The 57,671-nt window shown below is 64.3% G+C and carries 44 protein-coding genes and 2 tRNA genes (1 of these 46 only partly in view); 32 read left to right on the top strand and 14 right to left on the bottom strand.

Features of this window, described 5'->3' with window-relative positions; all coding sequences use genetic code 11:
* The 3 genes in view from UB31_RS07505 to UB31_RS07495 are tightly spaced (each overlapping or abutting the next) and all read right to left on the bottom strand, a layout consistent with a single transcriptional unit that may run on beyond the window.
* Positions 1-1,103: the 5' portion of a TRAP transporter large permease gene (locus tag UB31_RS07505; protein ID WP_045007237.1), read on the bottom strand. Its footprint begins 256 nt before the window's first position; only the first 1,103 of its 1,359 coding nucleotides appear in the window; it begins with the start codon at positions 1,101-1,103; its stop codon lies beyond the left edge, outside the window.
* Entirely contained in the window at positions 1,100-1,654 is a 555-nt protein-coding gene (locus tag UB31_RS07500) for a TRAP transporter small permease (protein ID WP_045007238.1), read from the bottom strand. Before UB31_RS07500 ends, UB31_RS07505 begins: the two co-directional genes overlap by 4 nt.
* Positions 1,651-2,673: a TRAP transporter substrate-binding protein gene (locus UB31_RS07495; RefSeq protein WP_045010398.1), complete on the bottom strand. Its 1,023-nt coding sequence runs from the start codon at positions 2,671-2,673 to the stop codon at positions 1,651-1,653. Before UB31_RS07495 ends, UB31_RS07500 begins: the two co-directional genes overlap by 4 nt.
* Positions 2,674-3,004: 331 nt before the next feature.
* Between UB31_RS07495 and UB31_RS07490 the strand changes: the two genes are divergently transcribed.
* Complete coding sequence (locus UB31_RS07490) at positions 3,005-3,247, top strand: pentapeptide MXKDX repeat protein (protein WP_045007240.1); 243 nt, start codon at positions 3,005-3,007, stop codon at positions 3,245-3,247.
* 175 nt (positions 3,248-3,422) lie between these two features.
* On the opposite strand, the gene UB31_RS07485 is transcribed toward UB31_RS07490, so the two are convergent.
* Positions 3,423-3,770 carry a DUF6481 family protein gene (locus UB31_RS07485; protein ID WP_045010397.1) on the bottom strand — a complete coding sequence of 116 codons (348 nt, stop codon included), beginning with the start codon at positions 3,768-3,770 and terminating at the stop codon, positions 3,423-3,425.
* 264 nt (positions 3,771-4,034) lie between these two features.
* Here UB31_RS07485 and UB31_RS07480 point away from each other — a divergent pair, with 264 nt between their 5' ends.
* The 3 genes from UB31_RS07480 (at position 4,035) to UB31_RS07470 (ending at position 5,513) form a co-directional block, all read left to right on the top strand.
* Positions 4,035-4,271, top strand: a complete 237-nt coding sequence (locus UB31_RS07480) for a hypothetical protein (RefSeq protein ID WP_045010396.1) — start codon at positions 4,035-4,037, stop codon at positions 4,269-4,271.
* 61 nt (positions 4,272-4,332) lie between these two features.
* Entirely contained in the window at positions 4,333-4,572 is a 240-nt protein-coding gene (locus tag UB31_RS07475; RefSeq protein WP_045007243.1) for a hypothetical protein, read from the top strand.
* 170 nt (positions 4,573-4,742) lie between these two features.
* Complete coding sequence (locus tag UB31_RS07470; protein WP_045010395.1) at positions 4,743-5,513, top strand: hypothetical protein; 771 nt, start codon at positions 4,743-4,745, stop codon at positions 5,511-5,513.
* 333 nt (positions 5,514-5,846) lie between these two features.
* Here the strand turns inward: UB31_RS07470 and UB31_RS41250 are convergent, their stop codons facing one another.
* The gene (locus tag UB31_RS41250) at positions 5,847-6,029 is read right to left on the bottom strand and encodes a hypothetical protein (RefSeq protein ID WP_156163309.1); all 183 of its coding nucleotides are present in this window, start codon (positions 6,027-6,029) and stop codon (positions 5,847-5,849) included.
* Between the two features lie 512 nt (positions 6,030-6,541).
* Between UB31_RS41250 and UB31_RS07460 the strand changes: the two genes are divergently transcribed.
* Positions 6,542-6,760 carry a hypothetical protein gene (locus tag UB31_RS07460; RefSeq protein ID WP_045007246.1) on the top strand — a complete coding sequence of 73 codons (219 nt, stop codon included), beginning with the start codon at positions 6,542-6,544 and terminating at the stop codon, positions 6,758-6,760.
* Between the two features lie 349 nt (positions 6,761-7,109).
* Here the strand turns inward: UB31_RS07460 and UB31_RS07455 are convergent.
* Positions 7,110-7,186 (bottom strand) — tRNA-Arg (locus UB31_RS07455).
* A gap of 407 nt (positions 7,187-7,593) precedes the next feature.
* Here UB31_RS07455 and UB31_RS07450 point away from each other — a divergent pair.
* The 6 genes from UB31_RS07450 to UB31_RS07425 are packed head-to-tail and all read left to right on the top strand — an operon-like array spanning position 7,594 to position 18,696.
* On the top strand, positions 7,594-12,798 hold the full coding sequence (locus UB31_RS07450) for an alpha-2-macroglobulin family protein (protein WP_045010394.1): 5,205 nt from the start codon (positions 7,594-7,596) through the stop codon (positions 12,796-12,798).
* Positions 12,799-12,809: 11 nt separating this feature from the next.
* On the top strand, positions 12,810-14,918 hold the full coding sequence (gene pbpC, locus UB31_RS07445) for a penicillin-binding protein 1C (RefSeq protein ID WP_045010393.1): 2,109 nt from the start codon (positions 12,810-12,812) through the stop codon (positions 14,916-14,918).
* Between the two features lie 50 nt (positions 14,919-14,968).
* The gene (locus UB31_RS07440) at positions 14,969-16,711 is read left to right on the top strand and encodes an ArnT family glycosyltransferase (protein WP_045010392.1); all 1,743 of its coding nucleotides are present in this window, start codon (positions 14,969-14,971) and stop codon (positions 16,709-16,711) included.
* 1 nt (position 16,712) lies between these two features.
* Entirely contained in the window at positions 16,713-17,558 is an 846-nt protein-coding gene (locus UB31_RS07435) for a phosphatase PAP2 family protein (RefSeq protein ID WP_045010391.1), read from the top strand.
* 38 nt (positions 17,559-17,596) lie between these two features.
* Positions 17,597-18,370, top strand: a complete 774-nt coding sequence (locus UB31_RS07430; protein WP_045010390.1) for a glycosyltransferase family 2 protein — start codon at positions 17,597-17,599, stop codon at positions 18,368-18,370.
* A complete protein-coding gene (locus UB31_RS07425) occupies positions 18,367-18,696 on the top strand; it encodes a lipid-A-disaccharide synthase N-terminal domain-containing protein (protein WP_045007252.1) in 330 nt (109 codons plus the stop codon). Before UB31_RS07430 ends, UB31_RS07425 begins: the two co-directional genes overlap by 4 nt.
* An 18-nt stretch (positions 18,697-18,714) precedes the next feature.
* On the opposite strand, the gene UB31_RS07420 is transcribed toward UB31_RS07425, so the two are convergent.
* The 3 genes from UB31_RS07420 to metC form a co-directional block, all read right to left on the bottom strand.
* Complete coding sequence (locus UB31_RS07420) at positions 18,715-20,406, bottom strand: Na/Pi cotransporter family protein (protein WP_045010389.1); 1,692 nt, start codon at positions 20,404-20,406, stop codon at positions 18,715-18,717.
* Between the two features lie 112 nt (positions 20,407-20,518).
* On the bottom strand, positions 20,519-22,294 hold the full coding sequence (locus UB31_RS07415; protein ID WP_045010388.1) for an adenylate/guanylate cyclase domain-containing protein: 1,776 nt from the start codon (positions 22,292-22,294) through the stop codon (positions 20,519-20,521).
* Positions 22,295-22,411: 117 nt separating this feature from the next.
* Positions 22,412-23,602 carry a cystathionine beta-lyase gene (gene metC / locus UB31_RS07410; RefSeq protein ID WP_045010387.1) on the bottom strand — a complete coding sequence of 397 codons (1,191 nt, stop codon included), beginning with the start codon at positions 23,600-23,602 and terminating at the stop codon, positions 22,412-22,414.
* 395 nt (positions 23,603-23,997) lie between these two features.
* On the opposite strand from metC, the gene UB31_RS07405 reads away from it, so the two are divergent.
* The 6 genes from UB31_RS07405 (at position 23,998) to UB31_RS07380 (ending at position 31,614) form a co-directional block, all read left to right on the top strand.
* Positions 23,998-25,014 carry an amino acid ABC transporter substrate-binding protein gene (locus tag UB31_RS07405; protein WP_045007256.1) on the top strand — a complete coding sequence of 339 codons (1,017 nt, stop codon included), beginning with the start codon at positions 23,998-24,000 and terminating at the stop codon, positions 25,012-25,014.
* Positions 25,015-25,042: 28 nt separating this feature from the next.
* Complete coding sequence (locus UB31_RS07400; protein ID WP_045010386.1) at positions 25,043-26,248, top strand: amino acid ABC transporter permease; 1,206 nt, start codon at positions 25,043-25,045, stop codon at positions 26,246-26,248.
* Positions 26,245-27,765: an amino acid ABC transporter permease gene (locus UB31_RS07395; RefSeq protein WP_045007258.1), complete on the top strand. Its 1,521-nt coding sequence runs from the start codon at positions 26,245-26,247 to the stop codon at positions 27,763-27,765. The genes UB31_RS07400 and UB31_RS07395 overlap by 4 nt, the downstream gene beginning before the upstream one ends.
* An 11-nt stretch (positions 27,766-27,776) precedes the next feature.
* The gene (locus UB31_RS07390; protein ID WP_045007259.1) at positions 27,777-28,517 is read left to right on the top strand and encodes an amino acid ABC transporter ATP-binding protein; all 741 of its coding nucleotides are present in this window, start codon (positions 27,777-27,779) and stop codon (positions 28,515-28,517) included.
* A 209-nt stretch (positions 28,518-28,726) separates the two neighbouring features.
* Complete coding sequence (locus tag UB31_RS07385) at positions 28,727-30,970, top strand: O-linked N-acetylglucosamine transferase family protein (RefSeq protein WP_045010385.1); 2,244 nt, start codon at positions 28,727-28,729, stop codon at positions 30,968-30,970.
* A gap of 110 nt (positions 30,971-31,080) precedes the next feature.
* The gene (locus UB31_RS07380; protein WP_045010384.1) at positions 31,081-31,614 is read left to right on the top strand and encodes a DUF805 domain-containing protein; all 534 of its coding nucleotides are present in this window, start codon (positions 31,081-31,083) and stop codon (positions 31,612-31,614) included.
* 11 nt (positions 31,615-31,625) lie between these two features.
* Here the strand turns inward: UB31_RS07380 and UB31_RS07375 are convergent, their stop codons facing one another.
* The 4 genes from UB31_RS07375 to UB31_RS07360 all read right to left on the bottom strand — a co-directional run bounded on the left by UB31_RS07375 (position 31,626) and on the right by UB31_RS07360 (position 36,236).
* Positions 31,626-32,660 carry a cysteine synthase A gene (locus UB31_RS07375; protein ID WP_045010383.1) on the bottom strand — a complete coding sequence of 345 codons (1,035 nt, stop codon included), beginning with the start codon at positions 32,658-32,660 and terminating at the stop codon, positions 31,626-31,628.
* Positions 32,661-32,757: 97 nt separating this feature from the next.
* Entirely contained in the window at positions 32,758-33,987 is a 1,230-nt protein-coding gene (locus tag UB31_RS07370) for an SAM-dependent methyltransferase (RefSeq protein ID WP_045010436.1), read from the bottom strand.
* A gap of 94 nt (positions 33,988-34,081) precedes the next feature.
* Positions 34,082-34,918 (bottom strand): DUF1365 domain-containing protein, encoded by an 837-nt coding sequence (locus UB31_RS07365; protein WP_045010382.1) that lies wholly within the window; start codon positions 34,916-34,918, stop codon positions 34,082-34,084.
* 4 nt (positions 34,919-34,922) lie between these two features.
* Positions 34,923-36,236, bottom strand: coding sequence for an NAD(P)/FAD-dependent oxidoreductase (locus UB31_RS07360; RefSeq protein ID WP_045010381.1), 1,314 nt, complete (start codon positions 36,234-36,236; stop codon positions 34,923-34,925).
* Between the two features lie 429 nt (positions 36,237-36,665).
* Here UB31_RS07360 and UB31_RS07355 point away from each other — a divergent pair, with 429 nt between their 5' ends.
* From UB31_RS07355 to UB31_RS42070, 9 genes are all read left to right on the top strand, one after another.
* Positions 36,666-38,108 (top strand): efflux transporter outer membrane subunit, encoded by a 1,443-nt coding sequence (locus tag UB31_RS07355; protein ID WP_245305962.1) that lies wholly within the window; start codon positions 36,666-36,668, stop codon positions 38,106-38,108.
* On the top strand, positions 38,098-39,519 hold the full coding sequence (locus tag UB31_RS07350) for an efflux RND transporter periplasmic adaptor subunit (protein WP_045010380.1): 1,422 nt from the start codon (positions 38,098-38,100) through the stop codon (positions 39,517-39,519). The genes UB31_RS07355 and UB31_RS07350 overlap by 11 nt, the downstream gene beginning before the upstream one ends.
* Positions 39,520-39,555: 36 nt before the next feature.
* Positions 39,556-42,708 carry an efflux RND transporter permease subunit gene (locus UB31_RS07345; protein ID WP_045010379.1) on the top strand — a complete coding sequence of 1,051 codons (3,153 nt, stop codon included), beginning with the start codon at positions 39,556-39,558 and terminating at the stop codon, positions 42,706-42,708.
* A complete protein-coding gene (locus tag UB31_RS07340) occupies positions 42,708-45,815 on the top strand; it encodes an efflux RND transporter permease subunit (RefSeq protein ID WP_045010378.1) in 3,108 nt (1,035 codons plus the stop codon). The genes UB31_RS07345 and UB31_RS07340 overlap by 1 nt, the downstream gene beginning before the upstream one ends.
* Before the next feature lie 41 nt (positions 45,816-45,856).
* Positions 45,857-46,597: a tRNA-uridine aminocarboxypropyltransferase gene (locus UB31_RS07335; RefSeq protein ID WP_045010435.1), complete on the top strand. Its 741-nt coding sequence runs from the start codon at positions 45,857-45,859 to the stop codon at positions 46,595-46,597.
* Positions 46,598-46,688: 91 nt separating this feature from the next.
* Entirely contained in the window at positions 46,689-47,516 is an 828-nt protein-coding gene (locus tag UB31_RS07330) for an ABC transporter permease (RefSeq protein WP_245305586.1), read from the top strand.
* Between the two features lie 7 nt (positions 47,517-47,523).
* Positions 47,524-48,279, top strand: a complete 756-nt coding sequence (locus UB31_RS07325; RefSeq protein WP_045007270.1) for an ABC transporter ATP-binding protein — start codon at positions 47,524-47,526, stop codon at positions 48,277-48,279.
* Positions 48,280-48,333: 54 nt separating this feature from the next.
* Positions 48,334-48,407 (top strand) — tRNA-Cys (locus tag UB31_RS07320).
* Between the two features lie 191 nt (positions 48,408-48,598).
* Positions 48,599-48,745 carry a hypothetical protein gene (locus UB31_RS42070; RefSeq protein ID WP_197090779.1) on the top strand — a complete coding sequence of 49 codons (147 nt, stop codon included), beginning with the start codon at positions 48,599-48,601 and terminating at the stop codon, positions 48,743-48,745.
* 53 nt (positions 48,746-48,798) lie between these two features.
* On the opposite strand, the gene UB31_RS07315 is transcribed toward UB31_RS42070, so the two are convergent.
* On the bottom strand, positions 48,799-48,993 hold the full coding sequence (locus UB31_RS07315; protein ID WP_045007271.1) for a hypothetical protein: 195 nt from the start codon (positions 48,991-48,993) through the stop codon (positions 48,799-48,801).
* A gap of 258 nt (positions 48,994-49,251) precedes the next feature.
* Between UB31_RS07315 and UB31_RS07310 the strand changes: the two genes are divergently transcribed.
* The 6 genes from UB31_RS07310 to UB31_RS07285 all read left to right on the top strand — a co-directional run bounded on the left by UB31_RS07310 (position 49,252) and on the right by UB31_RS07285 (position 56,648).
* On the top strand, positions 49,252-49,515 hold the full coding sequence (locus tag UB31_RS07310) for a hypothetical protein (protein ID WP_045010434.1): 264 nt from the start codon (positions 49,252-49,254) through the stop codon (positions 49,513-49,515).
* A 455-nt stretch (positions 49,516-49,970) separates the two neighbouring features.
* A complete protein-coding gene (locus UB31_RS07305) occupies positions 49,971-50,855 on the top strand; it encodes an ABC transporter substrate-binding protein (RefSeq protein ID WP_045010377.1) in 885 nt (294 codons plus the stop codon).
* Entirely contained in the window at positions 50,855-52,483 is a 1,629-nt protein-coding gene (locus tag UB31_RS07300; RefSeq protein WP_045010376.1) for an amino acid ABC transporter permease/ATP-binding protein, read from the top strand. The genes UB31_RS07305 and UB31_RS07300 overlap by 1 nt, the downstream gene beginning before the upstream one ends.
* 43 nt (positions 52,484-52,526) lie before the next feature.
* The gene (locus tag UB31_RS07295) at positions 52,527-53,768 is read left to right on the top strand and encodes an acetamidase/formamidase family protein (protein WP_045010375.1); all 1,242 of its coding nucleotides are present in this window, start codon (positions 52,527-52,529) and stop codon (positions 53,766-53,768) included.
* A gap of 134 nt (positions 53,769-53,902) precedes the next feature.
* Entirely contained in the window at positions 53,903-56,236 is a 2,334-nt protein-coding gene (locus UB31_RS07290) for an acetamidase/formamidase family protein (RefSeq protein ID WP_045010374.1), read from the top strand.
* 28 nt (positions 56,237-56,264) lie between these two features.
* Entirely contained in the window at positions 56,265-56,648 is a 384-nt protein-coding gene (locus UB31_RS07285) for a RidA family protein (RefSeq protein ID WP_045007276.1), read from the top strand.
* The last annotated feature ends 1,023 nt before the right edge of the window (positions 56,649-57,671 follow it).

Genomic DNA, 57,671 nt, shown 5'->3' with positions numbered 1-57,671 from the left:
CGTAAGGGGGGCAGGATGATCGGTGCGGTCATGAGAATAATCGAGACCGGCGGCAAGAAGAAGCCGAGCACGACCACCATCACGAGGATCGCGAACAGCAGGCCCCAGCGCGGCAGGTGCATCGCGACGACGGATTCGGCGGCCGATTGCGAGATGTGCAGATAGCTCATCACGTAGGAATAGAGCAGCGACATGCCGATGATCATCATCAGCATGGTCGATTCCCGGATCGTCGACTTCATGATGGGCGCAAGGTCGCTCGGCCGCCAGACACCGTAGATCGCCGCGATCAGCGCCAGCGCCAGCAGGCCGCCGAGGCCGGCGGTCTCCGACGGAGTGGCATAGCCGCCATAGAGCGCGGCCATCACGCCGGTCAGCAGCAGGACGAAGGGCAGCACGCGCGGCAGGACGCTGAAGCGCTCGGCGAGTGTGTACTCGTCACGGGCCAGGATGGCGGCCTCGGGGCCGCCCTTCTTGTAGATCGCTTCAGCAGCGGCATATTCCTTGCGGAAGTGGATCACCGCATAGGCGCCGAACAGCGAGACCAGCAGCAGGCCGGGCCCGATGCCGGCGAGGAACAGCCGTCCGAGTGATTTTTCGGCGGCAACCGCGAACAGGATCATGGTGATCGAGGGCGGCAACAGGATGCCGAGCGTGCCGCCGGCGGCGATGATCCCCGCGGCAAAACCGCCGGAATAGCCGCGCTTGCGCATCTCGGGGATGCCGGCCGAGCCGATTGCCGAGCAGGTCGCGGGCGACGAGCCCGCCATCGCTGCAAACAGCGCGCAGGCGAAGACGTTCGCAACGCCCAAGCCGCCGGGCACGCGGTGCAGCCAGGCGTGCAGCGCCGAGTAGAGATCCTGGCCGGCGCGCGACTTGCCGATCGCCGCGCCTTTCAGGATGAAGAGCGGGATCGACAGCAGCGTGATCGAGGCCATCTCCTCGTAGACGTTCTGCGTCACCGTATCCAGCGAAGCGGCGGGCATGTAGATGCCCATGAACACGACAGCGACGGCGCCAAGGGCAAAGGCAATGGGCATGCCCGAGAACATGGCAACCAGTGTCGCGAAGCCGTAGGCGAGGCCGATACCGAAAACGCTCATGGCCGCCTGGCTCCAGCGAAGGGCAGCGCAAGCTGCACGAGAACCTGCACGCAGAGCAGGCTCATGCCGAACGCCATCAGCGAATAGGGGATGGCGAGCGGCGGTGACCACATCGAGTTCGAGACCTGGCCGTCGACGTAAGCTTCATGCGCCAGCGTCCAGGATTTCCAGGTGAAGAACGCACAGAACAGAAGCGTCACCACGTCGACGAACCAGAGCCGGGCCTTGTTTGCCAGCGGCGAGAGCAGGCCGACGAAGGCCTCGATGCCGATATGACCGCGGTTCTGCTGCACATAGGCCGCGGACATGAAGGTGGCGCCGACCAGCAGGAACACGGCGGCCTCGTCCTGCCAGTAATTGGCGGCGTGGAACAGCGCGCGGCTGAGCACGCTGTAGCTCAGGATGGCGCAGGCAGCGACCAGCGCGAGTGATGCGAACACGACGATGATGCGGTTGAGGACGGCGAGGCCGCGATCGAGCGCCGCCGCAAGGCCTGTGCTTGCGGCAGCGGTCGCCTGGTCGTCACGATCCGGAAGCGGACCGTGGATCATGCTGAGACGTCGGAGGCGAGCTTGAGCAAATTCGCCGCGGTCGCGGTCTTGGCGCCGTAATCCTTCCACGCGGTGTCGCGGGCGATATCGCGCCACTTGCCGACGGTCGCGGCATCGAGTGCGCTGACCTTGGCACCGGCCTTCTCATAGACCTTGGCGACCTCGACATCATCGTCCTGCGCGCCCTGCCGGCCGAAGGTCTCGAGCTCCTCGCCGACAGCGAGCAGGATGTCCTGCTGGTTCTTCGGCAGCTTGTCGAAGATCGCCTTCGACATCATCAGCGGCTCGAGCATGAACCAATACGAAGCACCAGCGCCCGAGGTCAGCGACTTCGCGACCTCTTCGAGGCGGAACGAGATCAGGCTGGTGGAGGAGGTGATGCCGGCATCGCAGGCGCCGGTCTGCATCGCCGCGTAGATTTCGTTCGAGGGCACCGACAGCACCGAGGCGCCCGCGGTCTGGAGCACCATGTCCATTTCGCGCGAGCCGCCGCGCACCTTCATGCCCTTGGCATCTTCCGGCGATACGATCGCCTTGGAGCGGCTGGCGACGCCGCCGGCCTGCCACACCCAGGAGAGCAGGATGATGCCCTTGTCGGCGAGGAAGTCGGTCAGCGCCTTGCCGACCGGCTCTTTCTTCCAGCGCATGCCCTGGTCGTAGGTGGTGACCAGGCCGGGCATCAGGCCGATATTGGTCTCCGGCAATTCGCCGCCGGCGTAGGGCATTGGATAGAGCGAGATGTCGAGCGCGCCCTTTCGCATCGCGGAGAACTGCGCATTGGTCTTGATCAGCGAGGAGTTCGGATAGATTTCAGCCGCGATATCGCCATTGCTGCGCTTGGCGACTTCGGCTGCGAACATGCGACAGAGCCGGTCGCGGAAATCGCCCTTGTCGATGGTGCCGCCCGGGAATTGGTGCGAGATCTTCAGCGTGGTCGCGGCGTGTGCGGTGCCGATGCCGAAACGGAGAATGGCGGGTGCTGCGACGGCGGTCGCGAGCAGGTTGCGGCGGCTAAGCATGACTTGATCCCCTTGGACTGTTCTTGTTGGCACGATCGGGTTTTGAGGCCGGCCTCGGGGCCCATCCTAGCCGGTCTTCCACCCGATATTCTCTCATCTGATAGTTCGAGACCGAATGCCGCGGCAAGTGTTGGCCTTGCTGCGCTGCACACTTGCGGTCACTGCCGGTTTGAGAAACCGGCGGTGCCACTGCGCACGAGATTGCGGCGAACACGCGGACGGCGGACACCACAAATTTGTCAGTGACGACGTAACAAAGCCGGCCGTCCATCCGTCGAGATTGAATAGCGGCGTCCGTCGCTAGCAAACCTCATTCGAAGGACAATGAATCATGACCATTCGCACCCGCATCGTGCTCGGCGTCTCGGCTGCCGCTCTCTCGCTTGGCCTCGCGCTTTCGCCGGCCGCCTTTGCTCAGGACAAGATGGGCAAGGACGATGGCATGATGAAGAAGGACACGATGTCCAAAGACGGCATGAAGAAAGACACCATGTCCAAGGACGACGGCATGAAGAAGGACACGATGTCGAAGGACGGGATGAAGAAGGACGATGGGATGATGAAGAAGAACTGATCTCGCGCCGTGATGCCGGGACGCCTCGACGAGGCGAGCCCGGCGTTTCGCGATTTCGGTTTGGTTGTCTGTCATCGGGCCACGCTTTCGCGCGGGCCCGGCAAGACCGTCCCGTCGTGACGCGTGAACGGAGGCGTGCCTCAGTTCAATTTCAATTGAACGTTACTTGTGAACGTTACTTGCGCTTGGCCTTGCGGGCGGCGTAGCGGGCGTCACGCTTGGCCTTTTGCTCAGCCTCGGCTTCAGCCGCCTTTGCGGCCGATTCTTCCGCTTCACGAGCGATCCGCGCGGCTTCGAGGGCCGCGGCTTCTTCGTCGCGACGCTTCTGCTCGGCCTTTTCCACCTCGCGCAAAGCCTTTGCCTCGGCGCGCTTGACCGCGAGGGCCTCGCGCTCGGCACGCTTCGCCACAACCGCGGGATCATCGGGCCCGGGCTGCGATTTGAATTTGTTTAAAAGATTCTTGCGCGCTTCCTGCGCCGCCTTTTGCCGGTCTGAAAACCCGGGTTCCCTAAATCCACTCACGGGCCTTGCCTTCCTCGCTTTCAATCTTACATCATTGCCTGTTGGTACGTCGGCTGGGCATAGCAGGCACCACGCGACGCAGATGCGTGTACATCCGCGCGCGCCGCAACGCCACCCATATTCGCAGCCGATCAGGTAGACGAAAATTCGCTGTACCAGCCGATCCCTTCGTAGCCCGGAAAAACTGCCGAATTGTGATGTCCCTCATAAGGGGCCACGGAGGCGGCGCCTAGCGTTCGCCCCGATACGAGACGGAGCACGGGCATGTCTTTCTTCCGGCTGAGCCTGAAGGCGCTCGCAATCATCTTTGCGGTGGCGGCAGTGGCCGGCGCAGCGTTGCTGCTCGCCCGTCCGCAACCGATCGAGAATGCCGTTCTGGGGACCGGCTGGGAGTGCAGCCGGACCGCGTTCGTGCTGACGACTTGCGCGCCGCGGGTCCAGCAGGCGATCCCGGCGGTCGAAACCTCGGGCAAGGAGGCGGTCAGGCCCACCAGGGGCTGAGGGGGATGTGACGCGACGTCGCGGAGGTGATAAAGCCGCCGCTCCAAGCGACAAGGTCGTCATGTCCAACGAACCAGCCAAGCCTGAATCAGCCAAGCCTGAACCAGCCGAAAAGCCCAAATCAGCGCCAAAGCCCCAATCCGGCGACAGCCGCCGCGGCGCCATCGCGGGGTTGATCATTGCCGCCGTGATTCTGGGCGTCGGCCTGTGGCTCGCCCGGGACCTTACCGCCGCCAGCAAGCTGCAGGATTGCCTGATGTCGGGGCGCAGCAACTGCAACGTGATCGAGCCGGCCCGCTAGCAGCATTCCCGGGACACATCCGGACGAAAAATTGCCGCGATCTTAAACATTTGTAACGGGACTTGGCTGATCAAGCAGGTCAGTTTTGTCAGCCGGCATCAGCCAGGCGCGATCCGAATCGTCTATCGCGCGTGGACCACGGCAATCGAGAGAATAGGGGTCAAGCACGCATGAGTGCGTCCAGCCGCATGAAGATCATCATTCCCTTGGTTTCGGCCATGTCATTGCTCGCGCTTTCGGCGCAAGCGCAGGACGCAGGTCCGAAAAGAGACGGCCAGGGGCCGGGCGCCGGTGCGCCGCCCCAGAACAATCAGCAGAACATGCGCAAGGGTCCCCCGCCGCAGCAGGCGGCCCGGCCAGGGCCTCAGCCCGGCGGCCCTGTTCACGCCGGTCCCGGTCCCGGTGCTGGTCCGCACGGTCCTGGTGGCCCGCCCCCTGGACGCTATGCGCGCGGCCCTGTGCCGGCGCGCGACTGGGGCGGACACGCCTATCGCGGCAACCTCGCCTGGGATGGCGGGCGCTGGCGCCATGAGGTCCACAACGGCCGTCCCGGCTGGTGGTGGGACGTCGGCGGCGTCTGGTATTATTATCCGCAGCGGATGGACGGCCCGCCCGCCTATATCTCCGAAGATTATGCTGACGACGTGCCGATGGCCTACGCACCACCGCCGGTCGCCTATGAACCGGCACCGCCGCCGCCTCCACCGGTCGATCCTGGCGCGAGTGCGCTGGGCGGCGCCATCGTTGGCGGTGTGCTCGGCGGGCTGATTTCCGGCAGAGCCTCGGGTGCAGCAGCGGGCGCCGTGATCGGCGGCGCCACCGGCGCGATCGCCGGCGCTACCGCAGCCTCACGTCCCGGCTACTATCTGGCCGAGGGCGTTTGCTACTACCGCTATCCGAGCGGCCAGTATGTGCAGGCCGATCCGCGCGCCTGCTACTGAGCCGTGAAGCGAAATCCGAATTGAATGAGGCGGGCGCGATGCCCGCCTCATTTGTTTCTGGATGTCACAAGCGCCGTGTTTTTGCGGATGAATCCTTGCGGCGGCGCACAACAACTGCCTTAAATTTCGACTGGCGCTTCCTTCCGCATCACGCGATTGATCAAAGAAAAAAATGGAGACGTGAGTCGAAGGGGACAGAAACATGTTGGATGCAGTTCAGATCAGCTTGGCGCTATGGGCCATGATCGTTTGCGGGGGGATCAAGGCAGTGCAGATCGTGCACTACCTGTTCTGACGCGCGAACGAGAGAGCGTGGCGCGGTGTTGTCGCGCTCTAGGAAACAAGCCAGTTCAGGAACGCCATCACGGCCCAGACCAGAGCGCCGATCCAGACCGTCATCACGATGGCGATGGTTGCGAGAAAGGCGAGGCCGTGCAGGTCGGCTTTGCGCGATGATGCCGCCGCGTCAGCCTGTGCTGCGGCTTCAGCTTCCTGGGTCATGAGGGGAACAGCCATCGATCCTGTGTCGCTTTCTGTGGAGCGCTGTGCTGCTGTTTAGCGGACGCGCCGGGCCGCGGCTGTGATGCAATTCACAGATCACCGCTTCGTGCGCGCGGCTTGAGCCGTTTGAAACCGCCAGTGCAATTCCCTATGGGCCACAATTTTAGCGTGCCGAAAGCGTCGAAAACACGCCTCGTACTCCGCATTCATACGGACAAATTTGCCACGTACTTGTCCAGATCGCCCGGTTAGAGTCGGCCTCATGTGTACCAAGTACGATGCGCAGCATGAAGCCGAGGCGGCGATGAAGCGCGCCGCAGCGTCAGAGGGCGCCGACCGGCAAAGACTCATCGAAATCGCCCTGGCCTGGTTTCAACTCGCCCGCGATCGGCGCGATGACGAGCGGACGGACTGATCGCGTCTCCACCAATGCCAAGAAGCGGACGCGTTGTGTGATCCAGGGGCAGCCTTCAACGGCGGCAGGCTCGCAGGTAGGAACATCCGATCTGGACCTGCGTTAGCTGGCTATGACCGATCCCGAGTTGCGCGCACAGTCTTTCGAGATTGCCTGGAGATATCTCGACCAGTCCGGGCTGCTCTCCGGCGAGCATCAGGATTCAGCCCGCTTCATCCTGAACAGGATCGACCGCATGATGCTGCGTGGCGAACGGCGCAGGCTACTGCTGTCAAACGCCGCGATCGAGGCCTACCGGTTGCGGCCTGTGCTCGTAACCATGAATGCATGATCGATCCGCGGCCGAACGAGGCTTCTGGTCGCTGCCACCCGCCAGCGACCGAACGGCGAAAGCAAGTTGATACTGGCTTGCCGCCACATCCATAATGGACGTTTGCGCCACCTCGAGGCGTTTTGCGATCCCGCCTGCGCTCAGGTCCACGACCGCGTCCATCGCCAAAAAAGACATTGCGATGACGGCGGCTCCGGCCGCAACGGCAATTCCTGTCCATTCGGATGACGGCATCACAAAACCCTTCGACACCTATCTTGCATGCCGGATAGGTAGGGTTCTCTGGTCGTCTGGACAGGCCTGTGCACGCGTTCTTGAAGTGCGACAGATTTGCAAAGCGTTGAGGGCTTGGCGATCCCGGCAGGAATCGAACCTGCAACCCTCAGAGTAGAAATCTGATGCTCTATCCAGTTGAGCTACGGGACCGTCTGGCGCCAGCCTCGGTTTGGGGGGCGGGCTGTTCATCTACCATGCCAATAGGAAATATCTGGTGTTTCGCCAAGCCTGAACCGAACCGTTTTCCTCAAAGCTGCGACAAAGCGGAACGGCGGAGTGTCAGGGTGCCGGGTTGAGCGGCCGCGGACTGGACGATGGTTCACATCGCCGGGAACGCTGGCTAGCTTCCGGGACACGGCCGCCGGTCGACTGGCCTGGTATTGCTGCGCCGTTAGGACGGTGGGTGCGGCGGTATCTTGATCGGTCTCCTCTGGGCTTGGCTTGCCATGGCGCATGCGACGTTTTGCTATCCTGGTTCCATCGCCTTGAGTCGGTCACCTTTCCGAGCATTTCATTGCCTGCCGCGGCGTTCGTCCGCGCTTCCTGGAGTTTCCGTCATGATCGGTCTGGTTCGCGCCGTCACAATCTGCGCAACGCTTTGCTTTGGGCTGGTTTCAGCACAGGCCGCCGACAAGGCGTTCAAGCGTGACGATCTCGCCGATTCCGCAATCAAGCTGGAGGCCCAGATCAAGAGCGAAGCGGGGCCGGTCGCCAAGTCCGGCGCGACGCTGCGCACCGATGCCGACGCCGCCTTCAGGCGCAACGATTTCCGCACCGGCCTGTCGGTGCTCGGCCAGATCGCGGCGACCGCGCCGGAGGACGCCGGCAACTGGCTGCGGCTCGCAAAAGTCATCTTCCAGATCACGCCGAAGAGCTCGAGCGAGCAGACCTTCCTGCTGGAGCGGGCCTCGACCGCCGCCTACGTCGCTTATCAGCGCGCCGGCAATCCGGGCGAGGAGGCGGACGCGCTCGCGGTGCTCGGCAAGTCGCTCTCCGAACGAAAACTGTGGCGGCCGGCGCTGGATGCATTGCGGCTGTCGCTCGACATGCGCGAGGTCGCTGACGTCCGCGGCCAATACGAGAAGATGCGCGACGAGCACGGTTTTCGGCTGCTCGACTACACCGTGGACTCGGATTCGGCGAGCCCGCGCGCCTGCTTCCAGTTCTCCGAAGAGCTTGCGAAGCGCACTGATTTCGCTCCGTTCCTGGCGCTCGCGGGCCAGGACAAGCCGGCGCTGTCGGCCGAAGGCAAGCAGCTCTGCGTCGACGGGCTGAAGCATGGCGAGCGCTACAACATCAATCTGCGCGCCGGCCTGCCGTCGACGGTGAAGGAAGGCCTGCCGAAATCGGCCGAGTTCAACATCTATGTGCGCGACCGCAAGCCCTTCGTGCGCTTCACCAGCCGCGCTTATGTGCTGCCGAAAACCGGCCAGCGCGGCATTCCCGTGGTCAGCGTCAACACGCCCGCGGTCAACGTCAACGTATTCCGGATCGGCGATCGCAATCTGATCAACACGGTGGTCGACAGCGATTTCCAGAAGACGCTGTCCAAGTATCAGCTCTCGGATCTCGGCGATGAGCGTGGTGTCAAGGTCTGGTCCGGCGAGCTTGCGACCGCGATGACGCTGAACCAGGACGTCACCACCGCATTCCCGGTCGACCAGGCGCTCGGCGAGCTGCAAGCAGGCGTCTATGTGATGACGGCTGCGGCCAAGGGCCCGGGCTCGGACGACGACTCCCAGCTCGCCACGCAATGGTTCATCGTCTCCGATCTCGGGGTAACAGCCTATTCCGGCAATGACGGCATCCATGTCTTCGTGAACTCGCTGGCTTCGACCGATCCGGTCGGGAAGGCCGAGGTACGGCTGGTCGCGCGCAACAACGAGATTTTGGCGACCCGCAAGACCGACGACTCCGGCCATGTCCTGTTCGAGGCGGGGCTTGCACGCGGCGAGGGCGGGCTGTCGCCGGCGATGCTGACGGTCACGGGCGAGAAGGCCGACTACGCCTTTCTCAGCCTGAAAACCTCCGCCTTTGACCTGTCCGATCGCGGTGTCGCGGGCCGCGTGGTGCCATCAGGCGCCGATGCCTTCGTCTATGCCGAGCGCGGCGTCTACCGCTCCAGCGAGACGGTCTATCTCACCGCGCTGTTGCGCGACGGGCAGGGCAATGCCGTGATAGGTGGCCCGCTGACGCTGGTGATCGAGCGCCCCGACGGCGTTGAATTCCGCCGCGCCGTGCTGCCCGACCAGGGTGCTGGCGGGCGTACGCTCTCCGTGCCGCTCAACTCCGCCGTTCCGACCGGCACCTGGCGCGTGCGCGCCTTCACCGATCCGAAGGGCTCCTCGGTCGGCGAGACCACCTTCATGGTCGAGGACTACGTTCCCGATCGGATCGAATTCGACTTGTCTGCCAAGGACAAGCTGATCAAAGCTAACGCTCCTGTGGAGCTTAAGGCCGACGGCCATTTCCTCTATGGCGCGCCGGCCTCGGGCCTCCAGCTCGAGGGCGATATGCTGATCGCGCCCGCGAGCGAACGCCCGGGCTTTGCCGGCTACCAGTTCGGCGTCGATGACGAACAGACCACCTCGAACGAACGCACGCCGCTGGAGAACTTGCCGGAAGCCGACGCCAACGGCGTTGCGACCTTCCCGGTGACGATGGACAAGCAGCCAGCCTCGACGCGTCCGCAGGAGGCGCAGATTTTTGTCCGCATGGTCGAGACCGGTGGTCGCGCCGTCGAGCGCAAGCTCGTGCTGCCGGTTGCGCCCGCCGCCGCCATGATCGGCATCAAGCCGCTGTTCGGCGACAAGAACGTTGCCGAGGGCGACAAGGCCGAGTTCGACATTGTCTTCGTCTCGCCCGAGGGCAAGACGTTGCCCCGCGATGGCTTGCGCTACGAGCTCCTGAAAATGGAGTCGCGCTACCAGTGGTATCGCCAGAACAATTACTGGGAGTACGAGCCGGTCAAGTCGACCTCGCGCGTTTCTGACGGCGACGTCACGATAGCGACCGACAAGCCATCGCGCGTTTCGCTTAACCCCCAGCCCGGCCGTTACCGGCTCGACGTCAAGTCGAACGATGCGGACGGCCCGGTGACCTCAGTGCAGTTCGATGTCGGCTGGTATTCCGACGGCAGCGCCGACACGCCGGACCTGCTGGAGACCTCGATCGATAAGCCGCAATACGCCTCCGGCGACACCATGACGGTGTCGGTCAATGTCCGCACGCCCGGCAAGCTCACCATCAACGTGCTCGGCGACCGCCTGCTGACGACGCAGACCATCGACGTCAAGGAAGGCACCGCGCAGGTGAAGCTCCCGGTCGGCAAGGATTGGGGCACCGGCGCCTATGTCGTGGCGACGCTGCGCCGTCCGCTCGATGCCGCCGCGCAGCGCATGCCGGGCCGGGCGATCGGATTAAAGTGGTTCGGGATCGACAAGCAGACCCGTACGCTGCAAGTGAAGCTGACGCCGCCGGCGCTGATCCGGCCCAATGCGACGCTGAAAATCCCGGTCAAGCTCGACGGGCTCAATCCGGGTGAGGATGCGAAGGTGGTCATCGCCGCGGTCGATGTCGGCATTCTCAACCTCACCAATTACAAGCCGCCGGCGCCGGACGATTACTATCTCGGCCAGCGCCGCCTCAGCGCGGAGATCCGCGATCTCTATGGGCAACTGATCGACGGCATGTCGGGCACCCGCGGTCAGATCAAATCCGGTGGCGATGCCGGTGCTGCCGAGCTTCAGGGCTCGCCGCCCGCGCAGAAGCCGTTGGCGCTGTATTCCGGCATCGTGACCGTTGGCGCAGACGGCACTGCGGAAGTGAGCTTCGACATTCCCGAGTTCGCCGGCACCGCACGCGTCATGGCGGTGGCGTGGACCGCGACAAAGCTCGGCCGCGCCAACACCGATGTCGTGATCCGCGATCCCGTGGTGCTGACCACGACCCTGCCGCGTTTCCTGCTTAATGGCGATCACGGCACAGCCAATCTCGAGATCGACAATGTCGAGGGACAGGCCGGCGACTACATCATCAACGTCAAGACGGGCGGCCCAGTGAAGATGACCGGCAATCCCGCAACCACGGTCAAGCTCGCAGCCAAGCAGCGCAATTCGTTCTCGCTGGCGCTCGACGCGACAGCGGCGGGGCAGGCCACGCTCGATGTCGACATCAAGGGGCCGAACGGGCTTGCGCTCGCGCGGCACTATGCATTCGACGTCAAGGCGGCGACGCAAGTGCTGGCACGGCGCTCGATCCGGACGCTGGCAAAGGGCGAGAGCCTGACGCTGACCTCGGATATGTTCTCCGATCTCGTGCCGGGCACCGGCAGCGTCTCGGTGTCGGCGAGCCTGTCGACCGCGCTCGATGCGGCGACGATTCTGAAAGCGCTCGACCGCTATCCCTATGGCTGCTCGGAACAGATCACCAGCCGCGCCATGCCGCTGCTCTATGTCAACGATCTCGCGGCCGGGGCACATCTGGCGATGGACACTGAGGTCGACCAGCGCATCCGCGATGCGATCGAACGGCTTTTGGCTCGTCAGGGGTCCAATGGCTCATTCGGCCTGTGGTCGGCCGGCGGCGACGATGCCTGGCTCGACGCCTATGTCACGGACTTCCTGACCCGCGCCCGCGAAAAGGGCTTTGTGGTGCCGGACGTGCTGTTCAAGAACGCGCTCGATCGCGTCCGCAACTCCGTCGTCAACGGCAACGAGCCGGAGAAGGACGGCGGGCGCGATCTCGCCTACGGCCTCTACGTGCTCGCCCGCAATGGTGCAGCGCCGATCGGCGATCTCCGTTATCTCGCCGACACCAAGCTGAGCAATCTGGCAACGCCGATTGCGAAATCACAGCTTGCGGCAGCGTTGGCCTTGGTTGGTGACCGCAATCGTGCGGAACGCGTCTATGGTGCCGCCCTCGACAGCCTTGCGCCGAAGCCGGTGCTGGAGTTCGGCCGCACCGATTACGGCTCGCAGCTTCGCGATGCTGCGGCGTTGGTATCGCTTGCCAGCGAGGGCAATGCGCCCAAGGCGACGCTGACGCAGGCGGTGTTGCGGGTCGAGACCGCGCGCGGGCTGACACCGTATACATCCACGCAGGAAAATGCGTGGCTGGTGTTGGCGGCGCGGGCGCTGGCCAAGGAAAACCTCTCGATCGAGGTCGACGGGCAGTCGGTCAAGACCGCACTATATCGCAGCTACAAGGCCGCGACGCTGGAGGGCAAGCCGCTGAAGATCACCAACACCGGCGATGCGCCGGTGCAGGCGGTGATCTCGGTGTCGGGCTCGCCGGTCACGCCGGAACCGGCAGCGTCCAACGGCTTCAAGATCGAGCGCAATTACTTCACGCTCGACGGCAAGCCCGCCGACATCAGCAAGGTCAAGCAGAACGACCGCTTTGCGGTGGTGCTGAAGATCACCGAGGCCAAGCCTGAGTACGGCCACATCATGGTGTCCGACTATCTGCCGGCCGGCCTCGAGATCGACAACCCGAAGCTGGTGTCGTCGGGCGACAGCGGCACGCTGGACTGGATCGAGGACGGCCAGGAGCCGGAGGATACCGAATTCCGCGACGACCGCTTCACAGCGGCCGTCGACCGGGCCTCGGATTCCAAGGCGGTGTTCACGGTCGCCTATATCGTGCGTGTGGTGTCGCCCGGCAAATACGTGCTGCCGCAAGCCTATGTCGAGGACATGTACAACCCCTCGCGTTATGGACGCACCGGCACGGGCAATGTCGAGGTGCGGGCGGCGAAGTGAGTGATGGCGCGATGAGTGCGGTCAACAAGGACGGCAGTGGAGCAGGGCGACGCGGTGTTATGCGTGCCCTCTCGGCCGCCGCGCTTGCGTTCATCCTCGCCATCGGTGCCTTCGTCACCTGGGTCTACTCGCTTGGGCCTCTGCCGTTCGACGAGTCGCGCGCGGTCTCCACCACCATCGTCGATCGCAACGGCAAGCTGCTGCGTGCCTACGCCATGGCCGACGGCCGCTGGCGGCTGCCGGTCGATGCCAAAGCCAATGTCGATCCGACCTACCTGAAACTACTGCTCGCCTATGAGGACCAGCGCTTCTATGCCCATGACGGCATCGATCCGCGTGCGCTTGGCCGCGCCGCGTTGCAGCTCTCGACACGTGGCCACATCGTGTCCGGCGGCTCGACCATCACCATGCAGCTGGCGCGGCTGATGGAGCCGCGGCGGCAGCGCTCCCTCTACGCAAAGCTGCGGCAGATCGTGCGCGCCATCGAGATCGAACGCAGCCTAAGCAAGAGCGAGATCCTCGATCTCTATCTCGCGCTCGCGCCCTACGGCGGCAATCTCGAAGGCATCCGAGCCGCCTCCATTGCCTATCTCGGCAAGGAGCCGAAGCGGCTGTCGCTGGCGGAGGCCGCGCTGCTGGTGGCGCTGCCGCAATCGCCGGAGACACGCCGGCTCGATCGCTATCCCGATGCGGCGCGTAAAGCCCGCGACCGCGTGCTGGATCGCATGGTCGAGGAGCATGTGGTCAGCGTCGACGACGCGACGCAGGCCAAGGGCGTGCCCGTACCAAAGCTGCGCAAGCCGATGCCGATCCTGGCGCCGCATGCCACCGATACCGCGCTCGCGACCATCAAGGATACGCCGGTCATCAAGCTGACGCTCGATGCGAACTTGCAGAAGGTATTGGAGCCGCTGGCACGCGACCGCGCCATCATGCTCGGACCGAATATCTCAGTCGGCATCATCGTGGTCGACAACGAGAGCGGCGATGTACTCGCGCGCGTCGGCTCGGCGGATTATTTCGACGATAGCCGGGCAGGGCAGGTCGACATGACCCGCGCCATTCGCTCGCCGGGATCGACGCTGAAGCCGTTCATCTATGGGCTCGCCTTCGAGGATGGTTTTGTTCATCCCGACAGCCTGATCGACGACCGTCCGGTCCGCTTCGGCTCCTACGCGCCGGAAAATTTCGACATGACGTTCCAGGGCACGGTGCCGGTGAAGAAGGCGCTGCAGCTCTCGCTGAACGTTCCGGCGATCGTGTTGCTCGATCGCGTCGGCGCGAGCCGGCTGGCCTCGCGGCTGCGGCAGGCCGGCGGCAATCTCATTTTGCCAAAAGACGAGGCGCCGGGGCTCGCGATGGGCCTAGGCGGCGTCGGTGTGACGCTCCAGGACCTCGTTCAGCTCTATACGGGGTTCGCCCGGCTCGGCACGACCAAGCCGCTGCGCGAGGTTATGGCCGATAAGGACGACCGCGAGCCGCTCCGGCTGTTGGACCAGGTCGCGGCCTGGCAGGTCGGCAATGTACTGCTCGGCACCCCGCCGCCGGAAAACGCCGCCCACAATCGTATCGCCTTCAAGACCGGCACCTCCTACGGCTATCGCGATGCCTGGTCGGTCGGGTTCGACGGCCGCATGACTATCGGTGTCTGGGTCGGCCGGCCCGATGGCGCGCCGGTTCCTGGCCTGATCGGCCGCGTCGCGGCCGCGCCGATCCTGTTTGATACCTTCGCCCGGACCGGCAAGACGCTGACCCCGTTGCCGAAGCCGCCGAAGGGAACCCTGGTTGCCAGTAATGCCAAACTGCCGTTGCCGTTGAAGCGGTTCCGCCCGGTTGGGGAACTGGTCCGGACCGGGGGCGAGCAGGCGCTGCACATTCAGTTTCCGCTCAACGGTTCCCGGATCGACGTGGACCGCTCGGGCGGGCTGGAGGCTGCCGCCATGCCCGTCAAGGTCGCCGGCGGGGTCTTGCCGATGACTGTCATGGTCAACGGTACGGCGCTTGGCGAGATCGACGGCCGGCGCCAGCGCCTGATTGATCCGCCCGGTCCGGGCTTTGCAAGGCTGACCGTGATCGATGCCACGGGCGCCGCGGACACAGTTGTCATTCGAATTCAGTGACCCCGGCTTAAGCGGTTGTGGCGATGGCGGTTTCATCGTAAGCGGAACCAATGGCCGAGACCTATCCCAGCCCCCGTTTTGGCGCGCCGCGCGAGCCGAAATCGCCCGTGAATCCGGGCAGCCGGCTCGCGCTGATGCTCGACATCGCCACCGCCAGCCACGCCCGCGCGGTCGCCTTTCTGGTGCTGTGCGCGCTGCTGCTGTTTCTGCCGGGCTTCTTCACGATTCCGCCCGTTGACCGCGACGAGGCGCGCTTTGCGCAGGCCACCAAGCAGATGGTGGAGAGCGGCGACTATGTCGACATCCGCTTCCAGGAGGACGTCCGCTACAAGAAGCCGGTCGGCATCTACTGGCTGCAATCCGCCGCTGTTGAAATCGCCACGGCGCTGAAGCTGCCGAAAGCCGAATTGCGAATCTGGGTCTATCGGCTGCCGTCGCTGATCGGCGCGATCGGCGCGGTGCTCATGACCTATTGGACGGCACTCGGCTTCGTGACGCGGCGCGCCGCGGTGCTCGCCGCGCTGCTGGTGTGCGCCTCCGTCCTGCTCGGCGTCGAGGCGCGCCTCGCCAAGACCGATGCCATGCTGCTGTTCTGCGTCGTCGCCGCGATGGGCGCGATGTCGCGGGCCTATCTGTCCTGGCAGCGCGCCGAGGACGAGACCCATCCGCCCTGGAGCTGGCCCGCGATCTTCTGGACAGCGCTTGCCGTGGGCATTTTGATCAAGGGTCCGCTGATCCTGATGTTTGCAGGCCTGACCATCGTCGTGCTCGCGATCCAGGACCGCGATGCCTCCTGGCTGTGGCGGCTGCGCCCGGTCTGGGGCCTGATGTGGATGCTGGTGCTGGTGCTGCCCTGGTTCATCGCGATCTTCTGGCGCGCCGGCGACGCCTTCTTTGCGGACTCGGTCGGCGGCGACATGCTGAGCAAGATCGGCGCGCAGGAATCCCACGGAGCGCCCCCAGGCGTTTATCTGGCGCTGTTCTGGATCACTTTCTGGCCCGGCGCGCCACTCGCTGCGATGGCGGCGCCTGCGGTGTGGCGGGCGCGGCGCGAGCCCGGCGCGCAGTTTCTGCTGGCCTGGCTGATCCCGTCCTGGATCGTGTTCGAGGCGGTGCTGACCAAGCTGCCGCATTACGTGCTGCCGCTATACCCTGCGATCGCGATCCTCACCGTCGGCGCGCTGGAGCGGCGTGTGCTGTCGCGCTCCTGGCTGATGCGCGGCTCGGCCTGGTGGTTCGCGATCCCCGCGGCCGCCTCGATCATCGCAGTGGTCGGCGCGGTCATGCTGACGCGGCAGCCGGCCTTCGTGGCGTGGCCGTTCATTGCGGCCTCGCTGATCTTCGGTCTGTTCGCCTGGTGGCTCTACGACAACAACCGCGCCGAGCGCTCGGTGCTCAACGCGCTGGTCGCGGCCCTGATGCTGGCGGTCGTGGTCTACGGCATCGTGCTGCCGTCGCTGACGCCGCTATTTCCGAGCATCGAGGTCGCGCGCGCCCTGCGCAACGTCACCTGCGTCGGGCCGAAGGCGGCGTCGGCCGGCTATCACGAGCCGAGCCTCGTCTTCCTGACAGGCACGCAGACAGTGCTGACCGATGGTTCTGGCGCGGCTGATTTCCTCAGACAGGGGAGCTGCCGCTTCGCGCTGATCGAACAGCGCTCGGAGCGCAGCTTCGTGCAGCGCGCCGAGGCGACCGGGCTGCGCTACAAGGTCGGCGCGCGCATCGACGGCTATAATTTCTCGCAGGGACGCGCGATCTCGATCTCGATCTTCCGTTCCGAAGGCACCGAGTAGGATGCCGGCGTCCATCGATATCGCGCCGCGCGCGAGCTACCCCGCGCAATTGGTCGCGGTCTCAGGGCGCGCGCTGGCACAGCTCGTGCGCACGCCCTCGCATTCGCGCCGCGCCGCGGCTGCGCGAAAACTGGCGCGGCACGCACTGTGGCTCAGTGTGGCCGGCGCGGCCGCGGTCATCACGCTCATGCTCGCCTTTGATCTGACCGAGATCCAGTTGATGCCGGCGCGCGGCGCGCCGGGCCTCTGGCCGATCCGCATCCTCACTGATTTCGGCAAGGACGAGTATGTGCTCGTGGTGCTGGCTGCGGCGCTCGTCGTGGTCGCGCTTGTTGCGGCCGGCTTGCATGGCACTCGCCGTACACTGCTGCTCGGCCTCGGGACTCGGCTCCAATATTTGTTTCTGGCTGTTGCCGCGTCGGTGTTTATTGCCGAGATCCTGAAGTTCATCATCGGGCGCGGCAGGCCCTTTGTCGGCGGCAAGGCCAATCCGTTCAACTTCGTTCCGTTCCAGGGCACGGAGGCCTATTTCAGCCTGCCATCCGCGCATGCGGTCACGGCATTCGCGTTGGCATTTGCGGTCTCCGCGCTGTGGCCGCGGCTGCGCGTGTTCATGTTCACTTACGCAATCGTGATCCTGCTGACGCGGCTGGTGCTGCTCGCGCACCACCCGAGCGACGTCGTGGCCGGCGCCCTGGTCGGCATGGTCGGCGCCATGGCGGTGCGCTACTGGTTTGCGGCCCGCAGGCTCGGCTTTGCCATTCGCGCCGACGGCATCATTGTGCCGCTCCCGGGACCGGTCGGCGGGCACCTCAAAAGGGTTGCCCGCGGGGCATCCGCCCCATAAAAGCGGCTGCCTGCCGGGGCCGCCGGTTCCCCGAGCCAATGCCCCGAGCCAAGCCAATCCAACCACGAGCTTTCGATTTGTCGTCGTCCCAGCCTTCGGTTTCCATCGTCGTTCCCGTGCGCAACGAAGCCGACAACATTGCGCCCCTGATCGAGGAGATCACCGCCGCGCTCGACGGCCGCTGGGTCTACGAGATCATCTATGTCAACGACGGCTCGACGGATGCGACCGGCGACCGGCTCGCGGCGATCATGACGCAACGGGACAATCTGCGGCAGCTTCGCCACGCCAGATCAGGCGGCCAGTCGGCGGCGGTGCGCAGCGGCGTCCGCGCGGCGCGCGGCACGATCGTCGCGACGCTCGATGGTGACGGCCAGAACAATCCGGCCTTCCTGCCCGACCTGATCGCGGCGGTCGAGAAGGGCGCGAATGTCGGGCTTGCCGCGGGCCAGCGGGTCGGGCGCAAGGACACTGGTTTCAAGAAGTTCCAGTCGCGGGTCGCAAACGGCGTCCGCAATGGCATCCTGAAGGACGGCACGCGCGATACCGGCTGCGGGCTGAAGGCGTTCCGGCGCGAGGTGTTCCTTATGATGCCCTATTTCGACGGGCTGCATCGGTTTCTGCCGGCACTGGTCCGCCGCGAGGGGTTTGACATCGCCTATGTCGACGTGATCGACCGGCCGCGCCGTTCGGGCGTGTCCAACTACGGCTTCTTCGACCGGCTGTGGATCGGGATCATGGATCTCGCCGGCGTGTGGTGGCTGATCCGGCGCAAGAAGCCGACGCCAGATGTGACTGAGGTGAAGGCATGATCATTCAATACGGTCAGGCGCTGAGCAACTATTTCTACGACGTCTTCGTCGCCAAGTTCGATTTCTGGCTGGCGTTCGGCCTGGTTGCGCAGCTGTTCTTCACCGCGCGCTTCCTGGTGCAATGGATCGCGAGCGAGCGCGCCGGCAACAGCGTGGTGCCGATGGCGTTCTGGTTCTGCTCGATGGGTGGCGGCCTGATGACGCTGGTCTACGGCGTCGTCAAGCGCGAGCCTGTCATCATCCTCGGTCAGGCGCTGGCGACCATCATCTACATCCGCAACATCATGTTGATCATCAAGAACCGCGGCCGCGCTGCGAAGACTTGAATCGCTGAAGCGGCTTGATCAGCGCGGCAAGGCCGACGCTGCACCTGACGCGGGCAGGGCGGCCGCATCCGCCTCAGTCCTGCGATAGGGTTCACCCGCCGCATCCAGCACGGGATAGGCGACCGAGCAGATGTGCGAGTGGATGCGGCGCAAATCGCGCAGCACGTCCAGATGCAGCGACGTGGTCTCGATGGTCTCGGGCCGGCCTTCGCGCAGGCGGTCGAGATGGCGCTCGACGGCGGTGAGCTCGGTGTTCTTCAGCGCGGTCTTCTCCACCAGCAGCTTGCGCGCCTCGTTGGCATCGCCCGACATGAACACGCCGAAGGCGATCCGCAGCGACTCCATCGTGCGCTTGTGGAAGGCGGCGAGCTCCTCGGAACCCTCGGGCGAGAACTGGAAGCGCCGCTTGATCTTCTTGGTGGCGAGCTCGCTCAGATTCTTGTCGATGATGTCGCCGATATGCTCGAGATTGATGGCGAAGGAGATGATCTCCATCGCGCGCCGGCCCTCGCCCTCGTCGAGGCTGCCGCGGGTCAGCTTGGTCACGTAGAGCTTGATGGCCTCGTCGAGACTATCGACGACGTTGTCCATCTTCGAGACCTGGTCGACCAGCGTGCGGTCGCCGGTCATCATCGCTGCCATCACCTTGCGCAGCATGACCTCGACGAGATCACCCATCCGTAGTGTCTCGCGAGCGGCGTCGGCGAGTGCGAGTGAGGGCGTCTCCAGCGCAGTCTCGTCGAGATAGCGCGGACGGGCCGGATCGTCCTCCCGCACGCGATCGGGCAGGAGCCGGGTCAACAGCCGCGACATCGGGTCGAGCAGGCCGATGAAGATGACGGCCGTGCCGACATTGAAGGCGATGTGGAAGGCCGCCGTCATTTTCGCGAGATCGGGCTGCCAGTTATGCATGTGCCCGGCGATCGCGTTCAGGAACGGCAGGACGAGGACGATGCCGACCACGCGGTTGATAAGATTGCCGACCGGCAGGCGATAGCTCGCGGGATCGTCGCGCTTGGCGCCCTCGAACACGGGATTGATGGCGCTGCCGAGATTGGCGCCCAGCACCAGGGCCAACGCCGCATCAGACGTGATGAACTGCGAATAAGCCAGCGACATGATCAGCAGCACGCTGGCGAGGCTCGAATGCACCGCCCAGGTGACGACCGCCGCGATCATGATGCACAGAACCGGATCGCCGGTGATGGAAGCCATCACGACGCGGACGCCGGGCGCGTTCTCCGCCGGCGCCAGCGTGTCGAGTAGGATGTGCAGCGACAGCAACATTAGCCCGAGGCCGATCAGGATGCGGCCGATATCCTTGATGCGTGAGCGTGGACCGGAGCGGAAGGCGACGAGCCCGAGCACGAACAGTACCGGCGCGACGGCTGCGATATTGAACGACAGCGCCTGCACGATCAGCGTGGTGCCGACATTGGCCCCTAACATGATGGCGAGCGCGGCGACGAGGCTGAGCAAGCCCTCGGCGGCGAAGGAGCTGGTGAGCAGCGCGGTCGCGGTGCTGCTCTGGAGCAGCGCCGTCAGCCCGAGGCCGGCGGCAAAGGCGCTGAAGCGGTTGCCGAGCGCCTTGCCGAGCGCGCGTCGCAGGTCGGGGCCGAAGGCGCGCAGAATGCCGCTCTGGACCATATGGAGGCCCCACAGCAGCAGCGCCACGCCACCCATCAGATCAAGCAGAACCAACGTTCCCATGCTCCGTGTCCGGATTAGAGTCGAGGGGTCAGGCTAACGCCAAACGACTGGGGATCAATCCCTTTATTCGGAAGAAGTTTCCGCGTGCCCGTGCCGGAGGCATGCTTGCCGGTTATGAAGGCAGACCCGTCAGACGTAGGCCTTCTTCGAAGGCGGCAAGGTCCCCGGCGCGCCGCAAAGGCCATACGTTTGCGAAATTGGCGATCCGGACCTGCGGGTCGAGCTCGCGCAGGCGGGCGACGGCTTTGTCCCGGTCCTCGTTGCGTCCGGCTAGTGCGCCGCTGACTGCCGCCATGATCAACGCTGCGGCGTAGTTCGGGTTCTGCCGAAGCGCGCGCTGAGCCCAGTCCAGCGCCTCATCGTAACGCCCGGCAAAGAAGTGGGCCAGCACGACTCCGTTCTGGACGATGAAGATCAGGGGATCGAGCGGGCTCAGCCGTATCGCGCGCTGGAGATGCTCGATGGCAAGGTCGGGGTCGCCGAGAAACGCCCGGACGTACCCGCTGAAACGCCAGGCCGCCGCGAGATTGGGGTTGAGGTTCAGGGCCCGATCGATGAGCGCGGCGCCATCGTCGAGATTGGCGGCGACGAATGCCAGGGCGAAGCCCGCCTGGGCGAGCGCGATTGCGTCGTCGAGACCAAGCCTGGCGGCCTTTCGTGCTGCGACTTCAGCGGCGGCAGTTTCCTGTCTGGTATCAGCGACCCAGCCATTCGCTTTGCGCCACACATAGCAATACGCGCTCATGCCATGGGCGGTCGCGAAGTTGGGATCGATCTCCGTGGCACGCTGGAAGTTCTGGAGAGCTTCGACGTTGGCGTCTTTCGTCCCCTGATAGATGTTTGCCATGCCATGCAGGTAATAGTCGTAGGCTGCGAGCTTGTCGGTCGGCTTGTGCTTGGCGCGCTCGATCTCGGCCTGCTCGAGCTTCGGCGCGATCGCGCCGATCACGCTGGTCGTCACCTCGTCCTGGAGCTCGAACACGTCTTCAAGCGCGCCGTCGAACCGGTCTGCCCACAAATGCGCGCCGTTCGAGGCGTCGATGAGCTGTCCGGTAATGCGCACCTTGTTGCCGGCTTTGCGCACGCTGCCTTCCAGCACGTAGCGGACGCCGAGCTCGCGCCCGACCTGCTTGATGTCGACCGCCTTGCCCTTGTAGGTGAAGCTCGAATTGCGCGCGATAACGAACAGCCAGGTCATGCGCGACAGGGCCGTGATGATGTCTTCCACCACGCCGTCAGCGAAATATTCCTGCTCCGGATCGCCGCTCATGTTGGTGAAGGGCAGGACTGCAATCGAGGGTTTCTCAGGCAGCACCAGTGCGGCCGGTCGATCAGCCGGCCTCGTCGCGGACGTAGCTCCCGCTGCCGGGCGCGCTCGCCACGCCCGCATCGGTTCGGAGATGTTCTTGAGCGACTGCTGCCCCATGTCGTCATAGGCGATTTCGGTCTTGCCCCTGATCTGGCGATAGGCATCGTCCGAGATGCAAATGCCGCCGGGCTCGGCAATCCCCTCCAGGCGCGCCGCGATGTTGACGCCGTCGCCGAAGATATCGTCGCTGTCGATGATGATGTCGCCGACGTGAATGCCAATCCGGAACTGGATGTGCTTTTCGGCAGGCATGTCGACGAAGCCGCTGGCCATGGCGCGCTGGATTTCGACCGCGCAACGCACGGCATCGACCGCGCTGCCGAATTCCACCAGCATGCCGTCTCCGGTGGTCTTCACGATCCGTCCGCGATGCTCGCTGATCTTGGGGTCGACGAGCACCTGGCGGCAGCTCTTCAGGCGCGCGAGCGTGCCTTCCTCATCCTCGCCCATCAGGCGGCTGTAGCCGGCGACGTCGGCGGCAAGGATAGCTGCCAGACGGCGGTCGACCCGGGCGGTCATGCTTTCAAATCCATCGTCGGTCGGCAATCTGTACGGGCAAGACGCAATAGCCATCGGCTTATACGTCAAGCCCGGCGAGCCGTCGATAGCAGCCGGATCGTTACAGACGGATCCGGGTCAGGAATTCGATGCGGCCTTCAACGCCGCAAAGCCGCGATCGAGATCGGCCTTGAGATCGTCGACACTCTCGAGCCCGATATGCAGACGCAGTGTCGGACCACCCGGCGCCCACTTCGTGGCGGTGCGATAGTCGTCGCAATCGAAGGGAATCGCCAGGCTCTCGAAGCCACCCCAGGAGAAGCCCATGCCGAACAGCTTGAGTGTGTTGAGCATGGTGTCGACCGCCTTCTGCGGCGCCGGCTTCAGCACGATGCTGAACAGGCCCGAGGCGCCCGTGAAGTCGCGCTTCCAGATCGCGTGGCCCGGATCGGTCTCCAGCGCCGGATGCAGCACGCGCGCGACCTCGGGCCTGGCAGCGAGCCAGTGCGCCATGCCGAGCCCGGAACGATGATGCTGGGCGAGCCGCACCGAGAGCGTGCGCAGGCCGCGCAGCGCGAGGAAGACGTCGTCGGGGCCGGCGCAGACGCCGAGCAGGCGGATGCCTTCGGCAATCTGGGGCCAAGCCCTGGCGTTGGCCGAGATGGTGCCGAACATGATATCGGAATGGCCGCCGATATATTTGGTGGCAGCCATCATGCTGATGTCGACGCCCTGCTCGAGCGAGCGGTGATAGAGCGGCGTCGCCCAGGTGTTGTCGTCGATCACGAGCGCGTCGCGCGCATGCGCGACCTCGGCAATAGTGCGGATGTCGGGCATCTCGAACGATTGCGAGCCCGGCGCCTCGACCAGCACCGCGCGGGTGTTCGGCTTGAACAGCTTCTCGATGCCGGCGCCGATCAGCGGATCGAAATAGGTGGTCTCGATGCCAAGGCGGGCGAGCATGCCGTTGCAGAAATTGCGCGTCGGACGGTAGACGTTGTCACAGACCAGCAGATGGTCGCCGGCCTTCAGCACCGAAAGCAGGGTGGTCGAGATCGCCGACAGCCCCGACGGCACGATGCCGACGCCGGCGCATTGCGGCCCCTCCAGCGCCATCAGCGTGTCCTGGAACGCCCGCGTGGTGGGGCTGCCGTGGCGGCCATACGTGAACTCGCCGCGATGGGCATGCAGGTCCTCGGCGGTCGGGTAGAGCACGGTCGAGCCGTGGAACACCGGCGGATTGACGAACCCCTTCTGCGCCTTGGTGTCGCGGCCGGAGGTGACCAGCCGGGTCTCGGCGTGCTGTTCGGAGGGGTGCGAGGAATCCATGCGTCTGCTTTCAAAAGCGCGTTTCCCCCGGGCGCCAATTGCGCCGGCGGGCCGGCCGGAGGCCGCAGATGTTAATAACAGAACACAGAAGAGTCCCGTCAACCCCTTGACCCGGCTCGCCAGTCGTTCTGTGATGCGCAGGTGCTATTCAGTCGCCGCATGTTGAGGGGCCTGCCGCGACCTTCGATCCATCGTCTGACCGGACCTTGCGCCACGGCCATCACGGCGGGCGCCCGCGGCGGGGATTAAGGTATGGCCTCAAGGGATGGGCGGGTGTTCGGCAAGGTTTCCCAGCATGACTCTTGCAAGGCAAGCCTTAGTAGGATTTGCCCTGGCAGAGACGATCCTGAGACAACATTCCTGACCTTGAGACGACTTTGAAAGGCCTTCAACTCATGAAACGCGTAACCCTGGCTCTCACTCTCGCTCTCGCCGCCGGCCTCTCTGCCCAAGCCGCCGACGCGCAAACGCTCAAGACCGTCAAGGACCGGGGCGTCCTGGCCTGCGGCGTCAGCCAGGGCCTGCCTGGCTTCTCCTCGCCCGACGACAAGGGCAACTGGACCGGGCTCGACGTCGATGTCTGCCGCGCCATTGCTGCCGCGATCTTCAACGACCCGACCAAGGTCAAATTCGTGCCGACCTCCGCCAAGGACCGCTTCACGGCGCTGCAGTCCGGCGAGATCGATCTGCTCTCGCGCAACACCACCTGGACCCTCTCGCGCGACACCTCGCTCGGCGCCAACTTCACCGGCGTAACCTATTATGACGGGCAGGGCTTCCTGGTGAAGAAGTCGCTCAAGGTCAATTCGGCGCTGGAGCTGAACAGCGCCTCGGTCTGTGTGCAGACTGGAACCACCACCGAGCAGAATCTCGCCGACTACTTCAAGGCCAACAACATGAAGTACGAGGTGATCGCGTTCGGCACCAACGACGAAACCGTCAAGGCCTATGAAGCCGGGCGTTGCGACGTCTTCACCACGGACCAGTCGGGCCTCTACGCCAACCGCCTGAAGCTTGCCAATCCCAACGATCACATGGTTCTCCCGGAGATTATCTCGAAGGAGCCGCTCGGACCGATGGTGCGCCACGGCGATGACCAGTGGTTCGACATCGTGAAGTGGACGCTGTTTGCGATGATCACCGCCGAAGAGCTCGGCGTGACCTCGAAGAATGTCGACGAGAAGGCCAAACTGGAAAACCCGGAGCTCAAGCGCGTTCTCGGCAGCGATGGCAATTTCGGTGAACAGCTCGGCCTGACCAAGGACTGGGTGATCCGGATCGTGAAGGCCGTCGGCAATTACAATGAGGTGTTCGATCGCAACGTCGGTGCGGGCTCGCCGCTCGGCATCAATCGCGGTCTCAACAATCTCTGGAATAAGGGTGGTCTTCAGTACGCGCCGCCGATCCGCTGATCCCGCTTGATCTGCAGGCCAGCGGCAAATGAGTACAGAGGCCCGTAAACCGCCGCTCCAGATCGCGCTGAAGATCAGGCGGCTCTTGGGTGGCAAGGCAGGCTGGAACGGCGTCGCCGTCCAGTTTGCCTTCGCGGCGGTCCTGGGCTGGATCGCCTACGAGATCATCTCCAACGCCCGCGCCAACCTCGAAAACCAGCACATTGCCGCCGGCTTCGGTTTCCTCAGGAACAATGCAGGGTTTGACGTCAATCAGACCCTGATCTCCTACACCGGCTCGGACACGTTCTTCCGTGTATTTGTGGTCGGGATTCTGAACACGCTCGTGGTCTCGGTGGTGGGCATTGTCTTCGCCACCGTGATCGGTTTCATCATCGCGCTGTGCCGGCTGTCTCCGAACTGGCTGCTGTCGCGCATCGGCGAGATCTACGTCGAGCTCATCCGCAACCTGCCGCTGTTGTTCCAGATCCTGTTCTGGTATCTGGCGGTGCTCGCGGCCCTGCCCAATCCGCGGCAGAGCATTTCGCTCTTCGGTGTGGCCTTTATCAACAACCGCGGCCTGATCGTCCCGTCGCCGGTGGGCGAGTCTGGCCTCGGTCCGTTTCTGGCGATGCTGGCCCTCGGCATTGTGGCCTCACTGGCGTTGCGCTTCTATGCGCGGCGGGCGCTGTTTCAGCGGGGACAGGTGATCCGCATCTGGCCCTATGTGCTGACGTTCATCGTCGGTTTGCCGCTGGTCACGATGCTTGTGTTCGGTGTGCCCTTCATCTTCGAATTTCCGCAGCTCAAGGGCTTCAATTTCGCCGGCGGTTCGCGGGTCATTCCGGAGTTCGTGGCGCTGACGCTGGCGCTATCGACCTATACTGCCGCCTTCATCGCCGAGATCGTGCGCGCCGGCATCCTGTCCGTCCACAGCGGACAGATGGAGGCGGGATCGTCGCTGGGCCTGAGCCGCGGCACCACGCTGCGGCTGATCGTCGTGCCGCAGGCGATGCGCGTGATCGTACCGCCGCTAACCAACCAATACCTGAACCTCACCAAGAACTCCTCGCTGGCGGTCGCGATCGGCTATCCTGACCTGGTGTCGGTCTTCGCCGGCACGTCGCTGAGCCAGACCGGGCAGGCGATCGAGATCATCGCCATGACGATGGGCGTCTACCTCCTGATCTCGCTCATCACCAGCGGCGTCATGAGCATCTACGGGTGGCGCATCAGCCGGAGCCTCGGCGCATGACCGACATCACCGCGTCATCCTTCGTCCGTGCGGACATCGTCGCCGAACGTCCCGCACCGGTGAAGACCACAGGCTTCATCGGTCTGCTGCGCACCCGGCTGTTCAATTCGCCGACCAACATCCTGCTGACGATCCTGGGCGCCTTGCTGCTCTGGTTCACCATCATTCCGTCCGTCAGGTTCCTGATCGTTGATGCGGTCTGGACCGGGACGGACCGCACCGCCTGCCTCGCTGAGAACGCCGGGTTTACGGTCGGCGCCTGCTGGCCCTACATCCAGGCCAAGCTGCCGCAACTGATTTATGGCTTCTATCCGGAGGCCGAGCGCTGGCGGGTCAATCTCGCGCTCATCCTGGCGGTGGTTCTGCTGCTGCCGCTGCTGATTCCGCGCCTGCCGGCGAAGGGGCTCAACGCCGGCCTGTTCTTCTTCGCCTTCCCGGTGGTGGCGTTCTTCCTGTTACATGGCGGCGGCATCAAAGGCTTCGGCCTGAGCTGGACGGCCAGCGCACTGGAATTGTTCGACGACAGCATCAGCAGCGCCGGGCAGGTCCTGCTCAGTCTCAGCAAGACGTCAGCCATCGCGCCGCTGCTCTGGGTCGTCGGCAACCTCGTTGTTCTGGTCGGCACCGCGATCCATTGGCTGATCTTCCCGCTGACCTGGCTGCGCGATCATATCCAGGGGACGGGCCAGTCGATCTGGGTCGATTTCGCCATCACCACCGCCTTTGTCTCGCTGATCGTCTTCTTTCTCGGAGGCGGCGTCCGCGGCGGCGGGCGCGCTCTCGCATCGAGCATCGCCACTTTCATCGCGATCGCAATCGTCATCAAGCTGATGGACCTGGATCACGGCGGCCTGCCGATCGTCGCCACGAATCTGTGGGGCGGCCTCTTGGTAACGCTGGTGGTCTCCGTCACCGGCATCGTCACCTCGCTGCCGATCGGGATTGCGCTGGCGCTTGGCCGTCGCGCTTCTATCCCGTTGATCCGGATCTTCTCGATCGCCTTCATCGAGTTCTGGCGCGGCGTGCCGCTGATCACCGTGCTGTTCTTCGCCACCTACATGCTGCCGCTGTTCCTGCCGGGCAATTTTTCCGTCGATGGTCTCGTGCGCGCGCTGGTCGGCATTGCGCTGTTCACCGGCGCCTACCAGGCCGAGAACGTCCGTGGCGGGCTCGCTGCGATCCCGCGTGGGCAGGGCGAGGCGGCGGCGGCCCTGGGGCTGTCCTGGTGGAAGACGACGTCGCTGATTGTGCTGCCGCAGGCACTGCGCCACGTCATACCGAACCTCGTCAACAGCTTCATCTCGCTGTTCAAGGACACCTCACTTGTGTCGATCGTGGCGCTGTTCGACCTGTTGGGCTCGCTGCGGGCGTCATTCTCCGACCCGAAATGGTCGACGCCGTCGACGGCGTTCACCGGCTTCGCCTTCGCCGGCATCATCTACTTCCTGTTCTGCTTTGGAATGTCGCGCTACTCGCTCTTCGTCGAGCGCCGTCTCAACGCCCACCGCCGCAACTGATCGAGCTCGCCATGTCAGCCAAACCGATCGTCAACATTTCCGGCCTTAACAAATGGTACGGCGAGTTTCACGTGCTGCGCGACATCGACCTGGAGGTCGAGAAGGGCGAGCGCATCGTGATCTGCGGCCCTTCGGGCTCGGGCAAATCGACCCTGATCCGCTGCATCAACGCGCTGGAGGAATTCCAGGAGGGCGAGATCGTCGTCGACGGCATCGAGCTCGGGCCGAACCTCAAGCATGTTGACGCGGTCCGTCGCGAGGTCGGCATGGTGTTCCAGAGCTTTAATCTGTTTCCGCATCTGACGGTGCTGGACAATTGCACGCTGGCGCCGATCTGGGTCCGCAACATCCCCAAGAAGGACGCCGAAGCGACCGCGATGAAATTTCTGGAGCGGGTCAAGATCCCGCACCAGGCCAACAAGTTTCCGGGCCAGATGTCCGGCGGCCAACAGCAGCGCGTCGCGATCGCCCGCGCCCTGACCATGAACCCGAAGGTGATGCTGTTCGATGAGCCGACCTCGGCGCTCGACCCGGAGATGGTCAAGGAGGTCCTCGACACCATGGTCGACCTCGCCAAGGAGGGCATGACCATGCTGGTCGTGACCCACGAGATGGGCTTTGCGAAGGAGGTCGCGAACCGCGTGGTGTTCATGGACGCCGGCCAGATCATCGAAGCCAACACGCCGAACGAATTCTTCGCCAATCCCCAGCACGCGCGCTCGAAGCTGTTCCTGAGCCAGATCCTCCGCTGATTTCGCAGATTTCGTAGGGTGGGCAAAGGCGCCCTTGCGCCGTGCCCACCATCGATCGGCGATCTCGCGGCGACATGGTGGGCAAGCTACGCTTTGCCCACCCTACAAGGCTGCGCCTGATTCCCGCGGCATCCCGGAGGCGCGCCGATCGGCCGGCTAGGCTTGCGAATCAGTTAGACTCTTCGCGGGCCATCCTTCGGAGAGCGACCTTGCAGAGCAGCGCTGGCGCGCGCGCGTTCCAGAACGCGCGATTGCAGAAGAAGTTCAAGAAGCAGGCGGACGCCATCCTCTCCGCCGCGGTCGCAGCCCATGATCAGGGCCGATATGCGGAGACGGAGGTGCTCTGCCGTCAGATACTGAAAGAGCTTCCGGATCATTTCGGCGCTTTGCATCTGCTTGGGCTGAGCGCGTTTGGGAGTCGGCACTTGGAGGAAGCAAGACAGGCTCTCAAGCATGCCGTGACCGTCGACCCGCGCTCGGCACACGCCCTTTCCGATTTGGGAGCGACGCATTTCGCACTTGGGCAATACGAGGAAGCGCGCACGTACCTGGAGCGCGCCATCGCATTGAAGCCGAGTTTCCCGGTGGCCTTGGCCAATCTCGGCAATGCCTTGCTGCACCTCGACCGCGTCGAGCAGGCCATCGAACTGTACGATCGCGCCATTCGGCTGAAGCCCGACTATGTCGATGCGCTGTGCAATCGTGGCTTGGCGGAGCTGGCAGTGCAGCAATTTGACCGCGCCAGACAAAGTTTCGAGCGCACTTTATTGTTTCAGCCGCGACACGTGGAGGCGCTCGTCGGCAAAGGTTTAGTCAACATCGAGCTCAAGAACTACGACGAGGCGAGAGGCGCGCTCGAAGCGGCGCTCGCGATCAGGCCGGGTTCGGCGAAGATCCTGGCGAACCGCGGACGGCTCAATCTTGAGCTTTCGCGGTCAGAACAGGCGGCGGCGGATTTTGACGCGGCGCTTGCGCTTTCGCCCAAGCTCGAAGTGGCCTTGCAGGGGAAGGCACAAGTCTCGCTCAACATGGGGAATACGGCGCAGGCAATCCTGGCCTGCACCACCTTGCTCGAGGAAAATCCGCGCTCCGCGATGGCGATGGCGCTGCTGAGCGCCTGTTTTGCAAACCAGGGCGAGATCGCATCGGCGATCGAACTTCTCGACGCTGCGCTGGCCATTGCGCCGGATGCGGGCTTGATCGGGCGAAAGATCTTCTTTCTGGATTTTCTCTCCGACGCCGATTTCGCGGTCCAGCAGGCAGCGCGAAAACATTGGTGGGATGCGATCGGCACCAAGTTGCCGCAGAGGAAGCTTTCACCCAGGCAGCTTGATCCGGATCGGCGGATCGTGATCGGTTATGTGTCTGCCGAGTTCTGGTACCACTCGGCGGCGTTCGCGCTGTTGCCGGTGCTGCGCCATCATGATCGCGCCAAATTCGAAATCGTCTGCTATTCGTGCTCGCCGACACAGGATGAGGTGACCGCCAGATTCAAGCAGTTGGCGGACATCTGGGTCGACGCCTGGCGGCTTTCGGATGACGAACTGGCCGATCGTATTGAGGCCGACAAGGTCGATATCCTGATCGACGTGTCCGGGCATACCACCGGCAACAGGCTCTCTGTCTTCGCACGCAAGCCGGTCCCCATCCAGGTCTCAGGATTCGGACATGCGTCCGGTACGGGCCTTCAGACCATGGACTACGTGCTTGCGGATCCAATCTTCATTCCGGAATCGGCGCGCCATTTGCTCGCCGAAAAAGTCTATGATCTGCCGTGCCTGAACACGCTCGATCCGATCCTGGATGTGCCGCCTTCGGAGCTTCCGATGCTCCGCAACGGTTACGTGACCTTCGGCGTGTTCAACCGCATCAACAAGATCTCGGACGAGGCCATCCGCGTGTGGTCGAAAGTGATGCGCGAGGTGACGGGATCGAGGATCATCATCAAGCATACCCTGCTTGACGATCCCCTGGTGCGCGAGCGCCTCCTCGCGCGATTTGTGGCGCACGGTATTCCCGAAGCGAATATCACCTGCCTGGGCTTGACCCCGCGTCACGAGCATCTGCGGGCCTTTGCGCAGGTCGACATTTCGCTCGATCCATTCCCGCAAAATGGCGGCATCAGCACCTGGGAATCCCTCTATGCCGGCGTTCCCGTCGTTGCCAAGCTCGGCAACGCGTCGTCGTCGCGCGCCGGTGGCTCGATCGTGGCGGCCGTCGGCCTCAATGATTGGGTCGCAGAGGACGACCAAGGCTATGCCGCGATCGCTTGCAAGTATGCAGCGCAGCCGGATTATCTGGCGAAGTTGCGGGCGGATTTGCCGGCTCAAATCGCAAGTTCACCCGCCGGCAATGTCGAGATCTACGCGGGCAGGGTCGAGGCGGGCTATCGCCAGTTCTGGCGCGACTATTGTGCCTCGGCTTCGAAGGACGGCGAGGGCGCCGAAGCTTAAAATTTTACGCAATTTCGTCGCGGGCTAAAAACCATGCCGCTTGCGACACCCCGCCGTTTTACGCGTCCGAAAGCTCTTTCTGTGCATGTGCCGCAAAAGGGGATGCGTCAATGCTCGGTTTCTTGTTCGGTCTCAATGCCCGCCTCGGGCGCTTGCATTTCTTCCTGGCCTCGGTCGCGCTTGCGATCGTGATGACCGCGATCTGCTTTGCGATCGCGATGGCCGTGCTGCGCACCACTTCGCCCAGCATGATCCGGCCGGAAGATCTCATGACGAACTGGGCCATCATTGGTGCGATTGCCTTCTTCGGACTCGCGACCTTCACGCTGCAATCGATGCGCATCCGCGACATCGGCTGGGATCCGGTTTGCGTCATCCCGGCCTGGTTCGCGCTCATGATCGTCGATTACGTCGTCGCAGGGCGGTTTCCGGCCTGGGCGATCGGGCAAGAGCACCAGGGCACGGTTGTCGGCGGGCTGGTCAACCTCGCGCTGATGCTTGCGCTCACGTTCTGGCCGAGTGCCGATAGCGAAGGCTCTTACGGCAGTCCCCGCCAGCCGAACCGGAGCGCGGCGAACCCGTCGCTCTCGGGCGCACGTCTGGCGCGCGTGTCGCAGGGTGTGCCGCGTCCGACCTGGAGTTAGCCGTCTGAGGCCTAGACGTAGGGCGGCTTGATGTTGCTGCGCTTCTCCAGCCATTCCGGCACCGGCAAGTTCTTGGCGCGCATGAAGTCGGCGTTGAACAGCTTTGATTGATAGCGGCTGCCGGAATCGCAGAGCACGGTGACGATCGTCTTGCCCGGCCCGAGCTGCTTGGCGAGGCGCATGGCGCCGGCGATGTTGATCCCGGTCGAGCCACCGAGGCACAGGCCCTCGTGCTGGAGCAGTTCGTAAATCAGCGTCACGGCGTCCTCATCCGGAATCACGAAGGCGTCGTCGACCTTGGCGCTCTCGACGATGGCGGTGACGCGGCTGAGCCCAATGCCCTCGGTAATGGAGTCGCCCGGCGTCACCTTGGCCTCGCCATTGCGGAAATACTCGTACATGCCGAAACCCTGTGGATCGGCACAGGCGACGCGGATGTCCTTATTCTTCTCCTTCAGAAAGCGGCTGATGCCGGCGAGCGTGCCGCCGCTGCCGACAGCGCTGACGAAGCCGTCGACCTTGCCACCGGTCTGCTCCCAGATCTCTGGGCCGGTCGATTCGTAGTGCGCCTTGGCGTTGTCGAGATTGTTCCACTGATCGGCGAACAACACGCCGTTAGACTCGCTCTTGCGCAGCTCGTCCGCAAGTCTGCGGCCGACATGCTGGTAGTTATTGGGGTTAGCGAAAGGCAACGCCGGCACTTCGATCAGCTCAGCGCCGCACAGCTTCAGAAAATCCTTTTTTTCCTGGCTCTGCGTCTCCGGGATCACGATCAGCGTGCGGTAGCCACGCGCGCTCGCCACCACCGCAAGCCCGATGCCGGTGTTGCCGGCGGTCGATTCCACAACCAGCCCGCCCGGCTTCAACTCGCCGCGCTTCTCAGCTTCCAAAATCATCCATTTGCCGGCGCGGTCCTTCACCGACTGGCCGGGATTCATGAACTCGGCCTTGCCGAGAATGGTGCAGCCGGTCAATTCCGAGGCGCGCTTCAGCTTGATCAGCGGGGTGTTGCCGATCGCTTCGACAACGTCGTTTTTGATGGTCATGTCAGGCAATTACCGGCTGGTTATGACGTGGGCGCCGACCCTAAAGTAGGGTCGCCGACCTTACAAGCGACCCCTTGCAAGCCGACCCCGCAAACTCTTATTGCTGCTTTGCGAAGATGACCTGCCGGACGTCGATATTCCCGGACAGGAATCCGGCCTCGCAATAGGCGAGATAGTACTCCCACAGCCGCCGAAACCGGTCGTCAAAGCCGAGCGGGACGAGGCCGGGCCAAGCGTTACGGAAGTTATTTCGCCAGGTGGCAAGCGTCTTGGCATAATCTTGCCCAAAGATGCGCTCGCGGATGACGGGGACGCCGAACCGGTCGCCGAGCGACTTCAGCACGGCGGGCGAAGGCAGCATGCCGCCGGGAAAGACGTAGCGCTGGATGAAGTCGACCTCGCGCCGGTAGCTCTGGAACAGCCTGTCCTGGATGGTGATGGCCTGGATGCCGGCAAGCCCGCCCGGCAACAGCCGGTCACGCAACTGTGCGAAATATCGCGGCCAGAACTGCTCGCCGACCGCCTCGATCATCTCGATCGAGGCAATCCGGTCGTAGCGGTCGCGCTCGTCGCGATAATCCTGGAGCCGGATCTCGACCTGCTCGGACAGGCCCGCCTCGTGGATGCGCTTGCGCGCGAAATCGCGCTGTTCGGTCGAGATGGTCAAACCCACGACGCGCGCGCCAAAAGTCTTGGCGGCGAATTCGGCGAAGCCGCCCCAGCCGCAGCCGATCTCGAGCAGCGTCTGGCCCGGCTTCAGGTCGAGCGCCTCGGCGAGCCGGCGATACTTGTTGGCTTGTGCCGCCGTAAGGTCGGTGGTGGATTCCTCGAACAGCGCCGAGGAATAGGTCATGCTGGGATCTAGCCAGGCCGCGTAGAACGCATTGCCGATGTCGTAATGGGCGTGGATGTTGCGCCGCGCCTGGCGGCGGGTATTGCGGTTCAACCAGTGCTGCACCACCTGGACGAACCGCATCAGGGGCTTGTCGCGCAGCATGGTCTGGATCAGATCGTGGTTGACGCAGAACAGGTACAGGAACTGCGTCAGGTCCGGCGTGTCCCAGTCGCCCGCGAGATAGGCTTCTGCAATCCCGATATCGCCGCCGTTGATCAGGCGCGAGGCGAAGCTGTAATTGTGCAGCCGCATTACCGCGTTCGGGCCCGGCTCCTGCCCGCCGAGCCTGATCATGCGACCGTCCGGCAGAGTGACGTGCAGCGTGCCGCGCCTCAGCCGTGAGCCGAAGGTGATCGCAAGGCGGACGAGACGCGGCAGGTCAGCGAACGCTGTTTCCACATTATCGGGCGTCACCGAGATGGCGTGCGGCATCGGCGGATCCATCACCTCAACTGGTCCAGTCCGACCGTGAGCCAGGCGCGCCCAACTCTCCATTTCGCCAGATCCGAGCACGCCCCGCATACGGTCAGCGACGGATAATATATGTGGGCGTTTCGCCGGCCGCCAAGGTGGTTTCGGCGCGAAGCGTCCCCGCGACATCAGGTCGTGGCACCAGCCGCGCGCCCTTCAGCCAGAGCCGCAGGGCTTCCCAATGGATCGCCGCCATCACCTTGAAGCTCACCAGCGGCAGGGCGAAGAACGATCGCAGCAGGGCACCCGAGGTCAGCGCCCGGCGGCGGCCGTTGAAGGTCGCCGCGAGCAGCGGGCCGTCGCAGTCGGTCTCCAGGATGCGCAGCTTGATCGTGTCGGCTGGCGGCAGGACGCGGAAATAATAGCGCATCGCCATCGGCAGGAAGGGCGAGACGTAAAACAGCTTGTCCTGCTGCTGCCGCAGGCCCGCATCGCTCCATTCGCCTGGTTTCACCGGCAGGACGTAAGGATGAATATCGCCGAAGGTGTTGCGGACTTCGTAGATCACCAGCGCCAACGCGCCACTGCGGTGATAGCAGAAATAGACCGCAAGCGGATTGAAGCCGTAGCCGAGCAGGCGGGGATAGCAGAGCAGCTCGACGCGGCCGCCGCTGAGGTCGATATCGTGCGCGGCGGCACAGCGCTCGGCGTAGGCCTTCAGGGATGAGCCGTCGCGCGCGCCGTGGTCGGTCTCGTGAAAACTGTAGAGTGCGGCGCGGTTGACGCCGAACAGTGGCGATTGCCGGTCGGCTTCGCCGAGCCGGTCGAGATCGATCAGCAGGCTCATGACGCGGTAGTTGAAACGATGGCCCATCGGCTTCAGCCGCGCATGCATGACATCGCCGAGATAGAGCGAGGCGGGATCGGTTGCGGGCAGAGCTGTCGTCACCATCGCGCTACTCCGCGGCCTCCGCCAGCTCGACCGGCGCCTCGCGCCACGGCGCGACGGCGCCGAGCGCCTCGGCGACGGCAAGGCCGGAGCGCAGGCCGTCTTCGTGAAAGCCATAGCCGGTCCAGGCGCCGCAGAACCAGGTGTGCCGCTGCCCCTGGATCTCGCCCAGTCGTTTCTGTGCGGCAAAGGCCGCCGCATTATACTGCGGATGCTCGCAGAGATATTGGCCGAAGGTGAGTTCAGGCGCAGGCTCGAAGGGCGGGTTGAGGCTGACGAACAGCGGCTTGTCGGGATCGACGCCCTGGAGCCGGTTCATCCAGTAGGTCACCGCGACATCGTTCACGGCGCGTCCCTCGCGCTGCCAGCGCAGGAAATTCCACGACGCCCAGGCCCGCCGCCGCTTCGGCATCAGCCTGACGTCGCGATGCAGATACACCTTGTTGGGGGCATAGCCGATGGCGCCGAGGATGTCGCGCTCGCGTGGATCTGCGTCGAACAGCATCGCAAGCGCTTGGTCGCTATGAGCCGCGATCACGACGTGATCGTAAGTCTCGTGCTGGCCGCGACTGTCGTGAACGACGACGCCGTGCGCGGTGCGATTGATCGATGTGACGGCGCAGCCGAGCCGGATGTTGTTCTTGAACGAGGCCTGGAGCTGCTCGACGTAGCGCTGGCTGCCGCCCTTGACCGTGCGCCAGACCGGCCGGTCGTAATGCAGCAGGCGATGGTTGTCGAAGAAGGCGATGAAATTTTCGGCCGGGAAGTCGAGCATCTCGCTTGCGGGGGCGGACCAGATCGCCGCGCCCATCGGTGCGAGATAGTCAGCGAGCAAGCGCTGCGAGAATTGGCGTTTCCGGAAATAGTCTCCAAGCGTCAATCCGGCGAGACGGCCGTTGCGGAGGTCGTCGACGCTCTGTCGGCCGAATTTGAGGATGCCTGTGACCATCCGCAGGTAAGACGGGGAGAGCAGGTTGCCGGGCTGGGCAAACAGGCCCGCGGCCATCGCCCACCAATCATTGCCGCCGCCGCGCCATTCGAAACGACCGCCGTCGGCGGACACGGCGAAGCTCATGCAGCTTGCGACCGTCTCGACACCGAGATGCGCGAACATCGCGGTGAGATCCGGATAGTTGAGCTCGTTGTAGACAATGAAGCCGATGTCGACCGCGACCGGCGTCCCCTGGTAGTCGATGGTAACGGTGTGGCTGTGGCCGCCTGGGCGGAGCTCGCGGTCATAGACCGTCACCGGATAGCGCTGTGAAAGCGTCCAGGCCGCCGCGTTGCCGGCGATGCCCGTCCCGATGACCGCGATACGCATGCGTAAATGTCCCTGCCTCGTGCTGGACAAGCTACGGTGCGTTGCGGCGCAGGTTTCAGTGGAGTGCGGGTGGCCTTCGCTGGTCTTGCTGCCAGTGTGGCCACAATATCACATGAAATCTTGGTAAGCTTGAATGCGCTTCTGGATGGCGCCGGAATTCAAAAAAGCCCTGCACGACAGGTACATTTGGTATTTTACCAGTCCAGGCGCCAGCGCGTTCGGGGGTGTCTTTCGCAGGTGCGGGACTGTCCCGCAGTTCCGCACCCGGCTAGGATAGATTTCAGGTTCCGCAGAAAGCATCACCGCTGTGAACGAGTTGCCCAAAGCCCCCCGACTGTCCCGCTGCGAATCGGTTAATCCGGCTGCGCGGCGGCGGTTCGGTCTGCCCGGCAGGGGGTGGATGTGACACAGCGGGTTCCGGCGGTCGCCATGCGGCAATCCCTTGGTTCTGCGTCCCGAGCGGGGCGCTGGGTCGCCGTACTGTGCCTTGCGGCAAGCTCGGGGGCGTGCGTCCTGACCCAGGACCTTCCCGATCCAGCGCTCGATGTTCCCGCGCAGTACAAATACGCCGGCAAGCCGGACGCGCCGCCGACGCCGGATTGGTGGCGCGGCTTTCGGTCCACGGAGCTGACGCAATTGATGGAAGAGGCGCAGACCGTCAACCTCGACATCGCCGCCGCCGTCTCGCGCATCGTCGAGGCCGACGCTCAGGCGCGACAGGCGGGCGCGGCGCTGCTGCCGAGCCTGTCGGGGAGCGGATCGGAGACCTATTCGCGCACCTCCGGCTCGAGCGCGTCCGGCCTGACCAATGGTGGCCGCGAGGTCGTCAATTATTCGTCGTCGCTGAGCGCCAGCTACCAGCTCGATTTCTGGGGTCAGAACCGCGATGCGCTGCAAACGGCGGAAGAGACCGCCCACGCCAACCGCTTCGATCGCGACGTCGTCGCGCTGACGACCCTTTCGGGCGTCGCCAACGCTTATTTCCAGGTGCTGGCCTCGCAGGACCGCATCAGGACCTCACAGCGCAACATTGCGAGCGCACAGCGCATCCTCGATGCCGTCAAGGAGCGGCGCAAGGCCGGCACCGGCACCGACCTCGACGTCGCCCAGCAGGAGAGCGTGCTGGCCAACCAGAAGGCGCTGGTGCCGCCGCTGCGCCAGACGCTCGACCAGAACGTCAACGCGCTCGCCGTGCTGGTGTCGCGGCCGCCGGAGAGCGTGCGCGTGCTCGGCGGCTCGCTGGACCGGGTCGCGATCCCGCGCGTGACGCCCGGCCTGCCGTCCGAACTCCTGACACAGCGGCCTGACATCCGCCGGCAGGAAGCACAGCTTGCTTCCGCCACGGCGAATATAGGCAATGCCCGCGCGCAATTCTTCCCGACCATCCAGCTGACCGGCAATGGCGGCTATCAGAGCTCGGCGCTGGTCTCGCTGTTCCAGCCGCACGCGGCGTTCTTCCAGCTGGTCGGCAGCGCAACGCAGCCGATCTTCGACGGCGGCAAGATTTTGGGCAATTTCGAATACGCCAAGGCGCGGCAGGAGGAGTTGCTCCAGACCTACCGCAAGACCATCGTCCAGGCCTTCAGCGACGTCGATAATGCGCTATTCTCGATCAAGCAGACCACGATCAAGCTGCAATTGCAGCGCGATGTCCTCAACGCCTCGCGGCGCGCCTTCGATCTGTCGGAGCAGCAGCTGCGCGCCGGCACGGCCGACATCGTCACCGTGCTCAACACGCAACTGACTCTGTTTACGGCGGAAGACGCGCTGTCGCAGGCACAACTCGCACGATTGCTTGCCATCGTCAGCCTGTATCAGGCGCTCGGCGGCGGCTGGGAGCCGCGAATGGAGAAACCGGTCAATGCTCTTTAAGCCGGATATGAAGGATGATGCGAAGCCGGGGGCGGTGAAAAAATCGCGCAGCCGCGGCTTCGTCATGACCCTGATCACGCTCGCGATCCTCGGCGGTCTCGGCTATCTCGGCTGGACCATCATGCATCAGCAGCCGCAGCAGCAGGGCAATGGCCGCAATCAGCGCCCCGATTTGCCCGTGCCGGTGCTGGCGGCAACGCCCCGGGTGCAGGACGTGCCGGTCTATCTCGACGGCGTCGGCGCGATCCGCGCGCTCAACACCGTGACCGTGCGCTCACAGGTCGACGGCAAGCTGATCGCGGTGAATTTTACCGAAGGCCAGGACGTCAAGAAGGGCGACGTGGTCGGCGAGATCGATCCCGCGCTCTACCAGGCGACGTATGACCAGGCCGTCGCCAAGAAGGCGCAGGACCAGGCCCAGCTCGCCAACCAGCGCATCGACCTGACGCGCTACGAGCAACTCGCCGCCTCCAATGCCGGCTCCAAGCAGCAGGCCGATACCCAGCGCGCGCTGGTCGCGCAGACCGAGGCGCTGGTCAAGGCCGACCAGGCCTCGATCGACAATGCGGCGGCGACGTTGAGCTACACCAAGATCGTGGCGCCGCTCTCGGGCCGCGCGGGCTTGCGCCAGGTCGACCAGGGCAACATCATCCACGCCGCCGACACCACCGGCCTCGTCGTGATCACGCAATTGCAGCCGATCGCGGTGTGGTTCAGCCTGCCGCAGCAGCAGATCATGCGCGTCAATGCGGCGGCGGCCAAGGGCTCGCTCGCAGTCGACGTGTTCGGCAATGACGGTGTCACCGTGATCGACACCGGCAAGCTGACCGGCATCGACAACCAGGTCGACCAGACCACCGGCACGCTCAAGCTCAAGGCGGAATTCCCCAACGCTCAGTACCAGCTCTGGCCGGGCCAATTCGTCAATGTCCGCTTGAAAGTCGAGACGCTCATGCAGGCGCTGGTGGTGCCGACATCGGCGGTGCAACGCGGTCCGATCGGCACCTTCAGCTACGTCATCGGAGAGGGCGACATCGTTTCGGCCAAGCCCGTGACGGTGACGCAGCAGAACGAGCATGACGCAGTGATCGCGAGCGGCCTGTCGCCGAACGACCGGGTCGTGACGACGGGCTTTGCCAATCTGTCCGACGGCTCCAAGGTCATCGTCGGTCGCGACGAGCAGACGCCGTCGGCCGATCTCGCCCCGCGCAAACGTACACGTGCGCCCGACGGCCAGAAAAAGGATGGCCAGAAGGACGGCGCGTCGAAAGATGGCGCCAAGGATTGGCAGGAGCGCCGCGCCAAACGGCAAAGCAGCGAGGGCGACCAGAAGGGCCAGACTGGCCCTGCACCGGCGCCGGCTCAGGGGACTGGGGCCGAACAATCGGGAAGTGGAGCCAAGCAGCCATGATCCCGACAACAGCCGCTTAAGCGGCAGGCGTATCCCATGGGTGTTTCCGAACCCTTCATTCGCCGGCCAATCGCGACTTCACTGCTCGGCATCGCACTGCTGATCGGCGGCGCGCTCGGCTATTTCGCGCTGCCGGTCTCGGCACTGCCGCAGGTCGACTTCCCGACCGTGCAGGTGACGACGCAGCTGCCCGGCGCGAGCCCCGACGTGATCGCCTCGCTGATCACCGCGCCGCTGGAACGGCAGCTAGGCCAGATCCCGTCGCTGTCGGCGATGAACTCGACGAGCTCGTTCGGTGTCAGCCAGATCTCGCTCCAGTTCGACCTCAATCGCGATATCGACGGCGCCACCCAGGACGTGCAGGCCGCGATCAACGCCGCGGCCGGCGTCCTGCCAAAGACGCTGCCTTATCCGCCGACCTACGCCAAGGTGAACCCGGCGGATGCGCCGGTGATGACTTTGGCGTTGCGCTCCGAGACGATCTCGCTGCGGGCGATGAGCGACATCGCCGATACGCTGTTGGCGCAGCGGCTGAGCCAGATTTCCGGCGTGGGACGCGTCTCCGTGCTCGGCGGGCTGAAGCCGGCCGTGCGCATCCAGGCGGATCTGGCGCGGCTTGCGTCCTACGGCATCGCCATGGAGGATCTGCGCGCGGCGATCTCCAATGCCAACGTGTCCGGGCCGAAGGGCTCGCTCGATGGCGCCCAGCAGTCCTACATCATCGCGGCCAATGACCAGATCGCGGCGGCCGACGCCTACCGTCCCATCATCATCGCCTATCGCAACGGCTCGCCGGTCACCATCGGCGATGTCGCGCAGATCGTCGATGGCCTCGAGAACGACCGCACCGGCGGCTGGTACCAGGGCACGCCGGCCGTCATCATCGACATCCAGCGCCAGCCCGGCGCCAATGTGATCGACGTCGTCAGCCAAATCCGGGCCGAAATCCCAAAAGTGCAGCGCGCGATTCCGGCCGGCGTGCACCTGACCATCGTCTCTGACCGCACGGTCACCATTCGCGCCTCGGTCCATGACGTCCAGTTCACACTGATCCTCAGCGTCGTGCTGGTGACGCTGGTGGTGTTGTTGTTCCTGCGCTCGCTGCGGGCAACCCTGATCGCCGGGGTGGCACTGCCGCTGTCGCTGATCACGAGCTTCGGCATCATGTATTTTGCCGGCTTCAGCCTCGACAATCTGTCATTGATGGCGCTCACCATCGGCACGGGCTTCGTGGTCGACGACGCCATCGTCATGATCGAGAACATCGTCCGCCACATGGAGAATGGCGACAGCGCGATGCAGGCCTCGCTCAAGGGCGCCAGCGAAATCGGCTTCACCGTGATCTCGCTGACGGTGTCGCTGATCGCGGTGTTCATCCCGCTGCTGTTCATGTCCGGCCTTGTCGGGCGCATGTTCCGCGAATTCGCGCTGACGTTGACGATCGCGGTCGTGACCTCGGCCGTGGTCTCGCTGACGCTGACGCCGATGATGTGCTCGCGCCTGCTTAAACACACTCATGAAGAATTCGCGGTGCCGGGGTTGGCTGCCGTCAGCCGCTTCATCGACCGCACCGTCGAGCTCTACCACCGGACGCTGCTTGTGGTTTTGCAGCACCAGCGCACCACGCTGGTCGTGACCTTCGCCACGCTGATCGCAACCCTGGTCCTCTACGTCGTCGCGCCAAAAGGCTTCCTGCCGCTCCAGGACACCGCCTCGATCACGGCAGTGACGGAGGCGGGGCCCGACGTGTCGTTTGCTGAAATGCAGAGGCGGCAGGCGGAGGTCGCCGACGCCATCAAGGCTGATCCTGATGTGACCGGCGTGGTCTCGGTGATCGGCGCGGGCTCGGTCAATCCGACCACCAATGTCGGGCGTCTCGTCATGAGCTTGACGCCTCGCGGCGAACGGCGCGACGATGTCAGCGCGGTCATCACCCGGTTGAAGGAGAAGGTGGCCGGCATCCCCGGCATGACCGTCTATTTCCAGCCGGTGCAGGACGTGCAGATCTCGACCCAGTCGAGCCGCTCGCAATATCAGTATACGCTGACCGGCACCGACGCGGCGCTTGTCTCCGAATGGGCGAAGAAGCTCGTTGACGAGATGCGGCGCGATCCACTGTTCCGCGATGTGTCCTCCGAGGCTCAGGAAGGTGGCCTGCGGGCGCAGCTCGATGTCGACCGTACCCGTGCTGGCCAGCTTGGCGTTAACCTTCAGGCCATCACCGACACGCTGAACGACGCCTTCGCACAGCGCCAGATCTCGACCATCTACGGCCAGGCCAACCAGTACCGCGTGGTGCTGGAGGCGCTGCCGATGTACCAGCGCGATCCCTCGATCCTGTCAAAGCTATATCTACCGGGCGGCGCGAGCAGCGCCCTCGTCGGTGCGCCCAACGCCCAGGTGCCGCTCGACGCGGTGGCGACGCTGAAGCGCACCACGGCGCCGCTCGCGATCTCGCATCAGGCGCAATTCCCGGCGATCTCGCTCAGCTTCAACCTCGCGCCGCGCGCGGCGCTGGGCGACGCGGTCGAGGCGGTCAAGACGATCGAGACCAGCATCGGCATGCCCAACAGCATCGTCGGGGTCTATGCCGGCGACGCGGCCGAATTCGCCAAGGCGCTGGCCGGCCAGCCCTGGCTGCTGCTCGCCGCCGTGATCACCATCTATATCGTGCTGGGCGTGCTCTATGAGAGCTACATCCACCCGATCACGATCCTCTCGACGCTGCCCTCGGCCGGCGTCGGCGCGATCCTGGCGCTGATGCTGTGCGGGCAGGACCTCTCGGTGATCGGCCTGATCGGCATCATCCTGTTGATGGGTATCGTCAAGAAGAACGCGATCATGATGATCGACTTCGCGCTCGAGGCCGAGCGCAAGCAGGGCATGCCGGCACACGAGGCGATCGTGCAGGCCTGCCTGTTGCGCTTCCGCCCGATCATGATGACGACCTTGGCGGCGCTGTTCGGCGCGTTGCCGCTCGCGATTGAAAGCGGCACCGGCGCCGAGCTGCGCTTTCCGCTCGGCATCTCCATCATCGGCGGCCTGCTGCTGAGCCAGTTACTCACGCTCTACACCACGCCCGTGATCTATCTCGCGCTCGACCGCATTAACCGCCGCCTGGAAAACGCACTGCCGCCTGTAGAGCCCGGAGGCCCACCGGTCGCCGGCGCCACCGAGGGGATGCAGTGATGGCATCGATCTCGGAGCCCTTCATCCGCCGGCCGGTCGCGACCACGCTGCTGTCGATCGGGCTGTTCCTGCTGGGGGGCGTCGCTTACGAGTTCCTGCCGGTCGCCTCTGTCCCGAACGTCGACTTCCCCGCCATCTTCGTGTCAGCAAGCCGGCCGGGCGCCGATCCGTCGGTGATGGCCGCGACCGTCGCCGCGCCGCTGGAGCGGCGCTTGGGCGAAATCGCAGGCATCAACCAGATCACCTCGACGTCTTCGCTCGGCACGGCCAACATCCAGCTTCAGTTCGACATCGGCCGCAACATCGACAAGGCCGCGCGCGACGTGCAGGCCGCGATCAACGCCGCGCTGGTCGATCTGCCCAGCGACCTGCCGTCGCTGCCGCGCTTCCGCAAGGCCAATTCGGCCGGCGCGCCCGTCTTCGTGCTGGCGCTGACCTCGAAAACGCTGTCCGCGAGCGCGATCTACGACGTCGCCGATACCGTGCTGGCCCAGCGCATCTCGCAGGTGCCGGGCGTTGGCGATGTGACGGTGAGCGGTGCCGATCAGCCGGCGGTGCGGATCCAGCTCAATCCGGTGGCGCTGTCCAACGCCGGGATTGCCACTGACGATGTTCGCACCGCCATCATCAACGCCAACCCGCTCGGTCCCGTCGGCATCTTCAACGGCGAGCGCCAGAGCGAGACGCTGTCGCTGAACAAGCAGATGCGCACGGCCGCAGAGTTCCGCAACATCGTCATCAAGAGCTCCAACGGCAATTTCGTGCGGCTGTCCGATGTCGCCGACATCGAGGACGGCGTCCGCAACGCCCGTTCGATTGCCTGGTTCAACAAGCAGCCGGCGGTCCTGATCCAGATCACCAAGCAGGGCGATGCCAACGTCATCGACACCGTCGACCGGGTCAAGGCGCTGATCCCTGACCTGAAGCAATGGATCCCAGCCGGGGTCGACGTCTCCACCCTGGTCGACCGTACCACCACGATCCGCGCCAGCGTGATGGACATGCAGTGGACGCTGCTGGCGACCGCCATCCTGGTGATGGTCGTGGTGTTCGTGTTCCTGCGCCGCTTGACGCCGACGATCGCGGCCGGCATTTCGGTGCCGCTGGCGCTGGCCGGAACCTGCGCCGGGATGTGGGTCGCGGGCTTCTCGATCGACAATCTGTCGCTGATGGCGCTCGCGATCTCGGTCGGCTTCGTGGTCGACGACGCCATCGTCATGATCGAGAACATGTTCCGCAATCTCGAGCATGGCATGCGACCGTTCGAGGCGGCGCTGGAGGGTGCCAAGCAAATCGGCTTCACGGTGGTCTCGATCAGCCTGTCGCTGATCGCGGCCTTCACGCCGCTGATCTTCATGGACGGCATCGTCGGGCGTCTGCTGCGCGAATTCTCACTGACGCTGACCTTCGCGATCGTGGTCTCGACGCTGGTGTCGCTGACGGTCACGCCGATGATTTGCGCCCATTACATCCGGCAGACCACGTCGGGATCGGCCACGCTGTTCGATCGTGTTATCGAAGGTTCGCTGACACGAGTCGTCGCTTTCTACGCCCGCACCTTGCGCACCGTGCTGGAATTTCCGCTGCTGACGCTGCTGGTGTTCTTCGCCACCATCGGCCTCACGGTGGTGCTCTACATCAAGGTTCCCAAGGGTTATTTCCCGACCGACGATTCCGGCTTCGTCATCGGCGCGACGCGCGCCTCGGCCGACATCTCGTTTCAATCGATGCTGAGCCTCCAGCAGCGGCTTGCCGACATCGTGATGCAGGATCCGGCCGTGGCCGGCATCGGCTCGACCGTCGGCAGCGGAGGCGGGGGCCCCGGCGCTGCGACCTCAAACCGCGGCACGATGTTCATCACGCTCAAGCCGCCGGAGGAGCGCGACCACATCTCGACGCAGGTCGTGATCGACCGTCTCAGGCGCGCTTTGTTTCCCGTGCCCGGTATCCGCCTCTTCATGTTTGCGGCGCAAGACGTGCGCGCCGGCGGACGGCAGAGCGATTCCGACTACCAGTACACACTCTCCTCGACCGATCTCGACTTGTTGCAGAAATGGGCGCCGATCGTCGCCAAGCGCATGGAGACGGTCGAAGGCATCACCGACATTTCTAGCGACCGCGATCCCGGCGGGCTTCAACTTACTCTGAACATCGACCGCCAAAAGGCAGCGATGCTCGGCGTCAAGGTCCAAGACATCGACAACGCGTTGAACAACGCCTTCTCGCAGCGGCAGATCTCGATCATCTACACCCAGCGCAACCAGTACATGATCGTGCTGGAAATCGACCCGAAATTCCAGGTCGACCCATCCAACCTCGATCGAATCTATGTTGCCGGCGCCAACAACGTGCAGGTGCCGCTGTCGGCCGTGGTGCATGCGACGCGCAGCCTCGCAGCGCTCGCGGTCTATCACTCCCAGTCGGTCCCCTCGACCACGGTGTCGTTCAACCTGCTGCCGGACGTGCCGCTGCAGGCCGCCACGCAAAACATCCAGCGCGCTGTCGACGAGCTGCACATGCCGGAGGGCATTCGCGGCAGCTTCGACGGCAATGCCGGCGATTTCGCCAAGACCAGCGGCCGTCAGCCGCTGCTCATTCTCGGCGCGCTGGTGGCGATGTATATCGTGCTCGGCGTGCTCTATGAGAGCCTCGCCCATCCGCTCACGATCATCTCGACGCTGCCCTCCGCCGGCCTCGGGGCGCTGCTTGCGCTGCAAATCACCAACACGCCGCTGACGGTGATCGCCTTCGTCGGCATCATTCTGTTGATCGGCATCGTCAAGAAGAACGGCATCATGATGGTCGACTTCGCGCTCGATGCCGAACGCCAGCGCGGCCTGTCCTCGGCGGAGGCGATCTTCGAGGCCTGCCAGGCGCGCTTCCGTCCAATTCTGATGACGACGATGGCGGCGCTGTTTGCCGGCATTCCGCTGGTCGTTGCGACCGGGCCCGGCACGGAGCTGCGGCGCCCGCTCGGCATCACCATCATCGGCGGTCTGTTCGTCTCGCAGATCTTGACGCTCTACACCACGCCCGTGATTTATCTGCTGATCGACCGCCTGCGGCGGCGCTCCGAGCCCCGCGCGCTGGCTGCGCCGGCGGAATAGGCGGGTTGTTGAAGCGCCGCGCGGAGCGTATAGCGGCGGTCATGTCCAACCCATCAGACCTGACCGCTGCGGCGCCCGAGCCGATCCCCGAATGTCCGCACTGCCAGAAGCCGATGCCGCTGTGCATCTGCGACAGTGTTACGCCGATCCAGAGCCGCCTCGGGCTTCTGATCCTCCAGCATCCGCAGGAGCAGGACAGGGCGCTCGGCACCGCGCGGCTGACTGCGAAGCATTTCCCCAAGGCGACTTTGCGGGTGGGCCTGTCCTGGCCGAGCCTGTCCAAGGCGCTCGGGCATCCCGTCGACAATGCGTCGCACTGGGGCGTGCTCTATCTCGGCTCGGCGCGCGCGGCCGATCTCGAGGCCGAGGGCGAGATCGTGGCCCTGACCCGCAAGGGCGAGATCGCCGAGAACCAGCGCGCCATCCTCGGCAAGCTCGAAGGTGTGGTGCTGCTCGACGGCACCTGGAGCCAGGCCAAGGCGCTGTGGTGGCGCAACCCCTGGATGCTGAAATGCCAACGCGTGATCCTCAACCCGTCGCGTCCCTCGCGCTACGGGCGCTTGCGCAAGGAGCCGCGCAAGGACGGACTGTCGACTATCGAGGCGGCCGCGACGATTCTGGCCGGCCTGGAGCGGCGCCCTGACATTGCCGAGACGCTGAATGCCAGTTTTGAACGGCTGTTAACACGCTACCGCGAGGTCCAGGCCGAGATGCCGGAATTGGCGCCCAAGCCGCCGGTGAAGGACCGCCGACGCGGTGTCCGGCGCGGCAAACGAGCCTAGCTCCAGCCCACCTCATCCGTACGGTTGATTGCCCCCCGTGGAGCGGGCAGATACAGACCACCGGCCGACAGGCCCGTGACCTGCTATCCTGTTGCAGCGTCGTAAAATCCGGAATGCAAAAAGGGGCAACCGTATTCAGAGCGCAGCGAAGGAGATCCTGGCCCAGGCGGCGCAGTTCGATCGTTGGGGCACGCTCGCCCTGATGGACATCTCGCTGCGCTACCGGCGCACCGTGATCGGCCCGCTCTGGATCACGCTGACGCTCGCGGCGACGATCGTCAGCGTCGGCACAGTCTATGCGGCGCTGTTCAAGCAGGAGATCACGGGGTTCCTGCCGCCTTTCGCGGTCGGCTTGATCGTCTGGACCCTGATCGCCACGACGCTCCAGGAGGGGTCCAACATCTTCGTGGCCTCCGGTCACCTGATCAAGGCGGTGCCGGCGCCGCTGATCGTGCATGTATTGCAGATGATCGCGCGCAACGTCCTGATCTTCGCGCATCATCTGGTGATCGTGGTCCTGCTTTATGTCGTGATGCCATGGCCACTGCACTGGAACATCATGCTCGTCGTGCCAGGCTTTGCGATTCTGCTGGTCGTGCTCCTCGGCGGCTCGGTCGCGCTCGGCATGCTCTGCGCGCGGTTTCGCGACATCGGCTCGGCGATCGTCAGCGGCCTGCAATTCATCTTCTTCCTCACGCCGATCATCTGGACCGAGGACAGCGTGCGCGGCACCGCGTTCCACTGGCTGACGCGGGTCAATCCGTTCGCGACACTGCTCGATCTCGTGCGCAAGCCGCTGTTGTCGCAGCCGACGGATGCGGAGCAGTGGTTGCTCGGGCTGGCCTATGCGATCGCGATGGCCGTGATCGGCCTCGGCTGCTACGCAAGGTACCGCCACCGCGTGGCGTACTGGCTGTGAGGCGCGGATGAGCCCCCAAGCCCACATCGTGCTTCGCAACGTTTCGGTCAATTTTCCGGTGCTGTCGTTCCGCGACCGTTCGCTGCGCAGCCGGTTCGTTCGTGCCGTGACGCTGCGCCGGGAGGCGCCGCGCCCGCACATCGTCAGCGCGTTGAACGATATCAATCTCGATATCCGTGCCGGCGACCGCGTCGCCATCGTCGGCGCCAATGGCGCCGGAAAGACCACGTTGCTGAGGGTCCTGGCCGGGATCTACCATCCGACGGTAGGCGACGTCGACGTGCTCGGCCGCTGCCTGTCGCTGTTCGACCTGTCGGCCGGCTTCGACGAGGAGGCCACCGGCTACGAGAACATCATGCGCCGCGGCCTCGTGATCGGCGCACGGCGCACCGAGATCGACGCGCGGCGCGCGGAGATCGCCGAATTCACCGAGCTCGGCGACCGGCTCGACCTGCCGCTGCGCACCTATTCCAGCGGCATGATGCTGCGCCTGATCTTCGCGGTCGCGACCGCCGTCGAAGGCGAGATCGTTCTGCTCGACGAATGGATCGGCGTCGGCGACCAGCAGTTCCGGAAGAAGGCACGCCAGCGGCTCGATGAGATCGTGGCGCGCGCCGGCATTTTGGTGCTGGCCTCGCACGACATTGATCTGATCAAGAGCACCTGCAACCGCGCGATCCTGCTGCAAGAAGGCCGTATCACCGCAGCCGGCACGACCGACGAGATTCTCGGCCGATACCTCGGTGGCGAGGCGAGGGCATAGCCGGCTCGGGGTTGCCTAAACCCTTGATCCCCTATATTGCTCCGCCCTCGTTGGGGCCACGTGGCGGAGTGGTTACGCGCCGGTCTGCAAAACCGTTTACTCGGGTTCGAGTCCCGACGTGGCCTCCATCACAAGCCTCTGATATTTAAGCGCAAATTGGAATTCGGTGCGGGTTCCGCCGACCGGCGGACAGAGCCTGCTTGTGCGCGCTCACCGGGTTTGCCCGGGGCTTGCTGGAAACCCCCGATTCAGGCCCGATGGCATAGACTTCGCATCTGCGAAGGGATTGCAGTCCCAACAATCGAGCGCTGGAGAGCACGTGAGCGACGTCGTCCGATTTGTCCCGAAATCTGAGCTGGAGCGGGCTCGCCTCATTGCCGAGGCCCGTGCGATCTATGACAGCATCTTCCCACCGGCCGAACCCGACAGGGCGCCGCAGGATGGCGAGGAAAGCGTCAAGAATTGATCGCGGGCCGCGCGGACGCGCGGTTTACGCGTCCGTTCGCAAGGTAAACGGTCTCAGCAGGACGCGTACCAGCTGTCCGGAAAGGGCAGGAGGGGCCAGGCGCCCTCGTTGTCATTCGCGGCCTTGGGCGTCGCGTCGAAGCTCCACGAGCGGGGCACGAATTCCTCCTCCGGCCCGAACGCCAATTCTTCCAGGACCATGGCGTCGCGGACGGTGTCCAGCAGCAAGTTGAATTCGGCTTCGCTCATCACACCCTCCGGAACGCGGATGGCGCACTGTCGCAGAGCCGATTTGTTTCCCGATTGAGCCGATCGTTCGCATTTTAACGATCCGGCGATCGGGTCCCGTTTGGTTAGCGATTCCTGAAAAATCCCCGCGCAAATTTAGGCAACCCGGGCGGGCTGCCAGTGTGAAAGAGATCACATTCACCGCGATTTATTCCTCCTACCTCTTTGCATACACCGGCCGACGCGGGCCGGGCGGGTAGAGCGGACAGGAGAGCGGTCATGAAGGCGAGGTTCTTGCGGTTTGCGGGTGTGAGGAGCCGGGCGCGTCGCGCTTCGACGGTCGGGCTGTTTCTGACGCTGTTTGCCACCGTCGCCCACGCGGAGCCGGGTACCCCTGAGCAGCGCCGGGCCTGCAGCCCGGACGTCTATCGGCTTTGCGCCGGCGAAATCCCCAACGTCCGCGCCATCACGGCGTGCCTGCGGCGTAATAAGGCAAGCTTGAGCGAGGCTTGCCGCACCGTGTTTGATCAGGCCGGCGGCTGACATAGCCGGTCTGTGGATTTGTGCGCAGCAAGTAGCTCATGCGCGCTCGCGAATCCGGCATGGTCGGCCTGTGGATATGCTGCGGACAGGCTGTGGAAGACGGTGATGTCCCGCCGATGTCAGTCGCAGATGCGTCTTCAGGGCGTCATATCTCTGTTAAATCGCCTCACCGAATGATTCCCTCATCGTGCAGATCCCTGCATGATTCGAGATTATTTGGTTCTCCCGAATTCGGAATCCCGTCCTGCGGCGCTTTGCGCCAGCGAACAGTTTTTGTGCAGCGGCTTGCCCAATTCACAGGCCCGCCCCATCCAATTTATTGTACGCCCGCGGACAAGCTTTCCCATCCGCTCTCCCCCTAGGCTCGCTCCCGAGTTTTGGAACATGGCCATTGCCATGACAATTCGAAGGAGCTGGACATGGAGAGACGGGTTTTGTCCCAGACGCACCGGGGAATGGCGCGTGAATCGTTGCCGTCGCGCAAGCTCGCGCTTGGCGCCCTCATCGCTTTCGGCGCTCTCGCCGCAGCACCACTGAGCGCGCAAGCCGCGGCGCCTGCGGCCTGTGCCGCGCTCCAGGAAAAATATCCGGACTGGAAGGGCAAGACGCTCGTCAATGCCATCAACCCGCACACGCCGGGCTATGAGACGATCGACCCGAAGGATCCCAACAAATATATCGGCTTCGACATCGACATCGGCGAGGCCATCGGGGAATGCCTCGGCTTCAAGCTGACCTACAAGCCGGTGACGTTTGCCGCCCTCCTGACCACGCTTGCCGCGGGACAAGCCGATATCGTCATCTCTGACATCTACGCCACCAAGGAGCGCGCGAAAGCCGCCGACTTCATCACCTATTCAAAGGTGTTCGACGGCGTGCTGGTCGCCAAGGGCAATCCGAAGGGCATCAACGGCATCAACATGTCGATGTGCGGCGCGGCTGCCGCCGAGAACACCGGCTATGTCGAAGTGCCCCTGATCCAGGCCCTGATGCCGGAGTGCAAGAAGGCCGGCAAGCCCGAGCCCACGGTCCAGCTCTATGACAACAATGCCAACTGCATCCAGGCGATCCTCGCCGGCCGCGCCGACACCTATGTCAACGACGTCAACACCGTCGACAGCGCGGTCAAGGCCTATCCGGACAAGCTGGAGAAGGCGATCGCGGTGACGATCCCGTATTCGGTCGGCATCGCCGTTCCCAAGGACAAGCCGAAATTCCGCGACGCCGTGCTCGCCGCACTGATCGAGGTGCAGAAGGCCGGCACGCATATGGAGCTTCTGAAGAAGCATGGGCTCGACGTGAACAACTTCAAGGAGCCTGACATTCTGACGGCTGACTGATGTCGCTGTTCCTCCATTACCTGAGCATGCCGTATCTGCTCGAGGGCATCGAGCTCACCCTCGAGGTGACTGCCCTCGGGCTCGGCGGCGGATTGATCCTCGGATTGATCCTCGCCGGCATGCAGCTCTCACGCTTCTGGCTGCTGGCGGCAATCGCCCGGGCTTACACCGTGATCTTCCGCGGCACGCCGCTGATCCTGCAAATGGTGTTCGCCTACGACGCGCTGCCGCATATCGGCATCAAGCTGCCGGCCGTCTTGGCCGCCGGCCTCGCGCTCGCCTGCAACGAGGCGCCGTTCATCGCGGAGATGCTGCGCGCCGGCGTGCTCGGTGTCGATCGCGGGCAGGTGACCGCCGGTCAGGCGCTCGGCATGACGCCGTCGGTGCTGATGCGCCGGGTGATTGCGCCGCAGGCGATCCGCACCATGATTCCCGCCTTCGGCAACGAAGCCGTCAGCGCGCTGAAGAATTCCTCGCTCGCCTCCGTCGTCGCGGTCCAGGAGCTGACGCTGCGCTCGACCCAGCTGGCGTCCTCGACCTTCGACTTCTTCTCGATCTTCTTCGCCTCAGGCCTTTTGTACCTCGTGCTGACCTTTGCCATCAGCATCATCCAGCTTTTCGTCGAATGGCTGCTTGATCTCGACCGGGCCAAGGACGGCAAGAAGGGCCGTGAGCGCAAGCTGGCTGATTATTTGCCATGGCGGCGCGTCGATCTCGCGACCCAGCTCGAGCCGGCCGGCGTGACCATCCCTGATCCCGTGCAGGCGGAACTCACCGACACGCCGCCGCTGGCTTTGACGCGCGAGGAGCGCACCCGGCGCGCGGTGACGATCGCGCGCAACAACATCGCGGTCGAGACCAAGGACCTCACCAAGAGCTACGGTACGCAAAAGGTACTCGGTGGCCTCGATCTCACCGTCCGCATCGGCGAGGTCGTCGCGCTGCTCGGACCCAGCGGCTCCGGTAAGAGCACTCTGCTCCGCTGCATCAACCATCTCGAAAGCTGGGATGGAGGCACCGTGCGCGTCGGCGGCCGCCGCCTCGGTTTTGATGACGACGGCAAGCTGCTGTCGCCGCGGGCCATCGCCAATGAGCGGGCGACCGTCGGCGTCGGCATGGTGTTCCAGCAGTTCAACCTGTTCGCGCACCTCTCGGCCAAGGAGAACATTGCCGGGCCTCTGCGATGGGTCCACGGCATGACCAGGATCGATGCCGACCGCCGCGCCGCCGAGCTGCTCGAGCGCGTTGGCCTGACCCATCGCGCCGATGCGCTGCCGCGCCATCTCTCCGGCGGCCAGCAACAGCGCGTCGCCATCGCGCGTGCGCTCGCGCCGAACCCGAGCGTGCTGCTGCTGGACGAGCCGACCTCCGCGCTCGACCCCGAGCTCGTCAACGAGGTGTTGGAGGTGATCCGCCGGCTCGCCATCGACGACGGCCTCACCATGATCATCTCGACGCACCAGATCCGTTTTGCCGATGAAGTCGCCGACCGCGTCGCTTTCTTAAGCGGCGGGTCGATTATCGAGGAGGGGCCGGCGCACGAGGTTCTCACCAATCCCCGCAATCCGCTGACCGCGCGTTTCCTCAGCGTCATGGAAGCCGACAAGACTCCGGAGGCGGTGCGATGAGCGCTGTCTCCGCCAGGTTCAAGACTCCCGAAGAGGCCACGTCATGAAACACTTCACGCTGCCGGTTTCGCCGAAAACCGTTCACTGGGGCTATTTCTCCAAGAAAGTCGCGCCGTCCCTGACGCTGCGCTCCGGCGATCGCGCCACCATCGAGACACTGACCCATCACGCCAATGACGATTACGAGCGGATGATCGCTGGTGATCCGGGCGCCGAGAGCGTGTTCCAGTGGACCCGCGAGCACAAGGCGGTGGCGCGCCGTGGCTCAGGTCCCGTCGAAGGCCCCTTCATCCGCGGCGCAGGCGAGGGGATCGGCGTGCATCTGTTGACCGGTCCGGTCGCGATCGAAGGCGCCGAGCCTGGCGATATCCTCGAAGTGCGCATTCTCGACGTCCGGCCGCGGCCGAGCTGTAGCGCCTGCCATGCCGGCCGCTGCTTCGGCTCCAACGTCGCGGCCAACTGGGGCTTTCACTATCACGACCTGATCGAGGAGCCGAAGCCGCGCGAGGTCGTCACCATCTTCGAGCTCGATACCTCGGGCGAGCCCTACGCGAAGGCCGTCTACAATTACGTCTGGACGCCGCAGACCGATCCTGACGGCATCGTGCATCCGACCATCGATTATCCCGGCGTACGCGTCGATCACGCCACCATCAGGAAGCGCGAGAACATCCTCGCAAGCGTGAAGGTGCCGGCGCGGCTGCACTTCGGCACCATGGGCCTTGCACCTTCGGAAGCCGATTTTGTCAGCTCGATTCCACCGAGCTACACCGGCGGCAATATCGACGACTGGCGCATCGGCAAGGGCGCCCGGATGTTCTATCCAGTCGCGGTTCCCGGCGCCTATTTCTCGGTCGGCGATCCCCACGCGGCCCAAGGCGACAGCGAGCTTGGCGGCACCGCGATCGAGACGTCGCTGACCGGCGATTTCGAGTTCATCCTGCACAAGAAGGCCGACCTTGCCGGCACCAGCCTCGAAGGTCTCGATCATCCGATGCTGGAGACCGATCAGGCCTGGTCGTTCTACGGCTTCACCTATCCGAACTATCTCGCAGCGCTCGGCGCCGACGCACAAACCGAGATTGCCAATCACAGCAGTCTCGACCGTGCGATGCGCGATGCGTTCCGCAAGCTCCGGCGGTTCCTGATGACCGTGCACGGCCTCAGCGAGGACGAAGCGATCTCGCTGCTATCGGTCGGCGCCGATTTCGGCGTCACCCAGGTGGTCGATGCCAATTGGGGCGTCCACGGCACGATCCGCAAGAACATCTTTCGGTGCGACTAATGCGTTGAAGCGAAGCCTGTTTTCGGGATGAGAGGATGAGCAGCGATCGTCATTTGCGGCCCGTCGCTGCGACGGATGAGCGCGCTCGTCTGGCACAGAGGTTGCTTCGATCGACTGCAATCTGGGTCGATCCGATGAGCTTCCGTCCCTTCACAAGCGAGTCCTATGCGCAAGACGACCGCCCCGAAGCCTGGCGGGACGTGCTGGCTGCGATTGGCCTGCAACCGGCGACCGGCCATTCGTTCTTCGATGGTCACGCGACAGCGTCGCATCGCCACGCCGCGGGCGTTGCGCTGACGCGCATGGCGGCCGGCGCACAGAGCGTTGGTCCGCTCTCGCAATCGAACGAAGACCTGCCGATCGCGCTGATGCCTGTCGAGGACGGCATGGTGCTCCAGAGCGCAGGCGGCCACCGCATCGTTCCGGTTGGTCATCTCGTGCTGCTGCCGCGGAGCGGGGACTGGAGCATCGTGTTCCAGCGCGACATGCGCGCCATCGTGCTGGCGGTGACGTCTGAAGCGCTGCACGGACGTCTGTCGGGCAAGCCACGGCTCGGCGAGCCACGGGTCGTTCCACCCAGCGGCTTTGCCGATGTGTTCGCGCGCCTGCTCGATGCGACCGCGCGCACGCTTGATACGTTGAGCGATGCCGAATGGAATGCGGTTGCGCAGTCGCTCGTTGACCTGCTTCTGACGCTCGCGCATCAACTAGCGGCCTCGACGTCAGATGCCGGATCGAGCGCGACGCAGGCCGCGCTGCTGCACCGGATCTGCCAGACCATCGAGCGCAGGCTCGACGATCCCGAACTGGTGCCAGCCCGTGTCGCCCAGGCCGAGGGGATTTCCGAGCGCTATCTGCAAAAGTTGTTCGAGACGGTCGGCGACAACTTTACCCATTACGTCCGCGAGCGCCGGCTCCAGCGTGCCTGGGCCGATCTGTCCAACCCGGCGGAAGCACATCGCTCGATTTCCGAGATCGCCTACGCCTATGGCTTTGGCGATTCCGCGCATTTCAGTCGCGCCTTCCGCCATCGCTTCGGCTTGCCGCCACGCGAGTTCCGCCAGCAGGAGGCGGAGCGCGCGACGACGCAGCACGGGATCACCGGTCAGCGCGGCTGGCCACAGGATGCGCTGGCGCAGCTTCGCGTGCATCAGGCGGGTGCGGAGGCGCGCAGCAATGTCGCCCGCGCTGACTCCGATGCGCCGAGAGCGGCCGGACGCAAGCACCACCATCTTCCGATCGAGGCCAGCCGGGTTCATTGGGGTTATTTCAGCCGCTCGCTCTCGCCGCAGCTCGAGATCACCTCGGGCGATACCATCACTATCGAGACGCTGACGCAGCATGCCTCCGACGATCCCGAACTGATGATCGCGGGCGATGCCGCCGCAGAGAGCGTGTTCGGCTGGACACGGGACAAGAAGAACGTGGACCGCCGCGGCGCGGGCCCGATGGACGCCAGCGTGTTCGGTCGCGGTGCCGGCGAGGGGTTTGGCGTGCACATCTGCACGGGGCCCGTGGCGGTGAAGGACGCCCAGCCCGGCGACGTGCTGGAAGTGCGAATACTCGACATCGTGCCGCGCGCGAGCCGCCATCCCAAGCATGCTGGCCGTGTGTTCGGCTCTTCGGTCGCAGCCTGGTGGGGCTATCATTACGACGAGTTCCTGTCAGGACCGAAGCCGCGCGAGGCTGTGACGATCTACGAGATCTTCGACGACACGGATGCGCCGCATGCCCGCGCGCTCTATTCCTATCGTTGGGAGCCGCAGACCGATCCGTTCGGCGTCGTTCACCCCACTTACGACTATCCCGGTATTCCCGTCTTGCCCGGCACGGTGAAGCGCCGCCACGATGTGCTCGACGGCATCCGCATTCCCCTGCGTCCGCATTTCGGCGTGATCGCGGTGGCGCCGCGCGAGGTCGATTTCATCGACTCTGTGCCGCCGTCCTATTTTGGCGGCAATCTCGACAATTGGCGGCTGGGGAAGGGGGCGAGCGTCTATCTTCCGGTCTCCGTGCCCGGCGCGTTGTTGTCGGTCGGCGATCCCCATGCCGCGCAAGGCGACGGCGAGTTGAGCGGCACGGCAATCGAATGCTCGATGACCGGAACGTTCGAGGTGATCCTGCACAAGAAGGCCGATCTCGCAGGCCAACCGTTCGCCGATCTCAGCTATCCCTTGATCGAGACCGCGACCGATTGGGTGCTGACCGGCTTCAGCCATCCCAACTATCTCGCCGAGTTCGGCGCGCAAGGGCAGAGCGAGGTCTACGCAAAGTCCTCGCTCGACCTCGCCATGAAGGACGCGTTCCGCAAGATGCGGCGCTTCCTGATGAACGTGAAGGGTCTCAGCGAGGACGAGGCGATCGCGCTGATGTCGGCCGCCGTCGATTTCGGCGTGACCCAGGTGGTAGACGGCAATTGGGGCGTGCACGCCATCATCAGCAAGCGTCTGTTCCAAAACTCCCCTTAAAGCGCGCGCCCTAAGCAAGGACAATCAAGTGAAATTCCACATGATCAGCGGCGGACCGAAGCCGGTCGCGCCCTTCAGCCACGCTGTCGAGACCGACGGTTTTGTCTTCGTCACCGGCCAGATGCCGGATACGCCGCAAGCGCCGGGTGTGCTGCCCGATGGCATCGTCGAGCAGACCCACGCGGTGATGGAGAATTTGAAGGTGGTGCTCGGGGGTCTGGATCTCGGCCTCGAGCACGTTGTGATGACGCGGATCTACCTCACGCGCTTCAAGGAAGACTACACGGCGATGAACGAGACCTACCGCACGTACTTCGCACCCGGCCGCCTGCCGGCCCGCACCTGTGTCGGCGTCACCGGGCTTGCCTACGACGCGCTGATCGAGATCGACCTGGTGTGCCGGCGGCCGTAACAGTCCGTCTTTCGTAGCCCGGATGAGCGAAGCGATATCCGGGACCGCTGGTCGCCAGAATCCCGGATATCGCTTCGCTCATCCGGGCTACAACCCCTTGCGTTGCCTGTCGGGCAAAACACCCAAACAACGGGTCAATCCGCTCTCGCGAAACATTCCACTTTACCGAAATTCTGTTTTCTCGTATTCAAGCGCCACCTCATCCCAGTCAGAGGGGCGTATCGCAATCGTCACGAAACGCGGGATGAGCCGTGGTGGACGCTGGACCGCGTCGGCGCGAAAGGCTTCGCAGGGCGGGACACCGTGAGCGAAAAGCGTCGCGCACACGACCGGTGCGGTCCGCGTACGGCAAAACCGTGTCGTCCTGGCGCCCGGGGTCTGTGCGCCAAGTCTTGTGGTGATGTGTGCTGCCCGACCGGGCGCACGCATCAGCCATCCGCAAGGCGACGGGGGCAATAGTGCATCGCTCCCCGGGGAGAACTCGGCATAAGCCGTCAAACCACTACGCAGGGAAGGCCGGTTGTTTGGCTTCACCTGTATGCCGCTGTGCCCATTTTGTAGCGCAACTTTCGCACAGTGGACCGCGGGTGCCAGCCGGCACCCGGTCTTCCCTGCGCCCTCTGACGGAGGAGGGGGTGAGATGAAGCAAAGCTCGGGCGAAGCAAGTCGCGAGGACGCAGATCTGTGTCGGCCTGCACATAACGCGCACTGCCCATCACCGTCATCCTGAGGTGCCGGAGCGAAGCGGAGGCCTCGAAGGGTGAACGGCCCGGCTGCATCCCGGCCGCTCATCCTTCTAGGCTCCCGATGGGGCGCATCGCGCCCCATCGCTCGCGCCTCAGGATGACGGCGACCCAAGGCTCCAACGACGTGAAGGGAACGGCACCGGGGCTGTCAAAAGCTCTCTCGACTTCGCCTCAAACTGCAACCCGCGCGTGCAAGAAGTCTTGATCGGCGGTGATCTAGGGGTGATTGCCCCACCTTGAACGCGTCGCCCACGGCCAGCGACTAATCCATAGAGTG

Source organism: Bradyrhizobium sp. LTSP849, from assembly GCF_000938255.1.
In the GTDB taxonomy this organism is placed as follows: domain Bacteria; phylum Pseudomonadota; class Alphaproteobacteria; order Rhizobiales; family Xanthobacteraceae; genus Bradyrhizobium.
The sequence above is the reverse complement of the archived record's forward strand: the minus strand, read 5'-3'. Positions and strand labels throughout refer to the sequence as shown.

What these genes read in the sequence shown, in the direction of transcription:
- UB31_RS07500 (WP_045007238.1), bottom strand. Translation starts at nt 1,654, where the DNA reads ATGATCCACGGTCCGCTTCCGGATCGTGACGACCAGGCGACCGCTGCC.
- UB31_RS07495 (WP_045010398.1), bottom strand. Translation starts at nt 2,673, where the DNA reads ATGCTTAGCCGCCGCAACCTGCTCGCGACCGCCGTCGCAGCACCCGCC.
- UB31_RS07490 (WP_045007240.1), top strand. Translation starts at nt 3,005, where the DNA reads ATGACCATTCGCACCCGCATCGTGCTCGGCGTCTCGGCTGCCGCTCTC.
- UB31_RS07480 (WP_045010396.1), top strand. Translation starts at nt 4,035, where the DNA reads ATGTCTTTCTTCCGGCTGAGCCTGAAGGCGCTCGCAATCATCTTTGCG.
- UB31_RS07475 (WP_045007243.1), top strand. Translation starts at nt 4,333, where the DNA reads ATGTCCAACGAACCAGCCAAGCCTGAATCAGCCAAGCCTGAACCAGCC.
- UB31_RS07470 (WP_045010395.1), top strand. Translation starts at nt 4,743, where the DNA reads ATGAGTGCGTCCAGCCGCATGAAGATCATCATTCCCTTGGTTTCGGCC.
- UB31_RS41250 (WP_156163309.1), bottom strand. Translation starts at nt 6,029, where the DNA reads ATGGCTGTTCCCCTCATGACCCAGGAAGCTGAAGCCGCAGCACAGGCT.
- UB31_RS07460 (WP_045007246.1), top strand. Translation starts at nt 6,542, where the DNA reads ATGACCGATCCCGAGTTGCGCGCACAGTCTTTCGAGATTGCCTGGAGA.
- UB31_RS07450 (WP_045010394.1), top strand. Translation starts at nt 7,594, where the DNA reads ATGATCGGTCTGGTTCGCGCCGTCACAATCTGCGCAACGCTTTGCTTT.
- pbpC (WP_045010393.1), top strand. Translation starts at nt 12,810, where the DNA reads ATGAGTGCGGTCAACAAGGACGGCAGTGGAGCAGGGCGACGCGGTGTT.
- UB31_RS07440 (WP_045010392.1), top strand. Translation starts at nt 14,969, where the DNA reads ATGGCCGAGACCTATCCCAGCCCCCGTTTTGGCGCGCCGCGCGAGCCG.
- UB31_RS07435 (WP_045010391.1), top strand. Translation starts at nt 16,713, where the DNA reads ATGCCGGCGTCCATCGATATCGCGCCGCGCGCGAGCTACCCCGCGCAA.
- UB31_RS07430 (WP_045010390.1), top strand. Translation starts at nt 17,597, where the DNA reads ATGCCCCGAGCCAAGCCAATCCAACCACGAGCTTTCGATTTGTCGTCG.
- UB31_RS07425 (WP_045007252.1), top strand. Translation starts at nt 18,367, where the DNA reads ATGATCATTCAATACGGTCAGGCGCTGAGCAACTATTTCTACGACGTC.
- UB31_RS07420 (WP_045010389.1), bottom strand. Translation starts at nt 20,406, where the DNA reads ATGGGAACGTTGGTTCTGCTTGATCTGATGGGTGGCGTGGCGCTGCTG.
- UB31_RS07415 (WP_045010388.1), bottom strand. Translation starts at nt 22,294, where the DNA reads ATGACCGCCCGGGTCGACCGCCGTCTGGCAGCTATCCTTGCCGCCGAC.
- metC (WP_045010387.1), bottom strand. Translation starts at nt 23,602, where the DNA reads ATGGATTCCTCGCACCCCTCCGAACAGCACGCCGAGACCCGGCTGGTC.
- UB31_RS07405 (WP_045007256.1), top strand. Translation starts at nt 23,998, where the DNA reads ATGAAACGCGTAACCCTGGCTCTCACTCTCGCTCTCGCCGCCGGCCTC.
- UB31_RS07400 (WP_045010386.1), top strand. Translation starts at nt 25,043, where the DNA reads ATGAGTACAGAGGCCCGTAAACCGCCGCTCCAGATCGCGCTGAAGATC.
- UB31_RS07395 (WP_045007258.1), top strand. Translation starts at nt 26,245, where the DNA reads ATGACCGACATCACCGCGTCATCCTTCGTCCGTGCGGACATCGTCGCC.
- UB31_RS07390 (WP_045007259.1), top strand. Translation starts at nt 27,777, where the DNA reads ATGTCAGCCAAACCGATCGTCAACATTTCCGGCCTTAACAAATGGTAC.
- UB31_RS07380 (WP_045010384.1), top strand. Translation starts at nt 31,081, where the DNA reads ATGCTCGGTTTCTTGTTCGGTCTCAATGCCCGCCTCGGGCGCTTGCAT.
- UB31_RS07375 (WP_045010383.1), bottom strand. Translation starts at nt 32,660, where the DNA reads ATGACCATCAAAAACGACGTTGTCGAAGCGATCGGCAACACCCCGCTG.
- UB31_RS07370 (WP_045010436.1), bottom strand. Translation starts at nt 33,987, where the DNA reads ATGCCGCACGCCATCTCGGTGACGCCCGATAATGTGGAAACAGCGTTC.
- UB31_RS07365 (WP_045010382.1), bottom strand. Translation starts at nt 34,918, where the DNA reads ATGGTGACGACAGCTCTGCCCGCAACCGATCCCGCCTCGCTCTATCTC.
- UB31_RS07360 (WP_045010381.1), bottom strand. Translation starts at nt 36,236, where the DNA reads ATGCGTATCGCGGTCATCGGGACGGGCATCGCCGGCAACGCGGCGGCC.
- UB31_RS07355 (WP_245305962.1), top strand. Translation starts at nt 36,666, where the DNA reads ATGCGGCAATCCCTTGGTTCTGCGTCCCGAGCGGGGCGCTGGGTCGCC.
- UB31_RS07350 (WP_045010380.1), top strand. Translation starts at nt 38,098, where the DNA reads ATGCTCTTTAAGCCGGATATGAAGGATGATGCGAAGCCGGGGGCGGTG.
- UB31_RS07345 (WP_045010379.1), top strand. Translation starts at nt 39,556, where the DNA reads ATGGGTGTTTCCGAACCCTTCATTCGCCGGCCAATCGCGACTTCACTG.
- UB31_RS07340 (WP_045010378.1), top strand. Translation starts at nt 42,708, where the DNA reads ATGGCATCGATCTCGGAGCCCTTCATCCGCCGGCCGGTCGCGACCACG.
- UB31_RS07335 (WP_045010435.1), top strand. Translation starts at nt 45,857, where the DNA reads ATGTCCAACCCATCAGACCTGACCGCTGCGGCGCCCGAGCCGATCCCC.
- UB31_RS07325 (WP_045007270.1), top strand. Translation starts at nt 47,524, where the DNA reads ATGAGCCCCCAAGCCCACATCGTGCTTCGCAACGTTTCGGTCAATTTT.
- UB31_RS07315 (WP_045007271.1), bottom strand. Translation starts at nt 48,993, where the DNA reads ATGAGCGAAGCCGAATTCAACTTGCTGCTGGACACCGTCCGCGACGCC.
- UB31_RS07310 (WP_045010434.1), top strand. Translation starts at nt 49,252, where the DNA reads ATGAAGGCGAGGTTCTTGCGGTTTGCGGGTGTGAGGAGCCGGGCGCGT.
- UB31_RS07305 (WP_045010377.1), top strand. Translation starts at nt 49,971, where the DNA reads ATGGCGCGTGAATCGTTGCCGTCGCGCAAGCTCGCGCTTGGCGCCCTC.
- UB31_RS07300 (WP_045010376.1), top strand. Translation starts at nt 50,855, where the DNA reads ATGTCGCTGTTCCTCCATTACCTGAGCATGCCGTATCTGCTCGAGGGC.
- UB31_RS07295 (WP_045010375.1), top strand. Translation starts at nt 52,527, where the DNA reads ATGAAACACTTCACGCTGCCGGTTTCGCCGAAAACCGTTCACTGGGGC.
- UB31_RS07290 (WP_045010374.1), top strand. Translation starts at nt 53,903, where the DNA reads ATGAGCTTCCGTCCCTTCACAAGCGAGTCCTATGCGCAAGACGACCGC.